Source organism: Paucidesulfovibrio gracilis DSM 16080 (genome assembly GCF_900167125.1).
Classification (GTDB): domain Bacteria; phylum Desulfobacterota; class Desulfovibrionia; order Desulfovibrionales; family Desulfovibrionaceae; genus Paucidesulfovibrio; species Paucidesulfovibrio gracilis.
In genome coordinates this window covers 57,553-114,296 of record NZ_FUYC01000004.1, presented here as the reverse complement: position 1 = coordinate 114,296, position 56,744 = coordinate 57,553, and the positions used below count along the sequence as shown (strand labels likewise).

The following is a 56,744-nucleotide window of genomic DNA, read 5'->3' as shown; positions in this document are numbered from 1 at the left end:
AGGCTGGCGCAATGTCATGAATTGTATTACCCCTTCGCCCCTTGGCAAACGGCCAGAAATGGCTATCTTGTTCAACGACGAATCAGGCCGCCGGGCGATGATGGCCCACCCATAGGAGACCCGACATACCATGCCCCCTCAAATTGATGCCGAACTGGAACGACACCCCTATCGTGTAATCTGGCGCCTGGCTTGGCCCCAGGTGCTGATGATGCTTTTCCATTTTCTTATTGGTGCCGTGGACGTAAAGGTGGCGGGACTGCTGGACTCCGAGGTTCAGGCCGCACTGGGCATGATGACCCAGATGCTGGTGTTTTTCCTTGTCGTGGCCATTGCCATGTCCAACGGGGCCGTTGCCGCCATCAGTCAATCCAGCGGTGCGGGAAAACGTCTGCGGGTACGGCGATACGCCGGGTTGTGCGTGCTTGCAGCGCTGGGGCTGGGACTGACGGTTCTGGCGGCAAGTTTTCCCATGCGCGGCTATCTTATGGATCTTCTCCAAGTTCGCCCGGGCATGGAAAGCACCACGCGCTTCTTTATGGAAGTGTATCTTCTGTCGGTCCCCAGCTACTACCTGTTGACCATCACCAACGCCATTTTTCGAGCGCAAAAACGCGTCATGTTTCCATTATATACCATGATGCTCATTACCGTGCTCAATGGTCTGGGAGACCTCGGATTCGGGCTGGGCATGTTCGGCCTGCCCAACCTGGGCTATCGCGGCTTGGCTTGGGCCACCATCACCGCCATCAGCGCAGGAGCCTTGCTCAACCTGATCCAACTGCGACGTTTGGGCCTGCTCACGGCACAAAGCTTTGCCCCGTTCCGGTGGATCAAACGGGCCTTCCCCTATCTGGTCCGGGTCGCTTTGCCCAGCGGAATGCTCTCCGCCGTCTGGAACACAGGCTACCTGATCCTCTTTGCTCTGACATCCAGCTTGCCGGTGGACTCAAACGCCGCCAGAAACGCCCTGGCCGGCCTCACTGTCGGCAACCGAATTGAGGCGTTGCTGTTCATGCCCGCATTTGCCTTCAACATGACCGCCAGCATCCTGGTGGGACACTATCTGGGTGCGGGGCGACCGGACCTTGCCAGAAGCTATGGATATCGTGTTCTGGGCATCGGCATGGCCTGCGTCTGTCTGATCAGCCTGTTGCTCTGGCAATTCATCGACCCCGTAACGGGCTATTTTTCCGCAGACATCGGAGTACAGACCAATGCCGTTGACTACTTGATGTGGAATATGCTCGCCATTCCCTTCACACTGGTGGCAATGATTCTTACTGGTGCACTGAACGGTGCCGGAGCCACCTTGTACACCTTTTTGGTCATGGGCGGCTCAATCTGGCTTATTCGACTGCCCTTGGCCTGGATTCTTGGCCATCAGATCTTCAGCGGTCCCCGTGGAATCTGGATTGCCATGCTTGTTTCCCAGGCTGCCGCAGCCCTGGCCGTGTTCTGGGTATATATGCGTAAAGACTGGACCCGGTTCAGTCTGATCAAACAACAACCAGGAAGAGTACCCAATGGAACTCCATTTCGTCCGCCCCAACAGTGAACATATCGAAGAATACAACCGAATCCTGAATACCTGCCCGCAGATCCCCACCTCGGACTACGCCTTTGCCAATGTCTACGGTTGGGCAGAAAAATACGGGCTGGAACTGGCCATGCATCAGGATATGATTTGGATTCGGCAAACCATTCCCGAAACTGTCTACTGGGCACCACTGGGGGACTGGGAACGGCATTGCTGGTCCGACTGCGAAATTGTCCCCAATCTGGAAAGTTTCACCCGTGTTCCCGAATACCTGGCTTTGCTCTGGGAAGAAAAATACGGTGACACCGTTCGAATCAAAGAATGCCGTGAGCACTGGGACTATATCTACAACGTACGCGAACTCATTGAACTGCGAGGCAACAGGTTTCATAAAAAGAAAAACCTCCTCAAACAGTTCCTCAAAAAATACGACTACGAATACTCCCCCATGGGACCGGAATGCGTAGAAGAAGTATTGGAAATGCAGGAAGAATGGCTGCGCTGGTTTGAAGAACACAACCCTTCGGCCGCGCTTGAAGCCGAAAACAACGCCATCACCCGCGTACTCCAGCAGTTCGACCAGATCGACGGGTTGATCGGCGGCACAATTCGCGTAGATGGCAAGGTCATTGCCTACACCGTGGCCGAACCGGTTTCCGACGAATCCGTGGTCATTCACTTTGAAAAGGGCAATACGGCATACAAGGGAGTATATCAGGCCATCAACCAAATGTTTCTGGAACAACAAGCCAGCGACTTTGAATACGTCAACCGTGAACAGGATCTTGGTGAGGAGGGGCTGCGCAAGGCCAAACTTTCATATAATCCGGCATTCATGCTGAAAAAGTTTGAAGCTACATTCCAGAATGCCCGCACCGAGTAACATGGAAGCCCGCTCCCGACTCCTCCTGCTGGGGCTTGACGGTCTGCCGTTGTCCCTGGCCCGCGATCTGGCTCCCGAGCTGCCCAACCTGGCACGAATCGTTGCAAAGGCAGGCACAGTGGAAGCCGAGCTACCGGAACTGTCTCCCGTAAACTGGACCTCCCTGGCCACGGGCCAAGGTCCGGAGGTACATGGTGTTTTTGGTTTTTCCCGCTTGCAGGCGGAATCTTTTGATCTGAGCATCGTATGCGCCGAGGACGTGGCCTGCCCCACGATCTTCGACCATCTCGGCAAGCACGGCTTGATCAGCCGGGTAATTAACCTGCCCAATACGTATCCGGCCCGTCCGCTCCGGGGCATGCTCGTCTCCGGTTTCGTGGCCGAACAGTGGGAACAGTCGGTTTACCCTCCGTTCCTGGCCCATGCTCTTCCTGAATATCAGCTGGAAGCCGACACGATCAGGGGAGCGGACGATCCGGCCTTTTTGCTGCAGGAACTGCACAACACCCTGCGTTCCCGAAGACAAGCCGTTGAGCGCCTTTGGCCGGATCTGGATTGGGATGTTTTTGTCGTTGTCCTCACGGAGACCGACCGCCTTTTCCATTTCCTCTATCCCGCCATGACGGATTCCAGTCACCCCTGGCATGCACCATGCCGCAGCTTTCTGCAGGAATGGGATCGGCTCATTGGACGCATCCTAGGGCTTTGGGACGCGCTTCCCGGTCCAAAGCGTCTGATGGTCATGGCGGACCACGGATTCACCACGCTCCGAACCGAGGTGGACGTCAATGCTTGGCTCCGGCACAATGGTTTTTTACGGCTATCAACACCAGCGAAGGATGAATGGGATGCCACGGCAATAGCTCCAGAATCCGCAGCATTCGCCCTGGATCCGGGTCGTGTATATCTGCATACCAGGGAACGGTTTCCCTCCGGCATCCTTTCGCCCAACGAGGCAAAACAGCTATTGCCCCAATTGAAGCAAGGCTTGGAGGCTTTGACCTTCAACGGAGAACGGGTCATGGAACGCGTCTTCACAAAAGAGGAACTATACCGGGGACCGCAACAGTATCGCGCCCCCGACCTCGTGTGCTTGGCGCGGGAAGGCTTTGACCTCAAGGCCAAATTCGACCGCGAACAAATTTTCGGCACTTTTGGCCGCACCGGCGCTCACACAGCGCACGGAGCCATTTTTTACGACTCCCATGGATGGAGTCCCGAACGAATGCGTCATATCGGTCAAGAGGTGCTTCGACACTTCAACATTTCTGAAAGCATCGGCTCCCCCACCGATGTAGGCAGCCTTTTCCCCACCAACGGCGCCGCCGGGCTTATCCTCGCCTGAAGCAAACCGCCCAAGCCAGGGACATCACAATGCCCATTGACTTTGCAAACGAACTGAATCCATCCCAACTGGAAGCCGTCATGCACCAGGGAAGCCCTGCCCTCGTCATTGCCGGGGCAGGATCCGGCAAAACACGAACAATCGTCTACCGCCTTGCGCGGCTGGTTCAGGACGGTGTTCCCCCGGAAAACATATTGCTGCTGACCTTCACCCGCAAGGCCGCGCAGGAGATGTTGCTACGCGCCGGAAGCATTCTCGGACGTAACCTTTCCGGCACCAGCGGAGGAACATTCCATTCGTTTGCCTATGGCGTACTGCGTCGTAACGGCCGCACTCTGGGATTTGAAACCGGGTTCACGCTTATGGATCGGGCCGACTCGGAAAACGTAGTCAAGGAAGTCAAGGACAACCTGAAACTCGGCAAGGGGGATAGATCCTATCCTAAAAAAAACACGCTACTGGATATGATCACCAAATCCCGCAACAAGGAGCGGAGTATCGACGCCATCGTGGAAAGCGAGGCCTACCATCTCAGCGCCTATGCCGAGGATTTTCAATCCATCGCCGGTGAATATACCCGATTCAAACAAAGTCATGCTCTTATGGACTACGATGACCTGCTCTTTCGCTTTGAGGAGCTTCTTCGTTCCGATCCTTCGCTTCTTGAGGAATTGCGGGCGCGCTATCAGCACATCATGGTTGACGAGTACCAAGACACCAATAAGGTCCAGGCTCGACTCGTCCGACTGCTTTCCGGCGAATCCGGCGATGTCGTGGCCGTAGGAGACGATGCCCAATCCATCTATGCCTTTCGTGGAGCCGATGTCGCCAACATTTTGGACTTCCCCAAAATATTCAAAGACGCAAAGCTGATTCGCCTAGAGCGCAACTATCGATCCACTCAGGCGATTTTGAATCTGACCAACCACATTTTAGCCGGGGCACACACCAAATTCGACAAAACCCTGGTTTCCGATCGTGATACGGGACGCCTCCCCCGCATCGTGCATCCACTCAGTGATCAAACCCAGGCCAAACAGGTCGTGGAAGAAGTCATCAAGCTGGCAAAAAAATACCCCCTGCACGACATTGCGGTGCTGTTCCGGGCCGGATATCAATCCTACCCGCTGGAAGTGGCCTTGAGTCGAGTGGGAATCCGGTATCAGAAATATGGCGGGCTTCGTTTTCATGAGGCTGCGCACATCAAGGACGTCCTGGCGTATCTTCGTCTGACCCACAACCCCGCCGACATGGTGGCTTGGCGGAGGGTTTTTGCCCCCATCAAGGGTATCGGCCCTAAAACAGCCGACCGCATCGCCAAGGCCCGCCTCACTGCGGACGGCAAATACATTGCCAAGGCAATGAAGCGGTTCCCCGCGCTGCGTGAACTGTTCGACCACCTTGATGGATTGCGCAATTGTTCTCGCCCCGGGCAAGCCCTGGAACGAATCAACATGTTCTACCAACCGATCTTGGCGGAACTCTACCCCGACGATTACCCCAAGCGCCAGACAGGACTGGACCAGCTCTCCCAAATCGCAACCAACTATACCTCCATCGACGATTTTCTTGCGGATCTGACTCTGGACGGCGATCAGGAAGAAGAAAAGCGCAAAGAGCATGCTCTGGTGCTGTCCACTGTCCATTCGTCCAAGGGGCTGGAGTGGAGTGCCGTTCTGATCATTGATCTCGTGGAAGACCGATTTCCGTCCAAACGGGCCTTGGCACGACCTGAAGACATGGATGAGGAACGCCGGCTGCTCTATGTGGCCTGCACCAGGGCCAAGGATTCTCTGACCATGTTTGTCCCGGCCACTATTTTCAACCGGTTCAACGCAGTATCCGAACCAGCCACGCCCAGCCCTTTTATTGCCGAACTTCCGGGGGACTGCGCCGAAATGTGGAGGGAAACCTACGCCTCCGGTCTACGCCAGGAAACACAACACGCCGGAACACACGCCTCCGGTGTGAACGGCAATGCACTACCAGCGGAACCGTCAGATACGCTTTCTCCCGGTCCTGCCACGGGAACGCCCAAGTTGGGGATTTGCCGCCACAAAATCTTCGGCCAGGGGAAAATCATCGCCCAGATTCCTCCCAACAAATATCGCGTTAACTTTCCTGGATTTGGATTAAAGGTCATCGTAGCCGACTATCTGGAGTTGCTTTAGTGTAGTCGCCCAGGATACACTTATTTTTTTATGCATCCATTATTCAGGAGCCACCGTGACCTTACGTTCCGAAGATGATTTTCTCCGCCTCATTGACCACTATTTCCCGGAAAAGCCCGACAATGTCGTCCTGGGCCGTGGCGATGATTGCTGCATCATCCAGGCGAGATCAACCCTGTGCCTTTCCACGGACCTCTTCTTGGAGGACATCCACTTTCGCCGTGCGTATTTCAGCCCCGAAGACATCGGCTACAAAGCGCTGGCCGTTAACGTAAGCGACATAGCGGGCATGGGAGCCGTTCCGCGGGCCTTTACCCTGGAACTTATGATTCCCGAAAAACTTCCTGATGACTTTTGGCCCCGCTTTTTCCAGGGGATGAGCCAACTGGCGCAAACGTATGAGCTGACTCTTGCAGGCGGCGACCTCAGCCGGTCCGCCCAACTGGGGATCGGCCTGACCATTTGGGGCGAACCAGGCGAATCCGGCAGGCTCCTCACCAGAGGCAACGCCGATCCGGGCGACGCCCTTTTTGTGATAGGAAATCCCGGAATGGCCCGTCTGGGTCTCAACATGCTGGAGCAAAAGGGAACAGCGGCATTGGAGCATTGGCCTCGCAGTGTTGCGGCGCACCTCCATCCCACTCCTCGAGTCACGGAGGGACAAATCCTCTCAGGCCTGGCTGGAGTGCGAGGCTGCATGGACATTTCCGATGGGCTTGCCCGCGACCTCCCACGTTTCCTCCGACATTGCCCACAGGCACACGGCGCGGATCTGGACTTCGGCACCGTGAATCTGGATCCAGAACTGCTCTGCTGGGCAGAAGGAAGCCGTCGGGAAGCGCTTCGGTCCGTCTGGCTCGGAGGAGAAGATTACGGTCTCCTTGGTGCATGCGACACGAAAAGCCTGCCCACCCTCTGCGCGGCCATCCCTGAAGCGACATACATCGGCACCTTGTCCGCTACGCCCGGCATACGGCACAACAACGCCCCCATGGAGTCACGTGGTTTCGACCACTTCGAGCAATAAAACCGCTCGCTCAACTTCCGCACCTTGCCGAATCAAGGAGTCCTTATGGAATACACGCTTACCCCCATCGGCTATGTCCACTCAATGATCAAAACCCGGGATCAAGCGCCCAAACAAGGCACGGAAGGAGCGCCCAGCGCTGAAATTTCTATCTTGCCTGAATATCGCGACGCTCTGGACGGCATGGAACCTGGAAGCCGTTTGATTCTTCTGACTTGGTTCCACAAGTCCGACCGGACGTATCTCCGGGTCCATCCCCGTGGCAACGTGAACATCCCCAAGCGCGGAGTCTTCAGTACACGTTCCCCGGACCGCCCCAATCCCATCGGTCTGCATGAAGTCACATTGACCAAAATTTCGAATCTGAACCTTGAGGTAACACCATTGGAAGCTTTGGACGGCACTCCGGTGGTGGACATCAAACCGGCCATTTAAATGAAGGGCCGATCGTCTTGAATCAAGGCTCTGAGGATTCCTCGGAATCCTCACCAGGGGCTGAATTCGCTTTCAAAGCATCAAATCCATCGTAGCTGGAACTCCAATGTGGACATTCTGTCATGTCCCCAGAACTCCAGGTATGGAGCCTGCAACAATAAAACGTCACTGTTTCCGGCAAATAATCTACCCACCCCTGTGCCAAGGCGCGGGAGGCCGCAACCGCGTAATCACACGTGCAGCAGCGGTGTCTCAGCCTTTTCAGATGGTCCATATCCCTCCTATACATCACAACTATACAAATAATACCATATAAAATACAAAAACCTTGTTAACAATGTACTCACGCACGATCCTACACCGCCCCCCAAAAAAAAGCGCCGTTTCTACTGAGAAACGGCGCCGATGCGAACATATCTAATAAGAATCTATTTTTTCAACCATCCCATCATGTTACGGAGCTTTCCTCCCACAGCCTCAAGCAGATGCTCGGCTGAAAGACGTCGTTCCGCGTTCATTTTAGGATAGCCAGCCTGGGACTCCAGAATGAAGTCTTTGGCAAACGTTCCGTCCTGAATTTCGGAAAGCACCTGACGCATCTCCCAACGGGTTTCCTCGTTGATGATGCGCTTGCCTGTCCGATAGTCACCATATTCCGCGGTATCCGAGATGGAATCGCGCATCTTGGCCAGTCCACCTTCGTACATCAGGTCAACGATGAGCTTGATTTCATGCATGCATTCGAAATAGGCCACTTCCGGCTGGTATCCGGCTTCCACCAGCGTTTCAAAGCCAGCTTTGCACAATTCGGTGAGTCCGCCGCAAAGTACGACCTGTTCACCGAACAAATCCGTCTCCGTCTCCTCGCGGAACGTGGTTTCGATAACACCGGACCGAGTGGCACCAATTCCCTTGGCATACGCAAGGGCAATATCCTGCGCATTTCCGGAAGCATCCTGATCCACCGCCACCAAAGCGGGCACCGCGCCCCCCTCGGTAAAGGTACGCCGCACCAAATGTCCCGGCCCCTTGGGCGCGATCATGACAACGTCCACTCCCTTGGGAGGCTTGATGCGTCCAAAATGAATATTGAATCCATGACCAAACGCCAAGACGTTCCCGTCCACCAACCCAGGCGCGATGTCGTTGCGGTACACTTCAGACTGGAACTGATCCGGCAGCAACACCATGATCATATCCGCTTTGGCTGCGGCTTCCTTGGCGCTGACAGGCTCGAAGCCGTGCTCCTTCGCCAATTCATAATTCTTTCCACCGGGGCGCTGTCCCACGATGACGTTCACACCGCTGTCCCGGAGGTTCTGAGCATGGGCATGTCCCTGACTGCCATAACCGATCACAGCCACGGTTTTATTCTTGAGAAACTTCAGATCAGCATCGTTTTCGTAAAAAACTTTCATAATAACACTCCTTGAGTAATACAAAAGCGGTCCTCGCCTTTTCCCCGGCAAGAGGAAAAAAGAGGAAGCAAACCGCTCGGCAGGTCACAAACGATTCAACGGCCCAGTTCGTCACTGCTTGGCGCGTTTCAATGCGGTAGCTCCGGTGCGGGTCAATTCCTTGATCCCAAACCGAGTCAAAAGATCCACAATGGCCTCAATCTTACCGGCATCCCCGGTGCATTCAATGGTCATTTCGTCAAGACTCACATCCACGACCTTGCAGCGGAAGATGTCCACGATGCGTAGAATTTCTGCGCGTTTGCCCTCTTCGGCATTCACCTTGACGAGGACCATTTCGCGCGACACCGCCTTGAGTTCGGTCAGATCCCGGACCTTGATGACGGTCACGAGTTTCCTGAGCTGTTTGACGATCTGTTCGATGATCTGCTCGTCGCCCTCGGTGGTGATTGTCATGCGGGAGACGCCCGGTTCCAATGTCGGCCCTACGTTGAGGGACTCAATATTGAAACCACGGCCACTGAACAATCCCACTACCCTGGACAACACTCCGGGCTCGTTTTCCACTGTAACGGAAAGCGTATGTTTCATGGTCGAGCCTCCTAGACGAGCAGCATTTCAGTGATGGAAGCCCCGGCCGGAACCATAGGGTAAACATTTTCCTCTTTTTCCACCCGCACATCCACGATAGCGGGCTTTGAAGAGGAAAAAGCCTGTCGCAACACCGACTCCACGTCCCCCGACTCGGTGACGCGGTAGCCTTCAGCTCCATACGCCTCGGCCAGTTTAACAAAGTCGGGCTGGGCATCCATACACGTTTGGCAATAATTTTTACGGTAGAACAGCTCCTGCCACTGCCGGACCATCCCGAGGTACCCGTTGTTCAAAATAACGATCTTCACGGGCAGGTCGTTGCAGACAGCCGTGGCCATTTCTTGAATACACATCTGGATGGAACCATCACCGGCGATATTGACCACCAACTTGTCGGGGAAAGCCTTCTGCGCCCCCAAGGCAGCAGGAAAGCCGTATCCCATGGTGCCAAGGCCGCCGGAAGACAAAAAAGAGTTGGGCGACTTGAAACGATAGAACTGAGCAGCCCACATCTGATTTTGCCCGACCTCCGTAGCAACGATTGCATCACCTTTCGTGATCTCGTAAATCTTCTCCACAACGAACTGCGGCTTGATGGCACCTGTTTCCGACGGAGCATAGGTCAATGGATGCTCCTTGGCCCAAGAACGAACTCGATCCACCCATCCGGCATGCTTTGCGGTCCAGGCCGCAACATCGAGTCCTGGTTCCATCTCCTCTTTTAGGGAGGAAAGAGCGCTCTTGCAATCGGCCACAAGCGGCACATGAACCGCCACATTCTTCTGAATGGATGTGGGGTCGATATCCACATGCACGATGGTGGCTTCCGGAGCAAAAGTATTGATCTTGCCCGTAACACGGTCATCGAAGCGTGCGCCGATGGCAAGCATCAAATCACAATGATTTACGGCCATGTTGGCGGCGTAGGTTCCGTGCATTCCCAGCATGCCGAGCCAAAGCTCATCGTCACCGGGAAACGCGCCCAACCCCATCAGTGTGGAGGTTACTGGAATGTTCAGGCGCCGAGCCAGCCAAGTAAGCTCCCGGTGCGCCTGAGCGCTGATGACGCCGCCGCCGGAATAAATCAGCGGCCGTTCAGCCTCCTGCAACAACTTGGCGACCTTCTTGGTCTGGCGTGAATGCGGCCGTAAATTAGGATTATAGCTACGCATACGCACATTGCGCGGATATTCAAAACCACATGTCGCCTGCATGACATCCTTAGGCAGGTCCACCAGGACCGGCCCGGGACGGCCGGAGCGGGCCAGATAAAATGCCTGCTTCACCACCCGGGCCAAATCCTTCACATCTTTTACTAGGTAATTATGCTTGGTACAGGGGCGGGTGATTCCCACAATATCCACTTCCTGGAATGCGTCATTACCGATAAGAGGCGTGGGCACCTGTCCGGTAAAGATAACCACCGGGATGGAATCCATATAGGCCGTGGCGATCCCCGTCACGGCGTTGGTGGCTCCCGGGCCGGACGTTACGAGGCAGACCCCGACTTCTCCGGTAGCACGGGCATACCCGTCGGCCGCGTGAATGGCTCCCTGCTCATGACGAACCAGGATGTGTTCCATAGGAAAATTGGGCAGCTCATCGTAAATATCGATAACAGCCCCGCCGGGAAATCCAAAAACCGTCTTCACGTTTTCCTTTTCCAGGCATTTCAGCAAAACCTGCGCCCCTGTCAGCTCCATATCACTCCTCCGCTTCGCGATACTGCTGCAACACCTGTTGCAACTTAGTCTTTCCGGCAAGCTTCTTCTTTTTCAGTTGCTTGATTTCCTGCATCTGTGTGGGACTCAAGTAGGGTCGTCCCTCATACTTTTGCAGAATGCGTTCGTATTCCTGATGTTGTTCCCAAAGGGCTCGTAGTTCGGAATCCTGCTCCTGGTAACGCTCGATCAAACCGAGATCTGCCTGTTCCATGAGCCTCTCCTTGGTTGAGGTTATTACTTTTTCGCATCCATGGAGAGCACCTTCTCCCATGGAGGTTCGTTTTCCGACTCAATCAGCAATGTCTTACGCCTTGCGGCATGTCCGTCGCGAAGCGACACTTGTCGCTGTCGCAAACCAAAGGCGGAGGCCATGAACCGAACCAAAGCCTTATTGGCTTTGTTGTCGACGGCCGGTGCGCCCAATCGAACCTTCACACATCCCTGATACAACCCGGAAACAGCGTTATTTTTGGCTCCGGGCTGCACCCAAACCTGCAACAGCCAGGAGCCGTCACCGATTTTTCTCAAGGGGCCAGCCGAGTCCACTCGCTACTCCGCCTTTTTCAAAAAACTTACACGGGATTCCAAATCCTCCAGGCGATCCTGTTCCGGATCCCGGCCCTCCAATAATTCCAAATGGGCCTGCACCAATCCTTTGACCTGAATACGAAACTGATTGCGTTGCCGCTTGAGCGCCTCAATCTCATCATGCAGTTGGGCCAAACGCTCATGGCCACGCTGCACGATGGATCGCGCTTTGGAGTTGGCTTCCTGCAACACAATCTCCGCCTCCCTGCCTGCCGCGACCTTGAGTTCATCCACCATCTTCTGGGTGCTCATAAGGGTGTCGCGCAGGGTCTCATCCCGTTGCCGGTATTCCTGGAGCCTCGCTTCCAGCCGCTTGGCCTTGCGCCCCAGTTCACGGTGCCTGTCCGCTGCTTCCCCCAACGCCTCGGCAACCTCCACAAGGAATTGATCCACCTCCCGGGGAGCATATCCCAGGGGAGAACGTGAGAATCGCTTGTTCAACAGATCAATCTTGGAAAGGTTCACTGTGGCCCTCCCATGCAGGCTAGACGTGCATGGCCAGTCGAATCAGATTGCCGGGGATGACGTAGTCGAGAAATCCCAAAACAAGGATGACAACGACCGGGGAAAGGTCGATGCCACTGACGTACACGAAGGGCAACCAGCGGCGGACACGGTAGAATACCGGTTCTGTCAAAGCACGCAACGTGCGGACGATGGGGTTGTAAGGGTCAGGATTGACCCAGGTGATCAGCGCGGCCACAATGACCACGAGTTGATATCCGAAAAGGACGACATGGATGAGCTGCGCAAGCCCGCGAATTACGAGGTCCATTGTATTTGCTCCTCGGACGACCGTTACCAGCCGTCAATTCTACGTGTTGAAGGTTCGCACACTGGACGTTACAAATCAAGTCCCAATCACCTTGAACGCACGGCTACCCGAAAAATCCGTAGGTCCGTCGCAAGTAAGCGAGCAGCGTCCAATAATCGGGGATCATCATCTCTGCCTTGAGATAGGGGTTCTTCAATGACCAGAGTCGGACGTCGGCGGCTTCGGCGTTGTATTCGTCCACCTTTGTATCGCCGATGTAAATCACATCCTCAGGCCGCATCCGCCAGGATTCCAAGATGGCATGAATACCCTCCGGATGGGGCTTGGGTCGTGCGACTTTATACGACGTGATGGCGGGATGGAAAAATTCGCCGATGTCAAAATACTCCAAGATAAGATCCAACGTGTCGGTTCGGCTCGTATTGATCCCCATCCGAAGTCCGGCACCGCGCATCCAGCTCAGCACCTCCCGCAGTCCCTTTTCCAGCTCAATATGCGGTAAGGCACGGCGATAGTCAAAAGCCTGCTGATACGCCTGGGCCGCTTCAAGCTGTTCCGGCGGAACCAGTTTGCGTATGGATTCGTCCATGGTGTGCGCGTGGATATACTCCCGCAATTCTTGGTCCATGGGCGGGTGGCCGAAATGTTCCCGCAGGGTATCATAATACCAAATGTTGGCGTTGAGGGAATCAATCAACACACCGTCACAATCAAAAATGATTCCGCGCACTCCATCTAGAAGATCACTGCTCGTCAACTCGTTCAGGTAAAACACTAAAAGATCCCATCCATTCTCTTAATCATTGCAAGGAACCACGGCCAGGCGCACAGAACGCGATAAAAACGGACGCTCTGCAGGAGCATTCGACAGTCCCAAAACCCGCCAAGCCGGTACTTCGACGCCCTGAGCGTCGATCCCTTTGTCAGCCAGTTCCGGCATGGAACTCCATTCCAAATCCAGTTCTTCCATAAACGAAACCATCTCCAAATCCCGAACCACTAAAACGGCAGTCTCGGGAAGAAAAACACAAACAGCCTCCAACAGCATCTGCCAGGGAAGCGTAGGCGCATCCACCGCCGGAGCCTGGGTATTTCCTATGACATTTCCCAATTGAAGTTCGGCCTGGTCGCGGGAATCCGCATCATCCACACCCAAAGCCCCTCCGAATTGGCTCCAGGCTTGGGCAATACCATGGCTTAACCCTTGAAGCTCCATGGCTCGTTCTTCAAAAGCCCAAGCCAGAAGCAAAAGGAACTGAGCCTTGGCAAGGTGAGCATCGGAATCTCCAGTAGACGCACTTTCACCGGCAAGCCGCTGCCGGAGTTCGCGCTCCAGGGCCGACGAGCTTTCGGAGCGCCCATCTTTGCTCTGCAACCGGCCAAAGGCCGCCATCTCGCCCGGTTTGACGAATTGTTCTCCAAAACGAATGCAGTCATCAAGCAGCCGGGAAGCCGCCTCGGAATTCAAAGGCAGATTCGAAGGAGTGAAGCACTGCTCATCAGCTTCGCCGCCTCGGGGATTGAAAAAAAGCACGCCGGAGACCGGCCCCCCCGGAACGCATTCCGGATGCATTTGAGGAAAATGCAGCAGCATTTATCAACTCTCCTTGTAATCATTGTTGTCCGAAACTTCCGGAATGAGGACAAAACGTCGACACCGCCCTTCACATTTCGGAAGCGCCAGGATGCAAACATCTCCATACCCATGGACACAGCCCTGATCCCCGCCATCCTCAGAATAGCAGTAGTCGGGGCAAAAACAGCCTTCCTCCTGCAATCTCTGAAAACGACGGTTCCAGAACGCCACGGTCTGTTCCTGACTCAAGGCGAACGCCTCGGCGCGGTCAAGAAAAGCGTCGAATGCATCCTCGCATTGCACCAAAAAACGACAGCGCAACGATTCATCGTATCCGGGATTGAGCCGCTCATGGTAATTACACCGCCCGGCAACGTAGTAGCGGCAAGCGTTGCCGGGCATTTTGCGGACATTGGACATAAGCCTTTCCAGGGTGCAAGCCACCCTGACTTTTTCCCTACACGTTTCCCTCGCGCTCGTCGAGGGGACGATGGGCAACCTTTATGAATAAGGGAAGAATCCCTGGGAAATATCGACATTTTTTTCCTGGCCCCTCCCCTTTCCTTGACCTCCTAAGCCCACCTGTGTATTGTCCGAAACCACTTTCATACTTGGAGGACAAACATGTTCGGACTTGGTGTTTGGGAACTCGTCCTGATTCTGCTCATTGTGGTGCTGATTTTTGGTGCCAACAAGCTTCCGGAAGTCGGTGCCGGCATCGGCAAGGCCATTCAAAATTTCAAGCGCGCTACGGGCGAGCCTGAAGAAATCGACGTAACTCCAGGCAAGGATAAAGTCGGAGACCAGGACCAAGATAAAAATAAAGAGGCGTAAGCCTGCCAAGTTGTACAACACAAAGCCCGGATACTTTATCCGGGCTTTTTCAGTGAATTTTCGTTGTTGCACAGGAGTTGCACATATTATGTGCGCCTCTCGGACATTCTTTCCGCTCAGCAACCGCCAGTTCATCTGTTTATCCCCTCACCGCATTTTCCACCCCATCCTTCTTCCGGCGTTACATTTGGGGCACACATCCCCAACCGCTCCCTCTTGGCTCTCAAGCCACACAGAGCGAAGAGGCTCCTGTAACGATATCCTTTCAAAGGCCACGTCCAGCCCGTTTCAAAAACACAGACGACAATAAAAAAAAACGACCACCCGTCAGGATGGCCGTTTGCTCAAAAAAATACCTAGCATGCACTATTGGTCACTATTAGAAAGCGTGTACCCCAACCCCCTCGCTGGCAAATATTCCTCCAAACGGGTTACCAGGGCTGCACGGTCTGCGACCGCAATTTCCCAACGAGCCGATACCCCCTCGGGGGCCATGTCCATATCCACCAGCCGAGCTTCACGCAGAAGGCTTTCCCATCCTTGCAGCATGTTGTCGAACTCATGGGCTCCATCGGGAGTAAACCAGCCACTCACAGAAAGTACCTCTGTGCGCAAGCCTCGATGCGCAACCGCGGAGCTTTGAAAATATCGCTCCCACAAATGGAACCATACCGTTTCAAGATCAGGATCCAGGGCGGACCAATTTCCTGTGGAAGAATGCAGGACGCCGCGCACCGGTCCGTCAGGCTCCCGGCCCAGACGCAGTTCAGGCAGCGTAACCGCAGAAGGAGCAATTCCGGTCAAAATCCGGAGAGAACGCAACCGCTCCAGATCTTCACCCGTAAGCGTGGGGTCCGCCACAACCCGGGCGGCCAACGGCCCACCAATGGTCTGAAATAAACCCAAAGATTCCAGTTCGGCTCGAAGTCCCCGGCGGTCCACATCCACATCGGCCAGCATATTCAGCCCCTCCGGTGTAGGCGAGGAAGCCAGTTCCTTATAACCAAGAACAAATGGTTCCACATCCTTTGCCAGCCGCTCACGCAACAACGTGGCCCGCTCCTCGGAAGGAGGCTGGGGCAGCAATTTGAGCGCAGCTTGGAAAACGGCCTCCTCAAAGGACAGGTGCAACGCCTGCTGCCGCATCTCATTGGGAGACATGCCCTCTTCCCGAGGCTGGAAAATGCGCACCTCATCGGCGTACACTGCGGAAGGCAACAGACCAAGACACAAAAACAGCATCGACAAGGCGACCACTGTCCGGCGCATTCCCCGCTCCTTTTTACCATACCTTCTGAACATCGAAGTCCTCCAAACGACCTTGCTTCCAACCACGCATTGCAAACGCCGGTTCCCAATGGATCCGCCGCCCGAAAGCGGGTCAGTCCAGCAAAACAGCCACCGGACAAGTGGTGCTTATTTCTTCGGATTCAAACAGCAACCGTACCAATTCGGCATCAGTCGCAGAAAGAAAAAGATCGGCACGTTGTGGACCGGCAACAGCCTGCGCCCGTACCTCCAAAGGCGTTCCACCGCAGCGACGTCGAACCAACGGGGCATCGGGCGAATCCGCGTAGGTCACCAACCCCTGTTCCAACACCATTGAACGAGAGGCCATAAACGGGCCGTATACCGCGACCCCTTCGGGATCGAACAATTCCGGCAGCAGGGCCGGAGCACCTTCCATGCCCCTGGCATCAACAATCACACCGGTAAACGCCCCCAACTCGGCCATGGACCGCTTATACTCGACCGCGTCCATGTCCTGCTCGGCAAGAGGCTCCAGGATCGGGGCTTCCACCTTCGTGGGAATTCGGCTTTGAAAAGGAATGGAACGTGGAACCAAAGCATCAGCCAGTTCCCCACGCAAACGCACCCGGGCCACCACGGAAACCAACACATCGCCGTTGTCCCCGGGTTCGCTGGCCCGCTCAATAGGTGAATTTTGCAATTTACCACGCAATTGCGTTTGTTGCGCCGGGGTCAAATTGTCCACGAGCAGCTCTCGGCCATTCAATGCCAATCCCAACACCGCGTCTTGCAGAAATTTTCTGGCCTGCAGCGTGGCATGGCGCATGGCCATAGCCTCGGCCCGGGCCGGATTATAGCCTTCCCCGGAAGCAACGGCCGTCCCCAAGGCCGAAAGCATGCCTGTTCCCCAATCAACGGTCACAGACCCATCTCCCAGGGTCAGCCCCACATCGGTGGACTCGGCAGAAGCCTCGGGAACAGGAAATGATTCCCGATCCTCTGGAGGAACGTTTTCATTAATCCAATTCTCCACCTGATCCAAAGCACTGGGTTGTCCCGATGGACCGGCAGTCTCTGCTCCACCAGCGGCACCTTCTTCCTCACCAATGACCACCGGTACGGAACCCGTGGTCGAGCCTGTGGAAGCACTGGTCTGTGCCAGAACGGCACAGGGCAGCAGCAACACGAGAACCAGCTGCAACATAAGAATATTATACGCCATTTAAAGCTCCTTGGAGCAAAATACGGTTCGTGGCACACCCGGTGCGTGTACCCCGAGGAAAGCAACCTGGCAAGCCGGATAAACCGCCGTCATTGTTCCAGCCACTCGGTCACGGCCCGGGCCATTCCCGGTTCGTCACCAGCCTGAAAACGCTGCAACCGCTCTTCCCGACGGCACCAAGTTATCTGACGTTTGGCATATGCCCTGGTGTTGCGAATCCATAAATCCCGGGCCTGGTCCAAGGTGCTCTGCTCAAGAATCCAGGAAAGCAGCTCGGCACATCCAATCCCGGACCACCCCGGAGCCGAGGGATCCGAGCAATGTTCATATGCTGTGCGGGCCTCCTCCAACGCTCCCTGTTGCATCATCTCATCAATGCGTGCTGCCAGTTTTGGAGTCAGGGTATCCAGGTCCACGGTCACGCCCAGGCAAAAAGCATCCAGCGGCTCCACGGGGCGAGCCTTGGCATGCCAGGAACTAAGCGTTTCTCCCGTCGCCAACCAGACCTCCTGGGCGCGGGCGTTCCGCTGGCTGTCGTTGGGATGAATCTTGGACGCATACAAAGGATCAATATCCTGAAGTTCTGCATGCAGCACCTGCGGACCTTCCCGCTCCAATCGTTCCAGCACACGCTGGCGGACTGCCCGGGGGATCTCCGGTATAGGAGCGATGCCTTCCAGCAACACGCGCAAATACAGGCCTGTCCCCCCCACAAGCACGGGAAGATTGCCACGCTCGGTCACGGCCCGAATGGTCCGCACCGCCAACTCGGCCATATGCGCCGCATTCATGGGTGCCCGAGTGGGCAAAAAACCATAGAGATGGTGCGGAGCCATGGCCCGTTCATCCTCGTCGGGCTGCGCCGTAATGATGGGAAAATCCCGATAAACCTGCCGGGAATCGAAGTTGATCACTTCAACGGCATGGCCAAGCGATAAAGCGGCACGAGTCTTCCCTGTTCCCGTGGGACCAAGGATGCAAACCACCTTCATGGGGGGGGGCGTGGAATGTTCTTCCATGCGAATCACTCCCCGAGCGCCTGCCTGCGTCGCTCCTCGCAACGCTTGTACAGCGGCGTTATCACGCACTCCGGCACCAATCCTTTAATGGAGCCACCGTTGCGAGCCACATCCTTGACGATGGTGGAGGAAAGATACATCCACTTGAAATCCGTCATCAAAAAAACTGTCTCAACATCCTTGTTCAACTTGCGATTCATGAGTGCCATCTGAAATTCATACTCAAAGTCCGACACCGCGCGCATTCCCCGCAGAATGGCGCCCGCGCCGCGGCGCCGGGCATAATCTACAAGCAAACCGTCAAACGGCTCCACAAGAATGCCACGAAAATTGCCCAGCGCCTCTCTAGCCAGGGCCACTCGCTCTTCCAGGCTGAACAAAGTATTTTTAGAGGTACTCCGGGCCACGGCGAAAACCACCGTATCAAAAATCTTTGTCCCGCGGCGGATCAGGCTGACATGCCCGTTGGTCAGCGGGTCAAAGGTTCCGGGGTAGATGGCGAGTCGGGAGTTGTGTTGCGCCATAATATAATCCTTGTCTGACCGTAGGTCCGGTCGGTAATGCATTCCAATTCCTCGGGGCAGTCCGGCTTGAGCGAGGCCTCCACCTCCGCAAGCAAAAAACCGTCCGGAGCGAGCCAGCCATTGGCAAGCAACGCCTTCAGAGCAGGATCCAACAGCCCCTTGCCGTAGGGCGGATCCACGAAAATCACGTCGTATACCTGCTCCGAACCCCGCTTCAAAACCTGTATCACGTCCGCCACGGCTACACGCACCTGAGACCGTGCAACACCCAATGCCTGAAGATTGTCACGAAGCACCTTGGCGGCACTGGCCGACTTCTCCACAAACAAAGCATGGTCCGCGCCTCGGCTAAGCGACTCGATAGCCAGGCTGCCGCTTCCAGCGAACAGGTCCGCGACGCGTGCGCCCGGCCATTGCAATCCCCGGGCCTCCAGCATGGAGAAAATGGACTGCCGAACCTTGGAGGTCGCAGGACGATACCCCGGTCCCTCAGAAGTCCGAAGTATGCGGCCTCCAAATCTCCCGCTTATAATACGCATAGCTTCTATACCTTACGGCAAAAGCACCTATCCCGGTCAGCCTCTGCCCCTAAATTTCGGAAATAAGTTCCACCATGAGGCGATTCACGGTCATCAACCTGTCACGAATCTCGGTTTGCTCCACCCAAGTTTTTTCCTTGAGTCCGGCAATCCTATTTTGCAATTCCCCAAGCAGGCGCTCCGAATCGCCGACCAGGAAGTCCCAATCCACACTGGGTCGCGCTGTCTCGGCGTGGCGCACGGTTTCCAACACCTCGCCCGGAGCAAGCACCGCCTCTTCCAAATGATCTGGAATATGAACATCCAGACCAAAACGCTCCTGCAACAGACCGGCAAACTCCTGCTGTGCGGCAGGCTCACCATGGACCAGAAAAATTTTCATGCGATCCGCATGAAACCGACTGACCCAATCCAGCAATTCCGATTGACCGGCATGTCCGGAGAACCCGTTGATAGTGAAAACCCGCGCCTTCACCGCCACATCTTCACCGAATAATCGAATTTTCTCAGCCCCGTTCACAATTTTACGCCCAGGGGTTCCAACACCCTGGTACCCCACAAACACGACACTGGCACCGGATTTCCAAAGATTGTGCTTCAAATGGTGCTTGATGCGTCCCGCCGTGGCCATGCCACTGGCTGAAATAACTACGGCCGGTCCGGGAGTACTGTTGATGGCTTGTGACTCGGCTGTGCTCAACGTAAATTTCAGGTTGGGCAGATCAAGGGGATCCTCTCCATTCTGCAGGTATCGCCTCGTCTCCGCATCAAAATATTCCGGGTGGCTGCGAAAAACTTCCGTCGCTCGAATAGCCATGGGGCTATCAAGATAGACCGGCATATCTGCCGGAAGCCGCCCCTGCTTATACAACAAAAACAAGGAATAAATGATCTGCTGTGACCGCTCCACGGCAAAAGCGGGAATCACGACCTTTTCCCCATGGGAATGACTGTACTGTACGGCTTCGGCCAACTCGTCCAGGCTGTTGCTGTCATCCTTGTGATTTCTGTTCCCGTAAGTGGACTCCAGAAACAGGTAATCCGGAGTGACAGCCACGGCAGGATCGTTGACGATCAATTGCTCTGGACGCCCCAAGTCGCCGGAAAACAACAACGACGTACTCTTGCCTTCCTCTTCATACTCAATACGAATAAAAGCGGATCCCAGGATATGCCCGGCGTCCCGAAAACGTACCGTTATATTCGGTGCGGGTTCAAACGCACTCTCGTATTGCACGGTTTCAATGAGCGGCAATGTTTTCTCAACATCGGCCTGGGTGTAAAGCGGCTCCACGTCTCCGCCGCCGCGCCGGTTGCGCTTGCGATTGACGTATTCGGCCTCCATTTCCTGGATATGTGCTGAATCCAAAAGCATGATTTCCAAAAGATCCCGCGTAGGCTCGGAAGTATAAATCTTCCCGCGGAACCCTTTTTTCACCAACCGGGGCAGCAGTCCGCTGTGATCGATGTGGGCATGGGTAACAAGGATGAAATCCAATTTCTTTGGGTCATATCTCTCTGTATCCGCATTGCGTTTTTCAATTTCCTTGTTGCCCTGAAACATACCGGCGTCCACCAGGAACCTAGTCTCGCCACACTCCAGCTTGTAACAGGAACCGGTTACGGTTTGAGCTGCACCCAGAAAAGAAATCTTCATACATCCTCCGGTGACGTTTCTACACCAACAACGCCGGTCGTTCGATCGCCTGGTCGTCTTCCACGGTTCGCCCGGCATGAGCACATCATGATCGCGACCTGGATTCATGCACAACAGGACGGGATTTGGCAAGCTCGGCCAGAGGAAACAACAACAGATTTTTCATTCGGCCAAGCTACCATCAACGGGAAAAAAAAGCTCCCCGCCGTTCCAAAGATCCGACGGGGAGATACCATTTACGTCATTCCTTCCGGCTCACAAAAATTCCGGATCCACCGATGCCTTCCCGCCAGCCAACATCAGCCGAACGTATCGAATGGCTTTCTCATCCACTGGAACAATAGGAAAACTTTTTCGGCACGCATCGCACTGGGCCATGGAAGGCCTTGTCGGGGCGAGCAACGGAACATCTCTTGAACAAAAAGGACACGTATACAAATAAATTATTTCCATCTCAGATGGGCGCACAGGTTCAACGGGCTTCCCGGACCGTTCCATTAGTTCGTCTCCTCGACAAGAATTTCACCCGCCATTCCTGCGGGGGGGGCCGCTCCCCAAAGATGCAACAATGTCGGTGCGATGTCTCCCAGCTTTCCGGGCTTGAGCACACGTCCTTCCATGCCGTCCTCAATCAGCACAAAAGGCACGGCATTTTTCGAGTGCGCGGTCTGCGGTTCCCCCTCGGCATCAAGCATTTCCTCGGCATTGCCATGATCCGCCGTCAATAAAATCCGTCCATGCTGCTTGAGAACCGCGTCAACCAAGCGGCCGACGCAGGCATCCACTGTTTCCGCCGCCAACACCGTGGCATCAATACGACCGGTATGGCCCACCATATCCAAGTTGGCGAGGTTGCACACCGTCAAATCATAATCGGCAAGTTCCTTCAGCAGTTCCGAAGTGACCTGCTCCGCGCTCATTTCAGGCTTGAGGTCATACGTAGCCACATCACGAGGCGAGGGGACCATTCTCCGTTCTTCGCCGGGATACGGTTCTTCCCGACCACAATTGAGAAAATACGTCACATGTGCATATTTTTCCGTTTCCGCAATGCGCAACTGACGAAGCCCGAGCTGGGAAACCGCCTGTCCCAGACAGCCATCCAAACGCTGGGGGGGAAACGCTACGGGAAAAGGAAACGAAGCGTCATACTGCGTCATGCTCGCCAACCCCGCCAGCCGGGGTCTACGCCCACGATCAAAGGCATCGAATGCATCGCTGAACAGGGCACGGGCCAGCTGGCGCATGCGGTCGGCGCGAAAGTTAAACAGAAACACGCCATCCCCATCGCGAATAACGCCATCAACATCCGAAACAAGGCGGGGCTTCACGAATTCATCGGTTTCTCCAATGACATACGCGTCACGCACCCCTCGAACAGCACCGTCCACCTTTTCCCCCTGACCGTGGACCAACGCATCCCATGCGATTTTGGTCCGATCATACCGGGTGTCCCGATCCATGGCGTAATACCGGCCCATAAGCGTGGCGATGCGTCCGAAATCCATTCGCCGGCGCACGTCTCTGAATGCCTTGACATACCCCATTCCGCTCGTAGGCGGAGTATCGCGTCCATCCAGAAAGGCGTGGACGAATACGTCCTGAAGCCCTTGCTCGCGAGCCATCTCCAACAATGCATACAAATGCTTCTGATGACTGTGCACGCCGCCATCCGAAAGCAGGCCGAGAAAATGAAGTCGTCCTCCTTGCTCGCCGGTGCGCCGCATCAGCTCAAGCAAGGCGGGATTTTCTTTCAAGGAACCATCTTCCATGGCCATGTCGATACGGGTCATATCCTGATAGACGATTCGGCCAGCACCAATATTCATATGTCCCACTTCGGAATTGCCCATAAACCCGTCGGGCAGCCCCACGGCCCGCCCCGAGCACTCCAGGGTGGTTCGGGGCCAGTGTTTCATAAGCCGGTTCAAATTGGGAGTGTGCGCTTTGGCCACGGCATTGCCCGGTCCATCCGGAGCTACGCCCCAACCGTCCAGAATAAGCAGCAGCGTCGGGGTATACGGGGTGCTCATTGGTCTTCGCCGTCCTCGGGCAAGGGCATGACCTTGGCCTCGGCCCATAACCCTTCAAGATTATATAGGGCGCGGTGCTCTTCCTGAAAAATATGAACAACCACGTCATTGAAATCCATTAAAATCCAGGCTCCACCCTTGTAGCCTTCCATGCCAAGATACTCAATGTTGTCTTCGCTGGAACGGTCCAAGAGCATATCCGCCAGCCCCTGCGCATGGCGCACACCACGGGCGGTCACCACAAGCAAGGTCTCTGTGATGGGGCAAAGCCCCTCCACATCAAGCGCCACAAGCTTCGAAGCCTGTTTCTCCGTAAGCCAACGAGCCAAAAGTTCTAATTTTTCGGAACGATCCAGCAAGCTATGTGTCTTTTCTTTTTCAATCATTCTTTTCCGGTTTCCCGCGTTCAAACGTGGAAAGAATTAATTCCTCAAGCCCCCGCTTGGGCACATGATGCACCTCTTTCTCATCACGCCAATATTTCACTCCGCCGTCCTCGCCGAGCGGTTCCAGCACGACCTGCTCCAACGGTTCGCCGAATGCAAGCACATATAAAATATTCACGTTTTCCGGAATGTCCAGATCCAGACGCAATCCGGCCCGATCCACTGATCCGAGCATACATCCGCCAAGCCCTTTCTCCCGAGCGGCGAGCAGCATGGTCTGGCAGGCGATCCCTGCATCAACGCGCGCATTGGCATCCTTTGCCCCGGCTTCAGCACAGACCACGACGTACCCGGCAGGACGCTCCCCGGATTCCGGTCCTTTCCAGTCCTTAAGGTACGCCGCCCACACCAGCCGGGAAAAAATACGCTCATTGGTTGCGGGATCATTGCTCAAAACATACCGAAGTGGTTGCAGATTCCCGGCGGATCCAGTTTGACGCGCCAGGTCCGTCAGCGTCCGCAACACCTCCAAACCAATCGCTCGATCCTCATGGAAACGCCGTACCGATCGGGTCGCGGCAACAAGTTTCGCAAAGTTCATTTTGATCCTCCAGATTCGTTACGACTTGTAAAGAATTTGCCTGAACCTGGCAATGCGTCACCACTTCGTTTCGCCCTCCCCCCCTCTCCACAGCGCTGACCACTTGACGGCTCCATCACTTTCAGGCATGAAATTTCCATGCAAGAATCTACTTCGCCTCTGTGCTTTACCGGCTTTTTTTTCGGCTTCTTTTTTAGGAGGCCCATACAGCCCGTGGCATAGCAAGGCGAGAGAGACGCTCATTCAAGGCCGCGGGATTCCGCGGCCTTTTTGTTTATTTTGTCAGCCCAAAGGAGGATCGGAGATGATTTTCGACGTGGAACATGAAACCATGCCCAGGGAAGATCTGGAGAAATTGCAATTACGCCGCCTCAAGGCCTTGGTGGAACGAGTCTACCATAATGTTCCTTTTTACAAAAAGCGCCTTGAAGAAAAAGGGATACGTCCGGGCGACATCAACAGCCTCGACGATGTACGCCACCTGCCCTTTACGGAAAAGCAAGATCTCCGCAACAACTACCCCTACGGACTTTTCGCCGTCAACATGGAGAACATCGTCCGCATCCACTCCTCCTCAGGGACAACGGGCAAAGCCACCGTGGTGGGCTACACGCATCGCGACGTCCGTACCTGGGCGTCCCTCATGGGGCGGTGCCTCAACGCCGCCGGAGTCGGTCCCGGCGACATTCTCCACAACGCATACGGGTACGGACTCTTCACCGGCGGGCTGGGCGCCCATTACGGCGCGGAAGCGGCAGGAGCCACGGTCATCCCTATGTCCGGCGGGGCCACACGTCGTCAGATCATGATCATCAAGGATTTCATGGCCACAGCCATCTGCTGCACCCCCTCCTATGCACTGCACTTGGCAGAAACCGCCGGGGAGCTAGGCATCGACTTCAGAAAACTTCCACTGAAGGTAGGAATATTCGGGGCCGAACCCTGGTCCGAAGCCATGCGCAAGGACATCGAAGGCAAACTGAACATCAAAGCCTTGGATATCTACGGTCTTTCCGAAATCATGGGACCAGGCGTCGGCATCGAATGCGCTGAGGCGCAAAACGGACTGCACATGCAGGAAGACCATTTCTTGCTGGAAGTCATTGACCCCGCTTCCGGCGAACCGGTTCAGCCCGGCGAACTGGGAGAACTCGTCATCACCACTCTGACCAAAGAAGCCATCCCGCTATTGCGCTACCGCACCCGCGATCTGACCAGACTGGAGACCACGCCCTGTCGTTGCGGCCGAACCACGGCCCGGATGATGCGCGTCCAAGGCCGGTCCGACGACATGCTCATCATCCGCGGTGTGAACGTATTCCCGCAACAGATCGAATCCATCCTTCTGGACACCGACGGCCTAGCCCCCCACTACCAACTGGTGGTGGATCGCAAAGGCCCGATGGATACCCTTACTGTCCGCGTCGAAGTCAGCGAAAGCGTTTTCTCAGATGAAATCAAAGGGCTGCAATCCCTTGAAAAGAAGGTACAGGGCGCCATCAAGGAATTCCTTGGGGTCACGGCCGCCGTTAAACTGGTAGAGCCCAAGGGCATTGAACGCTCCATGGGCAAGGCGCAACGCATCATTGATTTGCGCAAGGAAGCCAAGTAGTATTCCCAAGCGAACAACGACAACTCAGAGAGGAAAGCCATGAAGGTTGATCAGCTGTCCATCTTTCTTGAAAACAGGGCCGGACGCCTTGCGGAAGTGACGAAAATCCTTAGCGACAGCGGCGTGAACATCCGGGCGCTGTCCCTGGCGGATACCTCAGACTTCGGCATCCTGCGACTCATTGTTTCCGACTTTGAAAAAGCCCGCAACGAACTGAAGAACAAAGGTTTCACAGTGGGCCGCACCACTGTTGTGGCCCTGGAAATCGATGACAGCCCGGGTGGGCTGAACAATGTTCTCGCCATTTTGCAGGGAGAAAACATCAATGTGGAGTACATGTACGCCTTTGTACACCAAAGCTCTAACAACGCGGTGATCATCTTCCGATTCGATCGCACGGACCAGGCCATAGAATTGTTGCAAAAAAACAATCTGACCATTATCCCGGGCGAACAACTCTACAACATCTAATCATCCACCGGGAGGCCCGTCATGGGCCTCCCTTTTCTTGCCCCGCATCGGGGAATCGCGCAGCTGCCTCCCCATATATTATTTTGTACGTATAGCCACTTTTTTGTACCCTGCTTTTTCCCCGCAGGCATTGCCCATGGAAAAGATAGCGCGTATAATAAGTTAAAAGGCCGTTCCAAACAACGGCCCGGAGCGTTGGCAATTATACTTACATATTATGATATTTCAGCGCTCTGTCCCTTGATTCAATACCAGCCAAGCGAGAGAGAACGACGCATGCCCAACGAGCCGATCAGCAAACCGTGGTTTGACAAGATGAAAGGAAAAGAAGCTTTCATAACCAGATTGTTCACGGTTTTCCTCCGGGAAGAGCCTCAACGTGTGGCCAAAATCCGCACTGCCATGGAATCCCGACAACTCGGCGAAGTGACATATCTGGCCCACTCCCTGAAAGGGGCCGCTGCAACCCTCGGAGCCGAACCTTTGCATGAGGCCTGCCTGCAATTGGAACTGGCGGCAAAAAGTGAAGATGAAGGACAATCCGTTGAGGCCTTGCGCCAGCTGGATGAACAAATCGAACGGGTCTACGAGCGCATGCAGGACTGGCTGAAACTGCAGTAATCCGAAAGTAGCCGGACCGTTCTCCGATTCCAGCAAAACCAAACGCCTCCCGTGTCGTGCGATCACGGGAGGCGTTTGGTTTCAACAAATCCGTTTGCGACTAAAACAAATCCTGCATGGTGTAGAGTTTCCCAGGCTTCTGCCCGGCAAGCCACTTAGCCGCACGCAACGCCCCTTGAGCAAAGGTTTCCCGCGAATGGGCCCGATGCGTCACCTCGATCCGCTCTCCCGGACCAAAAAAGAACATGGTGTGGTCCCCGACAACATCTCCACCGCGCAGGGTCTGCACGCCGATCTCTTCTTCCGGCCGCGCTCCGATAATGCCATCGCGGCAATGATTCTTGACATCATCATACTCCCAGCCCCGGGCTTCGGCAAGGCACTGAGCCAGCTTCAAGGCTGTTCCGCTGGGCGCATCCTTTTTCATTCTGTGATGTGTCTCCACCATTTCCATATCATAAGCGGGACCAAGAGCCTGCACCAGCATAGGGAGCATCTTAAGCAACACATTCACGCCCACACTCATATTCGGCGCCCAGAAAAGAGGCTGTGAATTGGCCGATTCAGCCAGTTGCTTTTGCTGTGCGGCATCGAGACCGGTCGTACCGATGACGGCAGGGTTACCGCGCCTACCGGCCGTTTCCACCATCTTCATCGTGGACTCAGGCGAAGTAAAATCTACGATTACGGCGCCAGGAGCGTCCGCAAGCAGGTTGTCCAGATCTTCCACAACCGGACAGCCAAGGGCTTCAAGCTCTTTGATATTGCGGCTCCGCTCCGTAACACCGACAAGATTCAGCTCTGGATCAGCCAGGGCTAGGTTGGCGAGGGTCGCTCCCATGCGCCCCTTGGCTCCCATGATAATTACATCCGTCATTTGCGGTTCTCCTTTTCGTCTTCGGATTCAAGACCAAGCAGGCGCAGGAACCCATCATACTCCAAAATTTCCAATTCCAACTGCCGCGCTTTGTCCAGCTTGCTTCCGACCTTTTCCCCGGCAACGACGTAATCAAGCTTCCTGGAAACACTTTTCGCGGCCACCCCGCCACGCTCACGCACCCAGTCCTCGGCTTGTCCGCGTGCGACGGGCAAACTTCCAGTGAAAAGAAACCGCTTTCCCTGCAGCACCCCACCGGACGAATCCAGCACCGCGGAACGCGGCCAGAAACCAAGCTGTCGAAAACGCTCCAGCATTTCACGGTTGCGCTGATTCTCGAAGTATTGCTCAATACTTTCAGCAACGGTCCATCCCACGTCCGGAATGTTCACCAGTTCCTCGGAACCGGCCTGCATCAATTCGTCCAAGTCCGCATAACGCTCTGCCAAAGCACGGGCCGTCTGTTCCCCCACATGCCGAATCCCCAGGGCTGCCACAAGCCTGGAAAGCGTGGCCTCTTGCTTGGCCATCTCCACGGCCTTCACAAAATTATGTGACGATTTCTCTCCCATGCGCTCATACCGCATCAACGTTTCAGCACGGAGTGTAAACAAATCCGCGGGGGAAGTAAGCACGCCATCCTTTACGAGCCGTCGAATCCACTCCTTGCCGACCCCTTCCATATCCAGTCCGGCCTTGGATACGAAATGGACCATCCCGCGCTCTAACTGCGCGGGACAGGAGGCATTCAGACACCGCAATGCAACTTCACCGGATGCCCGTTCCAGAATACTGCCGCATACGGGACAGGACGCAGGCGGTTCGATCACTCGTTCAGTCCCGGTCCGTTGCTCCGTCAGACTCCGCACAAGTTGCGGAATCACATCTCCAGCGCGCTGCACCACCACGTGATCCCCAACACGAAAATCCTTGGCCGCGATCTCGTCGAAATTGTGCAGTGTGGCCCTGGATACCTCCACGCCGCTCACATTCACGGGTTCCAACCGTGCCACAGGAGTGACGACTCCGGTACGGCCAACCTGAAAATCAACGGAGTTCAAGCGCGTTACGGCCTGCATAGCCGGAAATTTCAAGGCCAGAGCCCAACGCGGCGCCCGAGCCGTGGTCCCCAAAAAAGCCTGGAGGGAGCGGTCATTCAATTTGGCCACCACGCCGTCGATCTCATATTGCAGTGTTTCTCGACGCTCCCGCATCCTCAAAAAAAACTGCTCCACCTGCTCTGCGGTGTCACACCGACCGGCCTCTGGAGGAAGCACAAAACCCCAGGCCTGCAAATCGTTCATGAGCGCCTCGTGCGTATCCCACTCCAAGTCCCCGGATCGGCCTACACCGTACGCCAAAAAACGAAGCGGTCGAGCCGCCGCGATTTTCGGATCCAGTTGACGAACGGAACCAGCCGCTGCATTGCGAGGATTCGCAAAAACCTTGCCGCCCTGTTCGGCCTGACGTTGATTCAATGTCTCAAAATCGCGCCGAGCCATGACCAGTTCACCACGCACCTCCAACAACTCCGGCCAGCCCTCACCCCGCAGCCGCAAGGGGATATTCCGGACAGTGCGCATATTGCGGGTAACATCCTCGCCTATCACACCGTCACCCCGAGTCACTCCCAGAGTCATCACACCGTCTTCATAGACGACTTCCACGGCCAAGCCATCCATTTTCGGATCCACCCAAAAACACTGCAAGGCTGAAGCGGGTGCCTGGAACACCGACTCGGGAAGCATGGAAAAATCAGGCGGGGTCGCCGACAACTCCAACAAATTGCGGCCGCCCGTCAATCGCGCCCGAAGCAGGTCCATCTCCCGTGAAAAACCGGCGAGATCGGCTTGTTCCGGACGAAGCAGATACTCGCGCACGGCACGACGAATCTCCGGGTTGTATTTGGTCCGCTCCTTGGAATCCAACGTGCGCCCCAAAGCGCGTTCAAGTGCCTCCCGGGCATAGGCCTGCACGGTTTCAACAAGCGCATTGGGCAATTTTACCGCGGCAAACTCCCGCCAGCTGGAAAAATCAAGGGCCGAATCCCCATCGGGCAGGACCATGGCGTTATCCAGGCTCATCATGGGGACAGAATGCTGGACTGTTTCAAAACCCTCGGCAGCGGCTCCCCCTACCCTCTGTGTGGGTGATGTCGGGTCCGCCAACTCCGGGAAGGATTCCTCCAGCGTCTGCAGCTCACGGAACAATGCATCATATTCCTCGTCCGAAATCTCGGGCGAGTCTAAAACATAGTAGCGATGATTATGATATTCCAGTCGATCCCGAAGCAGCCTGACGCGTTCGGCCGCGCTGGATGTTGTTTTTGAAGTCACGAACAGTTCTCCGCACCATACAAATCATGACGCATCTGTTGGAGGTTGGACCGCTGACCCACCATAAGCAAGGTGTCCCCTCCCTGGATCACTTCCTGGGGGCCAGGGTTGAAACGCATTTCCCCATTGGATTTCTTGATCGCGATTATGATCAGGCTATACCGGGGGCGAATTTCAGACTCGATAAGATTTTTTCCGCCGAGCGAGGACTGCAACGGCACCAAAAGTTCCTCCATCTGGAGGTCAATCTCGTCTTGCATGGCCAGCTCAAGAAAGTTCGTCACCGTGGGCCGCAACACGTTCTGGGCCATGCGGACCCCGCCGATCAGATGCGGCATGACCACTCTATCGGCTCCGGCCAGCTTGAGCCGGGAGATATGAGCCTTTTGGCTGGCGCGGGCAATAATGGTCAATTCCGGACAAAGCTGCCGAGCAGTGAGAGTCACATAAACGTTGGCCGCCTCGGAAGAAAGCGCTGAAATCAACGCCTTGGCTTTGCGCAGTCCCACGGAAAGCAGCAATTCGTCGTCCGTGGCGTCCCCTTCCACACAGAGCACCCCCTCCAATTCCAACTTCTGGATCAATTCGGTGTTCTGTTCCAACACCACAGGAACAAATCCTTCGTTGCGGATTTCCTGCACCACCACGCTTCCAATGCGCCCATATCCGCATACGATGAAATGGTCTTCCAACCTGCCAATGGCTTTTTGCATTCTGCGTTTCCCCCAGAGCACCTGCAGACGGCCTTCCAACAAAATTTGTGAAAACGAGGCCACAATATACATAAATCCGCCCACGCCGCTCATAATCAGCAATGCAGCGAACATCCGCCCCATCTGCGACAAAGGATGCACTTCGCCGTAGCCCACGGTGGAAAGGGTGATGACCACCATGTAAAAACTGCTGACGAAATCCCATCCCTCGAGAAACATGAACCCGACAATTCCGAACAGAAAAATGAGCAGCAACAAAAAGCTGCCCATGACCAAATTCCAAAACGTGCCCATGCGCTGTTTGAGTTCGAACAGCCGCCGGTTCACCGTTTGAAACGACATCATCCCCCCAGTTGCAGGATGCGATCCCGCAGCGGCGCAATGCGATCCCGCAACCGGGCCGCTTGTTCAAACTCAAGTTCTTTGGCGGCTTCGCGCATCTCCCGTTCCAGCCGGCGCACCAGTTTGGTCAATTTCCGCGGGTCATCCCCATACTCGGCCATATCCTCGGCGACAAGCGATTCCCGTGTCGTATCACCGGAATCCGCCGCCGATGCCATTTGCAGCCCTTCTCCCACAGCCTTACGAATTGTCCGGGGCGTTATGCCGTGCTCCAGATTGAATGCTACCTGGCGTTCCCGACGCCGATCAGTTTCTTCCATAGCCGTCCGCATGGCCGCGGTGACCTTATCCGCATATAAAAACACCCTGCCCTGAACATTACGCGCGGCACGGCCGAACGTCTGAATCAACGCCCCGGCGGAACGCAAAAAGCCTTCCTTATCCGCATCAAGGATAGCTACAAGGGACACTTCCGGCAAATCAAGACCTTCCCTCAGCAGGTTGATTCCCACCAAGACATCGAACTCTCCGGCACGCAGGGCGCGGATGATGGCCATTCGCTCGATGGTATCGATATCAGAGTGAAGATACCGGGTGTTCACTCCCATCTGCTGAAAATATTCCGTCAAATCCTCGGCCATGCGCTTGGTCAGCGTGGTCACCAAGACCCGCTCATTACGCGCCACACGGACTCGACACTCGCTCAGCAGGTCATCCAGCTGACCTTCCGGCGGACGCACCTCCAACTGGGGATCAACCAATCCCGTAGGCCGGATGATCTGTTCCACCACCAATCCCTGGGCGCGATCCAACTCCCATGGTCCGGGAGTCGCGGAAACAAACACTGCTTGTCCAATGCGCTCCAAAAATTCTTTAAAATTGAGCGGACGATTATCCAAGGCCGACGGAAGTCGAAACCCAAAATCGACCAAAGTGCTTTTTCGGGAACGATCGCCGTTGAACATGGCTCCTACCTGGGGTACGGCGATATGGGACTCGTCCACCACAAGAACAAAATCCTTGGGGAAGTAATCCAGCAGTGTAGCCGGTGGCTGTCCCTGTCGGCGTCCATCCAGGTGTAACGAATAATTTTCAATGCCGTTGCAATAGCCCAGTTCCTCGATCTGCTCCAGGTCGAACATGGTCCGTTGTTCCAGGCGTTGCGCCTCCACCAGTTTTCCGGCATTGCGAAATTCTCGCAACTGTGTGGTCAGCTCTTCACGAATATCATCCCGCGCCCGGGTCAGGTTATCCTGATCTGAAACATAATGTGAGCCTGGATAGATCACGGTCTTGCGCAACTTGGCAAGAACTTCGCCTGTCAGTGGATCCGTTTGCAGGATGGAATCAATTTCGTCACCGAAAAACTCAATCCGAACAGCCTGCTCCCTGCTGTATGCCGGAATAATTTCTACGACATCCCCCCGGACCCGAAAGGTTCCACGATGAAAATCATAATCGTTCCTCTCGTAATGGACCTCCACAAGTTTGGCGAGCAGTGCCTCCATGCTCAATTCCTGCCCCTGTTCGACGGGAATGATCATTTTGGCGTAATATTCCGGTGATCCCAACCCATAAATGCAGGAAACCGATGCGACAATAAGCACATCCCGTCTCGTCAGCAACGCATGCGTGGCAGCATGTCGGAGCTTGTCAATATCATCATTGATTGAGGAATCTTTTTCAATATAGGTATCCGAATGTGGGAGGTAGGCCTCCGGCTGATAATAATCGTAATAACTAACGAAATATTCCACCGCATTATGGGGAAACAAGGCTTTGAATTCCCCATACAACTGCGCAGCCAGGGTTTTGTTTGGCGCAAGCACCAGAGCGGGCCGGTTCACCTCGGCAATAACATTGGCCATAGTGAATGTCTTGCCGGACCCCGTCACACCCAGCAACACTTGATCGCGAACACCGCCATTCAAGTTGTCCACGATTTCCTGAATCGCCCCGGGCTGATCCCCTGTAGGCGTATATTCGCTGACCAACTCAAACTGTTGAGCCATGGCAGATTCCTTTTGGCGCACGAAGGCGCATCCTCTTGTGCGGCCAGACAAAACAACGTATCATCTTCACATCGTCATTGGAACAACATCGCGCCCTGCGAACCGGAGCAACCCCATGAAGATCGAAATAATCCCACCGAAGACCACTCCACCGTGCGAACGCTGCTGCACGGTATCCATGACCATCAAAAGCTTCAAAGGCCGCCGCAACGTGGAGGTCCATCTCTTCCGGCCCGATTGGCCGGAGCAGGAAGAAAAACAATACCAATGGGAATCCCTCATCGGACCGTGCCTGCCGGAAGCTCCTTGCCCGGAGGGATCCAGCCGGAGGGTGGTCATGGAATCCTTTACGTTACAGGAGCGGGACCGCATCATCAACTACCTTAAAGAGCAGTACGCCACAAGGCTGACGGGGCTTCGCTCCCTACCGCTGGAATTTCCGGTTCCAGATGGTCTTCCGGCGTTATGCGACGCCGAAGCGGGGAAAAATATCGGTCTGATCCGATTCGAGCGCATCCCCAGTTACGCACTCAACCTGCCGTTGCGAGGTCTGTTCGACCTTTCCCAACACCCTCCCATCGTAGAAGAAGTTAGCAGCTGAAAAACACCGCTGACACTGCTTGCGCCACCAGGGGACGGCTACGAGACGGCCGTCCCCTGCTGCATTTTCAGCTTCAACATTTTTATCAGAAAAAAAACACGACAAAACACAAGACGTTCCTAAAGTCACGAATCGAAATGACCGATATAGGAGATGCATGATCCGCACCCTTGAGGGAGGCTTTATGGATAGTCTGATACACGCAATGGGATTCAAGCAGGCGCTTGAAGCGGCCAAGGCAAACCGCTGGGAGGACGCCGAGGAAATCCTGAAATCACTACAGGAAGAATACTTCGCCCTTTGTGAAGAGAATCGGGCGCTCAAAGAACAACTCACCGAGGTGGTCGAAATTCTCGACCTCTCCCAAAGCATGCGCTTTGACGGACGAAAATACTGGCTAACCACCGAGGACGGAGAAGACGGTCCGTTTTGTCAGGTTTGCTATGACCAAACAGGAACCCTGGTCCGCCTCCAGGAGCAAAAGCGCCACTGGCAATGCAAGGGATGCGGCAACCTTTTCATCAAACAAGGACATCCCCTTGAAAAGGCCGCAGCCACCAACCGGTCCCGAATGCCCTCACAGCTGGTGAAAAACCCCATTCCCCTTTTCGTGAAATAATTCGGACCAGTTTCCCTCTTCCGTGGCATATTGTTGGGCAAGGGCCAGACGCTGCAGGAACTCCGACCGCCGTACTTCCCGAGCACCGAAACGGAGCAAATGAGCCGTGGTCTGCTGGCAGTCCACCATCGTGTACTCACGCCGCTCCAAACTGCGGACCAACTGCACAAAGGCCACTTTGGAGGCGTCCGGTTCGGCATAGAACATGGATTCCCCAAAAAAGACACGGCCCAAAGCCACACCATACAAACCGCCCACCAGTCGGCCGTCGCGCCAAGCTTCCACACTGTGAGCATAGCCGAGTTCATGGAGACGGGTATAGGCATCCTTCATTTCCGGAACAATCCAGGATCCATCCTGATCCGGACGCGGCGTTTCAGCACACCGCCGCAAGACCTCCGGAAAGGCAGTATCCACAGTAATATGAAAACGTCCGCTGTTGATCACCCGCCGCAAACTGCGTGGCACATGGAGTTCACTTGGGAAAAGGACCAACCGCGGGTCGGTGCTCCACCACAATATTGGGGAATCAGGCGCATACCAAGGGAAAATACCACACGAATAGGCGTTGAGCAGGCGTTGCGAAGACAAGTCCCCCCCCACAGCCAGGAGGCCGTCCGGGTCAGCCTCCTGAGGGTGAGGGAAAAAAGGCATTTCGGAAAGGCGATAGATCATCGTGTCAACAGTGACTGCAAGTTACTGCATCCGACCGCCAGCAAAAGAAAACTCGAATTCGCCCGACGGGTCGTTGCCCTTGGGAGCTGGAGCATCAATCGCCACGCCCTTCCGCAGACTCATGAATACCTTGCCGCCCTTTTGCAGCGCACCAAACAACAGTTCGTCAGCTATGGCGTCCTTGACCTCCGACTGAATAACCCGGCCCATGGGTCGGGCACCAAACGCAGGATCATACCCTAAATGGGCCAGCCTGGAACGTGCCGCCTCATCAAGGATGAGCCGGACCCGGCGTTCACGCAACTGCGCATTCAATTCACCGACGAACTTGTCCACAATACGTTCCATGACATCCTGATCCAACGAAGAAAAGGGAACGACAGCATCCAAACGATTGCGAAATTCCGGACTGAACAACCGTTCAATGGCCCGAAGCGCCCCGGCCTTGCGATCCTTATCATCCCGGCGCTGGAATCCAATACCGCTTTTGGCTATCTCCTGGGCTCCGGCGTTAGAAGTCATCAACAAAATGACATGCCGGAAATCCGCCTTGCGCCCATTGTTGTCCGTGAGCGTGGCGTAATCCATGACCTGCAGAAGGATATTGAACACATCGGGATGGGCCTTTTCAATCTCGTCGAACAACACGACACTGTGCGGATTCTTGCGGATCTCCTCTGTAAGCAGGCCGCCCTGATCAAAACCGACATATCCGGGAGGGGCACCGATCAACCGGGCCACGGCATGCTTTTCCATGTATTCCGACATATCAAAACGCAGGAAATGCACTCCCATAACTTCGGCAAGTTGCCGCGCAAGTTCCGTCTTGCCAACGCCTGTAGGACCGGTAAGCAAAAACGCTCCAGTGGGGCGACCGGCCTGTTTCATGCCCGCCCTTGCCCGCTTGATTGAGCGAGAAAGCAACTCCACAGCCTGATCCTGCCCAAAGACCACGTTCTTCAAACGCGGCTCCAGCTCCTGCAATCGGTTCCGATCATTGCCGCTGAGCCGTCCGGCAGGAATGCGGGCCATACTCGCCACCACACGTTCCACATCCTGCACAGTGATGCGATCTTCCTTTCGTGGACGCCCGGAAAGCCGGTATCGGGATCCCGCTTCGTCAATGACGTCAATGGCCTTGTCCGGCAAAAACCGATCATTCACATGACGTGCGGAAAGTCGGGCCGCAGCACGCAACGCGGGCAACGTATAGACCACGCCATGATGTTCCTCATAATATGGCTTCAGTCCCTTGAGGATTTCCACCGTCTCATCCACCGAAGGTTCCGCAATTTCGATTTTCTGAAACCGACGTGACAGCGCCCGATCCTTCTCAAAATGATTCTTATACTCTTCGTAAGTCGTGGATCCGATGCACCGCACCTCGCCGGACTGCAGGAACGGCTTGAGCAGATTCGACGCATCCAGGCTTCCGCCGGACACGGATCCGGCCCCCACGATGGTGTGAATCTCATCTACAAAAAGGATGGCGTCCTCAATGGCCTTCAGCTCGGCAAGAACATTTTTGAGACGTCCTTCGAAATCCCCCCGATACTTGGTGCCCGCCATAAGCGCGCCCATATCCAACGCAAAGATCTGTGCCTTGATGAATTCCTTGGGAACTTCACCGCGGGAGATAAGAAGAGCCAACCCTTCGGCCATGGCTGTTTTCCCAACACCCGGATCGCCCACAAAGATTGGATTATTCTTCCGGCGTCGAGCCAGCACCTGGACGGTTCGTTCCAACTCCGCCTCACGCCCGATCAACGGATCAATGCCCCCTTCCTGGGCTCGCAGAGTAAGATTTACGGTGAACTCTCCCAAGGCTGTATCCTGTGTACCAGGCTTTTCCCCAGGCATTCCCGGTGCCGGACCGGACGGCATACCGCCTCCTGCCGGACGGCCGAATGCCATGCCCGGGCGTTCCTGGGTCAGGGGGTCATCATCCTCCATGCCGTGAGAGATATACTCCAGCACGTCCAGCCGCGTAACATCCTGCGTACGCAAAAAGTACACAGCATAGGAGTCTTCCTCATCGAACATGGCGGCCAGAACGTCACCCACCTCGACCACATCCTTGCCCGAGGCGCGTTTTTGCCACACGGCCCGCTGCAATACGCGCCGGACTCCCAGCGTCTGAATCACTTCGGTTTCCGTATTTTCCGGCAGTGTTTCCAAGTTTTCGGAAAAAAAGGTCTCCAGTTCTTCCTGAAGCTTCTCAACGTCAGCACCACAGTGTTTCAATATCAGCTGTCCATGCTGAGCCCCCGCCAGGGCATACAAGAGATGCTCCAACGTAAGATACTCGTGATTCCGCCGCTTGACCTCATTCACGGCCGAGGTCAACGCCTTCTCAAGTCCTCTGCTCAACATGGCTCATTCCCCTTCCATGCTGCATTTCAACGGGAAACCGGCCTGTCGCGCCAATTTGTGAACCGTGTCCACTTTGGTCTCGGCGATTTCGGCCGGATACAGCCCACACACGCCTTTTCCTTCGTTGTGAACCGCAAGCATGATCAATGTGGCCTCGGTTTCCGATTTGTTGAACACGTGTATCAATATTTCAACCACGAAATCCATTGTTGTGTAATCATCATTCAGGAGCAATACCTTGTATTTGCGAGGCTCCCGGACTTCCAGTTCCTCTTTGACGCCGATCCGTGGATCGTTTTCCGCCAGAAAATCACCCATGCCGATCTCCAAAAACCTTTTCCACGCTTAGATCAAATAATAAACTCGAATCATGTGGTTGTCGAGTCTCGTTCGTCGGAAATATCCCGCAGCAACTTTTCGCGCTCTTCATCGGAAAAAACAAAACCATCCTGAAGCGGCAGTTTCTGCTCGACACGCCACTGTTGATGCAACGCATGGTACGTCTGCGCCGTGGAATGCCGCACGTTCATGTTCAACCGTCCAGCCACTTCCGGCAAGCGCTCCTCCGGCCCTTCAATCTCCATAAACTCACCAAATGGAAGATGATCCAAGCAGATCACACAGCCATCCAATGTCCACTTTTCTCTCGTCTTTTCATAGGCAAAGGAAACAGCAAACCCCAGTTCCTCCAAAATCCGGCGCATGACGGTCCCATCTTCCACTCTTGTCTGCCATTCCCGGCAGCGCTTCAAATGATCCCCACCACCATCTGGACGCTTGAGAGTCAGCAACGAGCCACCAGGCTTATGCCGAAGACGAAGCAAAATTTGTTCTTTCCGAAGCGCCTGTTCCTGGGAATCAAACACCAGATTCTGTTCAAAATAAGCCTTTTCACCAGCTGCCCCGTTCTGCAAAAGCAATGCGCGAACAGCTGCATGATCGACATCCGTAAACTTCAATTCCGCCTCAACAGCCATGCGCTTTCCTCCACCCGCAAAACCTGCTATGCAGCCCCAGCGATTTTACACGGGAGCACAATGTGAACAAAATTTTCGTCCTGGCCTTGGGCGGAGCCGCAGGAACTCTTTCCCGGTATTGGCTTTCCGGCATCGCCCAACGTTTTTTCGGTGCATCGTTCCCCATGGGAACATTTGCGGTAAACATGCTGGGCAGCCTTTGTTTCGGGCTGCTCTGGGGGTTGTTTGAAAACCGTGTCGGCTTCAGCCCGGAATTGCGCCTTTTATTGCTTACCGGCTTCATGGGCGCGTTCACCACTTTTTCAACATATATGTTTGAATCCGGAGCACTACTGCGGCACGGGCAATACCTAAGTCTGCTGCTCAACGTTGGCGGCCAGAGCCTGCTGGGCCTGACACTCGTCCTGCTGGGCATGGCCCTGGGTCGCTTGGTCTAAGCCTACAGCATGCCTTCCTAACCCGCAAACAGGATACATACCATGAACTTGCCGAAGAATGCGGAACGAATTCGAATTTTCATTGGTGAGGGAGACCGCCAACAGGGAAAGCCGCTCTATGAACTCATCGTGGAAAAAGCCCGTGAAGCGGGACTCGCCGGAGCAACGGTTCTCCGCGCCGTCATGGGCTACGGAGCGAACAGCCGGGTACGGACGAATAAAATCTTACGCCTTTCCGAGGACATGTCTCTGGTTGTTGAGATTGTGGACGAAACGGAAAAAATCAATGCATTCCTTCCACTACTGGACAACCTCATCAACGAAGGACTTGTCACCAGAGAACCTGTGGAAGTCCTTTTCTATCGACATGCCGGCGGATAAACATATTACCGCCTTGCAGAGTGGAATCATATTTTTTGATAGATTGTCGGGGCCACGGCACGCAGAGGTACGTTCATGCCCGTAAGACTTTCAGAGTGGCCCGTGAACAGATAGCCCCCTGAAACAATTTGGTCCGCGATGCGTCGAAATAACCGTTCCTGGGTCTGCCGATCAAAATAAATCACCACATTCCGACAAAAAACAACGTCCCTGGGTTTGTTCAAACGAAACGGTTCCATAAAATTGAGCCGACGAAAAACAATCCGGTGACGGAGTTCGGGTACAATCCGTATCAGTCGTTTCTTCTTATCCTTGCTTCGCAACAAATATTTCTTACGAAATGCCGACGGAATATCGTCAATTTTATCCATGACGTATACCCCCCTGGCAGCGGCTTCAAGCACGCGGGTAGAAATATCTGTAGCCAACATGCGATAGGAAAACGAAGAATGCTGCGCCTCGAAATCCGCCAACACCATGGCAAGCGTATACGGTTCCTCTCCCGTGGAACAGCCCGCACTCCAGACGCGCAACTCTCGACTGCCGCGCAAACGCGCATGCAAACCGGGAAGCAGCGTATCCCGCAACACATCAAAATGCTTTGATTCCCTGAAAAAATGCGTCGTATTGGTGGTTACCGCGTCATAAAGATGCGGCAGTTCGTCACGCTGTCCCGTTTCGCTGAACAAAAAATCCCGATAGGAGTCGAACCCGGGCAAGCCCAAAACACGCAACCGTTTGTTCAGCCTTGCTTCCAGCATGGTTTTCTTGCTGGAAGGCATTTTTATGCCCAGTTTGGAGGTGATAAACTCTGCAAAGACACGGAAGTCCTTGTCCGAAAGCGGTGCAGGGCGTCCCGGCAGAGGATTTGTGTTCCTGTTCATACTAAAGATCAGTCGGATTCCGCCACAACGCGCTTCATGAGTCCGGGGACATCCAAAATCAGCGCGATGCTGCCGTCACCCTTGATAGTGGCTCCAGAAATCCCGTCCACATCCTTATAGACCTTGCCCAGACTCTTGATTACGGTCTGGTGCTCACCGATAACTTTGTCCACCACGATACCGACCCGACGCCCTTCGAGTCCAACAATGACCACTTGTTCAATATCCGGTCGGGGTGCGTCGATTTCAAACCATTCGCGCAGTTGCACGTAGGGGACGATTTCGCCACGCAGATACAGAATGCGCCCGTCGCTGCCTTCTTCATCTTCGGCACGCAATTCCACACACTCTTCCACAACCGCCAGGGGAACGACAAAGTACTCCTCGCCAACCAAGACCTGCAACCCGTCAATAATAGCGAGCGTCAGCGGCAAACGAATCGTAATCTCGGTCCCTTTGCCACGTTCACTGTGGATGACGATCCGCCCCCGCAAAGCATCGATGGCTCGTTTGACTACGTCCATGCCCACGCCGCGCCCGGACACGCTGGTCACCTTTTGTGCGGTGGAAAAACCCGGTTCAAAAATAAGATTCAAGATTTCGGAATGACTCAAATCCGCATCCGCGCTCACCAGCCCACGTTCTAGAGCCTTTTCCCGGATTACTTCGGAGTCAATTCCCTTTCCATCGTCCTGAATTCGAATCAACACCTCACCGCCGGAATGTTCCGCCGCAAGATGAATCGTTGCCTTACTCGGCTTGCCCGCAGCCGTCCGCTCTTCCGGGGACTCCACTCCATGGTCGATGCTGTTGCGCAACAAATGCACCAACGGATCAGCCAGCCGCTCGATGACAGTTTTGTCCAGTTCTGTGTCGGCTCCTGCGGTAGTGAGCTGAATTTCCTTCCCCAGCTCACTGGACAAATCCCGAACCAACCTTCGGAACTTGCTGAATGAAGTACCGATAGGCAACATGCGTACGCTCAGGGCGCTGTCTCGCAATTCGTCCGAAAGACGTTCCAAGTCCTCGGCAAGACGCTTCAGAATGGCGTCGTCACGCTCCAGAGACAACTGGCTGATCTGCGCCTGAACAATAACAAGCTCTCCAACCAGATCTACAAGAGAATCCAACTTCTCCGCGGCAACACGAATACTTGACACGGCATCCTGTTGCCTGGCCGCTTCACCTGTGGCGGCTCCCTTTCCCTGCTGGGCCGGAGCACCAGTGGGCGTGGTTTTTCCGGCAGCGCGTTGCTGACCGCCGGTTTCCTTTTTGGCTTGGGGAACCTTGGGCGTGGAAGACTTCGGGGCAGGTGAGGGCTTGGCGGGTGCCGGGGGAGTCACCGGTTCCGATTCATTTATCCTCTCCGGGACAACAGCAGGCTTTTGTTCCAAAGGCGTACCTTGCGGCTTTGCAACGTCCTGAGCCGCAGGCTCAAGTGGAAGATCCGCAGCAGAGTCCTGCCCCTCGCCGTGGTCGTCCTCCAGCAACTCCCATCCGCCTTCGGCAACCTCCGGAGGAACCTCTCCTGAAGGTGGTTGGGCTGGGACGGATTCCGATTTTCTTGGGTCAACCGAAGTCACCTGCACATCCAGCGGTGCATCCGAAAAGAAAAAAACATCCTTGATCTCGTCCTCACCGGACGATGTCTCCAGATAAACATCCCAGGCCAGATAGACTTGGCCAACCTGATAGTCCCCAAGCAATGGAACAAGGGAGTCATCCGCTCGCACCTCGCACGGCCCGAGCTTGGCGAGTTCCTCTAAAAGAGGAACGATCTGAAACCCCTCTGCGGTCTGGCCCTGCTTCGGAGAAACACGAACATGCCACGACGCTGTTCCCGCACCGCCACCCTGCGGCACCACCACACTATCTGTCTTTGCGTTCCCCACATCCGACGAGCTTGCCAACGATCTGGACAGATCAGGAGAATCCGTTTCCTCAGAAACGACCTGTTCAACCTCTTCAGGCGGGGTACTCTCGGATTTGGACACGGCAGACGATTCTGACGCGTCTTCAACAGACTCGCCCGCGGATTCATCAGGAGCAGTGGCATCATGAACCGGCTCGGCAGGGACGTCGCCGGCAGCAATCTGCCGAAGCTGTTTCAAAAGAGCCTCGGCGCGTTCCGGATCCACCTCTTCGCCGCCGCCCTCGTCAAGCATGCGCTGGATATGGTCACGCACGGAAAATGCCTGGTCCAACAACGGCCGACTGATGGGCAGCTCCCCATTGCGGACCATGTCGAACACGGACTCCACTTCGTGAGTGAAACCGGCGATCGCCTCGAATCCAAACATGGATCCGGATCCCTTGATGGTATGCAAGGAACGAAACACCCGGTTCACAATATCCATGTCGTCCGGCTGCCCCTCCAGTTCAAGAAGGGTGGTCTCCAGCTCGGCCAGCAGCTCGTAGGCTTCCTCCCGGAAAATTTGTCTGTTGATGTCGTCGGTCAAAAGCCCCTCTCCCTACATGATTTCGCGCATTGCAAAGACGATCCCGGACGCACTAAAGAAATCGAATCTCCGCCCGAGCCGTATGGTCAGTCAACGGCGTGACCACCACGTCGATACGCTCCCCTTTAAACTCCGCGGCTCCCTGCAATATTCCCTCAAAATAGTCAAAAAATCCACGCTCCGAACGGTAATTCATGAACAATCGATCCCCCTTGTCCTCAAAGGTAAAGGAGGGCGGCTTTATGCCGGGCTGCGCCTTTGTCAATTGTTCGTGCAGCTCGTTCATTCGCAGGAGAAAACGCTTCAAGTCTTCATCCTTAAAGTAGCGGGGGTACATTTCATGGAATTTGCGCATAGTGTACCGCCCCAATTCCAGGAATACGTCACGAACATTTCCGCCGGTAGCCTCCGCCACGACTTCGGCCATTTGCCGAAAAACTTGGTCGGGATAAGTTCCAGTCGGCAAAAAAACCGGATCTCCAAGTTCCTTTTGCAATGCCGTGAAAACACGCTCCCCTTTTTTCTCGCGAGCAAAGTCCTGCATTAACTTGGGCAAAACACCCTTCATGTCATGTTCGGAAGCACGCAACCGGGGTCGCTCCGTGTCTTCCTCGGAAAAATTCAACGCAACGCCGAGCAACTCCTGGGAAAGCTGCGCCAAATCGCGGGTTGCAGAGGCAGTCTGCCCGGCTCCCTCGTCGGCCTCCGCCGCTACCTGGGCGATTCCCTCAATGCTGTGATTGATTTCTTCAGCAGCTGAGGACTGTTCTTCGGCCGCCGTGGCGATCTGCGCGGCCCGCTGGACCATGTCCTCAATACTGCCCATAATCATTTCAAGCGAACGTCCGGCCTGGTTCGCCATCTGCGTGCTCTCGACCACCTGTTCCCCAGTCTCATCCATGGAAGTCATGGCCAAGCGGGAACGCTCCTGGATGGTCTTGATGGCATTCTCGACCTCTTTAGTGGCGGTCATGGTCTTCTCCGCCAACTTTCGCACCTCATCCGCAACCACAGCAAACCCTCGTCCCGCATCACCGGCTCGGGCAGCTTCAATGGCCGCGTTCAGGGCCAGCAAGTTGGTCTGGTCGGCGATATCATTGATCACACTGATGATCCTGCCAATTTCCCCAGCCTGACTGTCCAGTTGATGAATCATGCCGGAAAGCTTTTCCGCAGACTGCGAGACCTCGTGAATCGCGTCCACAGCCTTTCCCACCATATCCACACCTTCACGGGCGGATTCGTTGGCTCCATCCGCAGCCGCGGACGTTGCTGAAGCGTTGCGGGCAACCTCAAGGACCGTGGCGGTCATTTCTTCCATGGCGGCGGCCACGGTATCGGTCTGCTCCTTCTGCCGCTGCGCACCGCGAGCCTGCTCGTCCGCAGAGGCGGAAAGCTCCTCGGAAGCGGAGGCAACCCGTTGGGCCAACAAACTGACTTCTTGGCCCACTTCAAGCATTTCCGCTTTCTGCGATTCCAATTCCTTTTGTTTCTCTATCAGGGAATGAAGATCGATGTAAGAGCAAACCACACCTTGCACCTCTCCATCCGCATCCACAATGGTGCTCGCATACTGCCGCAATGTTACTTCACGGCCATCCCACATATTGACAACACTCTGTTCATCCACGGCTTTTTTGGAACGCAATGCACGCCCGGCCACGGAAGTACCCTTTTTATTTTCGAACACCTGTCCGGGAGTAAACCCGAGCACCTGGGTGGCAGGCTTCTTTACCAATTCCATAACCGCATTGGTTGCGGCAAGGATTTTCCCTTCCCTGCTCGTCACCAGCACGGGATTACGAAGAGATTTGAGAGCATTTCTGAAAAACCTGGAAGTGGCATGTTGCTCGGCAACTGCGGAGCCGAGCTGTTGCAGCAGCGGACTAAGCTCCCCGGCCGCGCTCGAATGCATCAAAACCTGGGCGTCGCCGGACTCTGCGAACTCTTCGGCAATGGCTTGCGCACGTCGGACAGTGAGGGAAATCAGTCGCGAGGCCAAGACGGTTCCCCCCAAGGCGAGTATGGCACCCACACCCGTAGCGTACAGAGGATTCGTCCCTGAAACCTGGGCAAAAAAAGCCGCTCCAACAAAAATGACGGTAAGAATCGTCCCAAAAATCAACGTCCGGTTGCCGGTTCCGATTACCAACGGCCTCTTTGCGCTCATGCTTCCTCCATTTCAACCCGCTTCATCGGCAACCGCCGTAAAAAACTCCATACGAGAAAGTAATATTATTATGTTGTTCCCTGCAACTTGGCAATATGGAACCACCCCATGTCATTGATATCCTGTTTCGCGCTCCAAGCGCTTACGCCGTCGTTCCCGGCGCAAACGCCGATACCGGCGAATTCCGTAGAGGGAAAAAAAATACGTTATGGTTCCGGCCAAAACACCGAAAATCAATCCGCCGGTAAGGATAACCAAAAAGGCGTCCCATCCCGTGGCAATGAGTTCCTTCATGGCCAGCCTGTTCGGATCAAAGGTCACACCTTCGAACGGCAGGATCAAGTCGCCCACCACGAACAAAAAAGAGTAGAAAGGCACCATGGTGAAAACGTTGGAGTAGCATGTGGCCAACCAAGCCGAAAGCTTGTTCGTGCGAAAGACAAACGCCAGAGCCACTATGGTAAATGTCTGAAAGGGGATAATGGGCATGGCACCCACAAAAACCCCAAGCGCGAGGCCAAGCGCGATATTGCGGGCCGAGGCGTTCTGGCGAATGATCCGAAGATACCAATAGCGGGTCAAACGCTTTATCCGCACCCACCAATGGCGGCGCTCCAAAGAGGTTTTGCGTCTTTTCATAGGATATCCCGCTACGCAAGAATATCGAACCGGGCAAAGGTCATCACAAAGGCGGCCCGGCCCTGAGTAGCGGAGCGCAATTCGGTGGAAAACCCGAACAACCCGGCAAGTGAAGAAAGCGCTTGGACCGTCTTGACCTCGCCTCGGTCGAGCATGTTCTCGATCTTGGCTCCCTTACTGCCCAAAAGCCCGATGACATCGCCCACATGTTCCTCAGGAACCGTGATCTCCAACCACATGATGGGTTCCAGCAACTGCGGTCCTGCGGCCGTCAGCGCTTGTTTCAAGGCGTGAGCAGCCGCCATGCGGTAGCCAGCGGGAGAGGACTCCCCATCACGGCGTTGCAGCTCCAAAACACGTACACGAACGTCCTGCACCGGGTAGCCCTTGAGTACACCGCTCTGCAGACCATCGTTGATCCCTTCGGCAGCTGCATCAATCCAACCCGTGGGCCAGGAAGAGGTATCCACCTCAAACACAACGTCATTCCCTTTGTTGCGCTCCCGAGGCTCCACGCTCAGCCGCATGCCCCCAAAGTGCATAACCTCGCCCAGTTCGCGATGAAAAATTCCTTCTGCCTCACCCTTGGCAGACACCGTTTCCTGGTACACCACCTGCGGCTTGCCCGTTCGCGGCTCCAAATTATATTCCCGGCGCAGACGCTCACGAATAATTTCGAGATGCAACTCACCCATGCCGGAAACGATGACCTGCCCTGTATCCTCGTCGTTGGTCACGCTCAGTGTCGGATCTTCCAGCAAAAACTTTTCGAGCACTTCCTCAAGCTTATCTCCCTCTTCGGAGTTCCTCGGCTCAATGGCCAGGGAGATAACCGGCTTGTATCCGGCAATCTGTTCGAGAACCAACGGGGTCTCCCGGCGAGCCAGAGTGTCACCGGTACGGGCAAAACGCATTCCAGCGGCAGCAACGATCTCACCTGCCACGGCCTCATCAATCTTTTCCTTGCGGCCCGCGTGCAGCCGGAACAGCCTGGCCACTCGTTCGTCCTTGTCCTCCGTAACGTTGTACACTGTATCGCCAGCCTTGATCCGTCCGGAATAAAGCCGCATCAGAGCCAGCTTGCGCCCAGACTCCATGCTCACCTTGAACACCAAGGCGGAAAGTGGTTCCGAAGGGTGCGGAGGAAAAGAAAGTCGTTCTCCCCCCTGCGGGGGGATACCAGATGCAGGAGGAACCTCGGCCGGACTGGGCAGGTAATAACAAATCGCATCCAACACCGGCTGAACGCCGATATTTTTCAAGGCAGACCCGCAAAGCACCGGAACAAGCTTGCCCGCAAGCGTGGCTCGTCGCACGGCACGCCGGAGCGCCTCCACATCAAAAGCCTCTCCGCCGAGATAGATGTCGCAAAACTCGTCATCCTCTTCAGCCAGAGTCTCCAGCAACTGTTCCCGCCAAGGAGCAATCCGTTCGACCTCCTCGTCAGAAAGGGGAACACGCTGATACTCAAGAACCTTGCCGCCCACATCAAATTCCAGACGCTCCAAGGTCACCAAATCAAACACGCCCCGGTGCTCCTGTCCTTCTCCGTCAGGACACTGCAACGGCAACGGATTGGCCCGCAAGCGACGACGCATGGAATCGAGCACAGCAGAAAAATCCGCACCGAGCCGATCCAACTTGTTCACAAAGGCAATCTTGGGAACGCCATACCGCTCGGATTGACGCCAAACGGTTTCAGACTGCGGCTCCACGCCGCTCACCCCGCAAAAAACTCCAACCGCGCCGTCAAGAACGCGCAAACTCCGTTCCACTTCAATGGTAAAGTCCACATGTCCCGGAGTGTCGATGATATTGATCAGGCAATCCTGCCAGGGCGTGGTCGTAAGAGCCGAAGTAATGGTGATGCCCCGCTCCTGCTCCTCGGGCATATAGTCCATGGTGGCCGTACCCTCATGCACCTCACCCATCCGGTGAATTTTACCGGAATAATACAGCATACGCTCCGTGAGCGTAGTCTTTCCAGCGTCAATGTGGGCCATTACGCCGATATTGCGCAATTTATCGAGATATTTTGCTGCTTTTCCACTACTCTTGGTCTTGCTCATAACTCCTCCGTTTGCCTGACGATTGGGGAATACCACGCAGTGGAACGAACCCGGAACCATTCAGCTCCCAGATCCGGCCAAACGTGACATGCCTCATGCCCGGGACCGAACACGCAGCAATAGGAACCAAATATTTTTTCCGCCCAACAGTCCGGTGCAAAACAGATGATGTTTTCCCCTGTGGGCAAATCCGAAATGTCATTTCCAACCCGACGAAATCCGGAAGGCAAAGATTCCGGACAGTTCCCGGCAACAAGAAAGGAAGAATAAGGACGGGCAAAGGCCAACATATCCAGATCCACATCCGATCCGGCACCCTCCAGATAAACCGCGATCTCGCCTTCCGCCGGAGCACGCCAGAATCGACACCCACCGTAGGACAACGGCCCCGGGGTTCCCCACATTCCAGTCTCGCCAAGCGCCATTACCAGCCGGGGATGTTCATCCCGTTCCCACTCCTGAACCAACGCCAAGACACGATCGGGAGATAATTCCACAACCAGCTCCTGGCCCATAAGTTCCAGCGCCGTCAACAACCCGTCGGGAATAGCTTGTGTCTGTTCAACAGCATACGCAACCACCACCGTCCCGATCCCGGCGTTCAAGACAGGCATCAACGCGGCGATCAGGGCGGCAGGGGATGTGGACCGATCCAATACAACTAAGGCATCGGAAACAGGATGCTCTCGCTCAGACACGACAAAACCGGCCTGCAGTACGCTTGTGGACTGCGTGGACCGGGAAGCAATAGCCCGGCACAGCACATCTTGCCGAGCCATGGCCGTTTTCAATCGGGAGCGGCATTGAGGTGATACAGCGGCATAGGCCTCGGCAAACCGCTGGTCCTCTAGACGGGCATCCAACACCCAGGAAGAAATCATCATGACACCATCCCTGCAAAAAAGCGGTCCGAAGACCGCCTGATACGAGTTACAACCAATCTCTGATGAACTTGTACCAACTTTCCTGCAATCGCATCCGTTCTTCTTCCGAGAGCGTTTTTTGATGCTCGTAATAGGAATATTCAGCCCGTCTGCGGGCATATTCGTGAATTTCCGGAAGGTCGGGGTAGTTCTCGACCACGTATTTGTAACGACTCCAGGCCGGACCGTACTTTTCCGTACGCCAATAAAAATCGGCCACAAACAATTCATGCTCCGCAAGAATGCGGCGGCTCTTGTGAATGTACTGTTTGGCCTGCACGGCAAAATCCGTATCCGGATACCCGTCCACCACCCGCTGGAAATACTCGATTCCCTCACGGATGTTGTCCTGACGCCGGTCAATGGATTCAAACTGCTTAAAATTCGACATCCCCACCTGGAAAAGCACGTAGGGTGTGTCTTCATGCATGGGGTGCAGCGCCTCGAATTCCTTATAGGCGTCCGCGGCCAAAATGTACTGCTCATTCAGGAAGTAGGCATCACCCAGCCCGACTTCGGCCTTGGGTGTAAAGGGACTGAAGGGATAGTTGTCCTTCAGCTTCATAAAATATTCCGCAGCGTCCCCATAGTCGCCATCATTCATGGCGTACACGCCTGCCTCGTATAATTCCTGAGCCGTATCCTCTGGGGGGGGCAGGAAATAGTAATCGATCAGGCTACAGCCGGAAAGCAGGGTCAACAAGGCGACCAGCAGAAAAAAACGCGGACGGATCTCAGGCATCGAGTTGTTCCAAATAAGCAAAGGCGGAGTTGGCAGCGGTGGCTCCGTCGCCCACGGCGGTGGCCACTTGGCGACAATGTTTGGAGCGAACATCACCAGCGGCAAAAACACCGGGAATATTGGTGCGCATCTCCGTATCGGTGAGTACGCCATTGGCGTCCATGTCCAGACTTTCGGGAATGAACCCTACGTTGGGTTCAAATCCAACAAAGACAAAGACACCGTCCACATCTAGAACCGAGCGTTCTCCCGTGGTTCGATTTTCCACGGAAACACCGGTCACTTCACCGTCCCCCAGGATTTCATTCACAACGGAACTTCTGACCACCTCAATGGCCTCATGCGTGAAACATTTGTCCTGGTAACACTTCAAGCCCCTGAAATCGTCCCGTCGATGGATGAGATAAAGCTTCTTCACCAACTTGGCCAAATACAGCGACTCCTCCAAAGCTGAGTTCCCGCCACCTACCACGGCAACGACACGATCCCGGTAAAAATTCCCGTCACATAGCGCGCAATAGGAAACACCACGGCCAAGCAAGCGTTGCTCCCCGGGAACACCAAGCTTGCGATATCTGGCTCCTGTGCAGAGAATCAGGCTTTTGGCCCGGATCCATTCATCCCCCACGAGCAGCTCATGTCCGGCCTTTCCCGTGGAATCCAGACGCAATTCGCGCACTTCATCCATCATTCTCTCAGGATGGTAGGCGTCAAGCTGAGCGGCAAATGCATCAACCAGCTCATAGCCCTTCACAGCCTTGGGAAAGCCGGGGTAGTTTTCAATTTCCTCGGTGAGCAAGACCTGCCCGCCAGGAGAAAGTTGTTCCACCATCAGCGTGCTGACGCCGGAACGCATAAGATAAAGGGCGGCCGTCATTCCGGCGGGACCGCCCCCAATAACGACAGAGTCGTATGATTTCATTGGACTACAAGGCCTTTTTGCTGATCATTTCCTTAATGCTGCTTTTGGACACCGCTCCGGTGGTCTGATCCAGCACCTCGCCGCCCTTGAAAAGAATCAAGGTGGGGATAGCGCGGATTCCAAACTTGCTCGGAGACGCGGAGTTTTCGTCAACATTCATTTTGCAGATCTTGATCTGGCCTTCGTACTCGGTAGCCAGCTCGTCAATGACCGGCCCCATAGCCCGGCAAGGGCCGCACCAAGGTGCCCAGAAGTCGACCAGCACCGGAATATCGCTTTGCAGCACTTCCTGATCAAAATTGCCGTCCGTCACCTGGAACGCCATATCAATCTCCTTTGTTTTCGGATGAACTTCGTCATTACCCTGATTGAACCCAAAGCAAACAGCGTGGCTCAATCGTTCTTGTCAATCTTTTAAACTAGTGCCGCCCCAGAAAACTGTCAAGAAGCATCGGCGTGAACAGCCTACGGAAACTCGAATTACGCAGGCGCGGAAAGCCAGTCCAGGGGAACCTTCCTGCCGCGCGGCACAGCTTCCAGATCCAGCCCGTGAAACCGACCGGCCTTGGCCAAACGCTCCCCGGCACAGGCAACCATGGCGGCATTATCCGTACACAGGTCGAGGGACGGTAAAACGAGTTCCACACCACGCCGGTGAGCCAAGTCGCCCATTACACGCCGAAGCATGGAATTGGCCGCCACTCCGCCTGCCACAATAAGAGCACGGGCATCCGGCACACGACGCAAAGCACGTTCTGTCTTAATCCGTAAGGTTTCGGCAATGCTCCAATTAAACGAAGCGCAAACGACTGCCAATTCCTTGCGGACATCCGAAGAAATATCCTCCAGTCCGCCAAGACATGGCAATGCCAAGTGCGGATGGGCGTTTACATGGTTGACCATGGCCGTCTTGAGTCCGCTAAAGCTGAAATCAAGATTGTCGTTATCAATGTAGGCTCGGGGAAACATGGCAATGTCGGCTTCGCCCTCACGGCCAAGCTCGTCCAGGAGCTTGCCCCCGGGATACGGAAAATTCATCCGTTTTGCCGCTTTGTCGAAGGCTTCCCCAGCGGCGTCGTCCAGTGTACGCCCCAGCAGTCGAAAATCGTCGTCGCCCCGTACTGCGTAGGTTTGCGTATGCCCCCCCGAGACCAAAAGCCCCAAAGCGGGAAACGGAACATCGCGCTCCAACCCTGCGGCCAGCAGGTGCGCATGCAGATGATTCACTCCCACCAAGGGCACACCCAGGGACAACGCCAACCCTTTGGCGAACGAGAGGCCGATCAAAAGCGCTCCCAGCAACCCCGGTCCCCTCGACACGGCCACGCAGGAAATTTCCTCTGCGGCAATCCCGGTATCCCGGAGCAATGCGCGATACAATCCGGGCAATACACGCAGATGCTCTCGAGATGCGATTTCCGGAACCACGCCACCGAACAAGGCATGGACATCCACCTGGGACGCCAGCCGTTGGCCCAGCAACCGGCCGTCACGCACCAACGCAACAGCGGTTTCATCACATGAGGATTCAATTCCAAGACAAAGCATGACAGATGTCCGTTCAGGACTGGGCGTACACGTCCAAAATCTTCTGAACGTCGTTGCGGGAGCCGATGAACAATGGCACCCGTTGATGCAAATGATCCGGCTCAATGTCCAGAATACGTCGTCGGCCATCCACGGCCAGCCCGCCGGCCTGTTCCGCGATCATAGCCATGGGGCTGGCTTCGCACATCAGTCGGAGCTTTCCCCGCGGCTTGGCCGGATCCCGATGGTCGGCGGGATACATGAATACTCCGCCATAAATCAAATTTCGATGGAAATCCGCCACCAAAGATCCTATGTACCGTAGACTGAACGGCCGCTTGATGGCGTTGTCCGTCCCCTTGAAATACCGAAGGACTTCCTTCGTCGGTTCGTCCCAGTACATCTGATATCCTTCATTCACGGAATAAATCTTGCCCTGTTCCGGAATGCGGATATTCGGATGTGAAAGTAAAAACTCTCCCACGCCCGGATCCAGGGTAAACCCGTGAACCCCCTCTCCCGTGGTGAGCACCAGCATGGTAGAGGATCCGTACATGATATACCCGGCCGCGACCTGCTCGTCCCCCTTCTGCAACACATCACTATGCATGACTTCGGTGTCAGCGGGACTTCGACGCCGGAAAATGGAAAAGATAGTCCCAATATTGACATTCACATCAATGTTGGACGAACCGTCCAAAGGATCGAAAATAAGAATATACTCGCCCGTTGGGTAGCCTCGGGGGATGTTGATGATGTCGGCATTTTCTTCCGAAGCCATGGCACAAAGCACCCCGGCTTTGGAAAGTCGATGGATCAAGATGCTGTTGGCATACTCATCCAGCTTCTTGACCTTTTCGCCCTGTACGTTGACATCGCCCGTAAAGCCCAGCACGTCCACAAGCCCGGCCTTGTTCACCTCGCGGGAGATGATCTTTGCGGACATGATCAACTCGTTCAGCAACAATGTGAAACGGCCCGTAGCCTTGACCTGGGACTGACTGTACAACAGGTGTTCCGTAACGGTGATCTGTTGCGGCACTTCAGCCTCCAAAAAAGTTATGATTCATTCAAACGACCCGATACCTTAGCGCATTCTGCCGGGAAGTCCAACCTCAGAAAGGCAGCCATCCGCTGTCCCGGGCTTCGGCATCCGAACACGGCGTTGCGTAGACATAGGGATCACTCCCCACATAGCGGACCAGCCATGTATAGCATTGCCCATCAGCATCCACGGTGCCGAGAACGTCGTCCTCCAGGATTTCATCCCAGGGTAATGCCTCCAGGGGAGCCAATTCCCGGTCACGATTCATGCTCCAGGCGGCTCCGCCCGGTTGCAGCATGACCAACTCCTCGGGTTTGGGACAAAAATCAAGCAGTGTACGCGGATCCACACTGACCAATATCAGGCCCGCAAAATCGGCATCCTTGAAAAACGGTGTACCGATGTACAGCTCCGGTCCCAATTCTGGATAGTCCACGACGGTTTGAAGAAAGGTTTCCCGCCAGTTGGCTTCATAAACCAACGGCTCGGTAATGCGCTTCAACGGGGCGTCCGGAAGACGGTCGAGCATCCACCCCTCTTCATTCACCACGATCAGGCTATGAATCCATGGATAGCGAAGAAACAGCAGGTCGATCCACTTTTCATCAGGGTAGGAATCCCGGTCCGACACATAGCGGATCAAGGATTTGAGCGGACCGTCCACCGGCGTCATCAGCCGGGCAAGTTTTTCCTGATTAGGATTTTCGAATTCATAGGCATTGAAATCGACCTCCGGGTCAGGGTTCACGAATTCCCCCACCCCCTGGGCCATCTCTTTGGTGCCTTCCCAACTGTCCTGCAACGTAGAGCAGGCGGATACAAGCATCACCGCAAGCAATACTGCGAAAAGATATCTCAGGCTCAATTCCAACCGCCTCGACAAGAGTTGACGAACCCGCCAGGAAGATTCTTTTGGCAAGGACTCAACTCCCGATATGCTCCATCGTGAAAACGACAGGCATCTCGGGGGAAACTGGTTCTCCAATGCTCAAAAAAATATTTTCCGGCACGTCCGGTATAGTTCAAATCACGACAAAAAAAAGATCGTACAACAAGGCACCAGGAACCATCCGCAGACAATCACTGTCCCGCGTCATCATGCCGCACCCTGGCCTCAAACCTGGCTGCAAGCGTTTCCAAGGCACCGATCAAACGATTCTTGGCATGCTGACTGAAAACGTCCTCTTCAACAGCGTCTTCCGCCGGCGGAGCGGTTTGCTGGTGCGTCAACTCCGCCTCCATCGCCTGCACGCGACGCATCAACAATTCACGCTCGTCCCCCTCGGCGCGACCCAACAAATCTTGAAAAATGTCCAAAGCGCCCTGGTAGTCACCCTGAGCAGCCAGCAAATCCGCCATTGTTCTGGTCCGAAGGCCGCCAGCCGCTGGAACGCTCCGTTGCAGTCCTTCTTCTTCAAAAGACGGAAACATGGAATCCGAAGAGGATTCGCCTGGAGTGGACGCCTTCGGCTCCGCCTGCGGCTTGGATTGAGGCAACGGCCCGACAAGACGCTCGGAAAGCGAGTTAACGCCTTCCAGCATGATGTCGGTCCAATGAACCGGACGTCCCTGTAGCCAGGAAGCAACCAACATGAGAAACACACCGAAGTCCCGTTTTTCGTCGGACTGCCCCTGGGCCCATATCTTCCAAAACGCGGGATAGGCGCTCAGCGCGTCCACTATACGGGAGGCGTGTTCCAAAGCCTCCTCGGTTCGCTCCAGATCGGAGAGCACCTGAACCAACAAAATCCGGGCTTCCAGGTATTCCGGATGCCGCTCCAACCCTGTTGTCAATGTAACGACAGCGTTTTCCCGGTCTCCGACCTGCACAAAAAGCTTCGCCAGTGGGAAAAACACCCGCGAACCGGGTTCAAGACTGAGAACCTCTTGGAACCACTCAATTTTTTGCTGCATCCAGACCGTCTCCAGGCTTGGTTTCACTCTCCGGGAACACATAAAGAATTTCGGAATCGCGAACATAGTTCATTCGCTCCCGAATCATACGTTCCTGGTAATCCGCATCGGATTCAAGCCGCAGGATATCACGACTCAAATCCCGGCTATGGGTCTCCAGGTTCTGCACTTCGGAACGGAGAAGCTGGTAGCGGCTCTTCAGATCCCAATACGATACAACGCCCCGTTCTCCCCATATCAAACCGAGGAGAAGATAGGCGTTCAGCAGCACAAGCAATCCCACAATGACCCGACGTCCAAACATGCCACCTCACTGGAGACGATCCGAGTCGGGGCGGTTCTCCATGCGTTGCGAAAAGGGCAACCGAAGCTCCCCGAGAAAACGGGCTGTCGCCCGTTCGATCCGCTCCACCTCTTCTTCGGAAAGGTTCAAATGCTCGACTTTTTCTAGAAAGCTTTTCAAGAAATCAAATTCGTCCAGCAGGTTCCCGCCGAGATCAAGCTTCCGCAGCTCGGGCTCCAGCTCAAGAATGGTCTTCAGGCAGTTGGTGATGCGGACTACGCGGTTCACGGCAAGGCCTCCTGCGTGAGCTTCTCTCCGAATCAGACGCTTTCGTCTTCCTTTCCCTGATCATGTAACAGGTTTACATAGAAGTTGTACAGGTAGTTCCCGCCGGAAAAGACTGTGAGCACCAATGCCGCGTACAGCAAGAATGTTCCGATGGACGGAAGGTCCAAGCCCAATAGTTCCCGACCAAAAATCAGAGGAACCAACGCCACGATTTGCAACACGGTTTTGAGCTTGCCGAAATTGTCTGCGGCAACAACCAATCCCCGCTCCGCAGCGATGGCACGCATCCCGGTGACCGCCAATTCGCGGCCGAGGATCAAGATCACCACCCAGGCCGGTGCCCGCCCCTGGTGTACGAGCATAACCAGCACGGAACAAATCAGCAGCTTGTCCGCCAGGGGATCCAAAAACTTTCCCATGCTTGTAACCTGACTGCGGCGCCTGGCCAGCATACCGTCCAGCATGTCCGTGATGCATGCCGCCACAAAAACAAGAGTGGCAAGCCATGCCGTAAATGCTCCCGGAAAGTACATCAGAAGGATGATCAGCGGGACAGCCCCCACTCGGGCCAATGTCAGCGAATTAGGCAAATTGAACATCCGCGAGGCTCCTTAGGTACGCGCCGTTTTCCACCCACTGGGGGAACTCGTGGTTCCCGGCATCCGCAGCAGGACATGAATAACCCGAACCGCGCCGGATCATGCATTGATCCAACGACATGGTGCAACAAACCAGCTCCCAAGGGGAACGTCCCTGCGGGCTGTACCGGAGAAATGGCCCATTGCATGCCGCGGCTTCAAGGGCGAATCCACCCTCGAAGCACTGCAGCATGAGCGGTCTCCTCACAGGCTATGGCAAAACAGTGGCCCACAGCAACACTTCAAAACGGTCCGTTTGCGCAACGTCCACGCATTACCCTGAATCGTTTTCGCATGCTGCGGCGCACCATCTTTTAACCAACCTGCTCTTTTATCGTCTCAGGCGACATCTAACCGTGCACCGAACTGGCGGCCTCCAGACTCTTGAACGCAGCTTCGGCAACGCGGTCCCCCACGTCCATCAAAGCGCTCTTTGCCGGAGAATCCTCGTCAAGCAAGACCACGGGGGTTCCGATGTCCCCCGCCACGACAGTAGCGGGATCCAGGGGAACGGCCCCGAGGAAGTCCAGTCCGTACTTTTCGGCCAACGCCTTGCCACCGCCGCTTTTGAACAGATCAATCCGTTCACGACAGTGCGGACAAATCAAGCCACTCATATTTTCCACAACACCAAGGATGTTGGCGTTGGCATACTGTAAAAAGTTGATGGACTTACGCACATCGGCTAACGAGACTTCCTGCGGCGTGGTCACCACCACACAGAGCGCCTCCGGGATGGTCTTAAGCACGGTCATGGGTTCGTCACCCGTACCCGGGGGCGAGTCCACCACCAAAAAATCCAAATCCCCCCACTGCACGTCGGAGACGAACTGCCGAATGGCCGACGTTTTCATGGGACCACGCCAGAGCACGGCCTGGTCTGGATCTTTAAGCAAGGATTCCATGGAAACCACATGCAGATTCTCAGAATATTCCTTGGGCTTGATCAGCGACCCGCGGTCCACGTCCAGCAGCCCCTTGAGGCCCAACAGAGTGGGAACACTGGGACCATGGATGTCCACATCCAGCAGCCCGACCTTGAACCCTTTGCT

At 55.1% G+C, this 56,744-nt stretch carries 59 protein-coding genes (1 of these 59 running past the window's edge); 14 read left to right on the top strand and 45 right to left on the bottom strand.

The window, feature by feature from the left end:
- Positions 1–130: 130 nt before the first annotated feature.
- The 6 genes from B5D49_RS06825 to tsaA are packed head-to-tail and all read left to right on the top strand — an operon-like array spanning position 131 to position 7,401.
- Positions 131–1,558, top strand: a complete 1,428-nt coding sequence (locus B5D49_RS06825) for an MATE family efflux transporter (RefSeq protein WP_078716935.1) — start codon at positions 131–133, stop codon at positions 1,556–1,558.
- On the top strand, positions 1,527–2,423 hold the full coding sequence (locus B5D49_RS06820) for a DUF2156 domain-containing protein (RefSeq protein ID WP_078716934.1): 897 nt from the start codon (positions 1,527–1,529) through the stop codon (positions 2,421–2,423). The genes B5D49_RS06825 and B5D49_RS06820 overlap by 32 nt, the downstream gene beginning before the upstream one ends.
- Complete coding sequence (locus B5D49_RS06815; RefSeq protein WP_234990652.1) at positions 2,407–3,768, top strand: alkaline phosphatase family protein; 1,362 nt, start codon at positions 2,407–2,409, stop codon at positions 3,766–3,768. Before B5D49_RS06820 ends, B5D49_RS06815 begins: the two co-directional genes overlap by 17 nt.
- A 29-nt stretch (positions 3,769–3,797) precedes the next feature.
- Positions 3,798–5,939: an ATP-dependent helicase gene (locus tag B5D49_RS06810; RefSeq protein ID WP_078716932.1), complete on the top strand. Its 2,142-nt coding sequence runs from the start codon at positions 3,798–3,800 to the stop codon at positions 5,937–5,939.
- A gap of 55 nt (positions 5,940–5,994) precedes the next feature.
- Entirely contained in the window at positions 5,995–6,966 is a 972-nt protein-coding gene (thiL, locus tag B5D49_RS06805) for a thiamine-phosphate kinase (protein WP_078716931.1), read from the top strand.
- Positions 6,967–7,011: 45 nt separating this feature from the next.
- Entirely contained in the window at positions 7,012–7,401 is a 390-nt protein-coding gene (gene tsaA / locus B5D49_RS06800; RefSeq protein WP_078716930.1) for a tRNA (N6-threonylcarbamoyladenosine(37)-N6)-methyltransferase TrmO, read from the top strand.
- A 428-nt stretch (positions 7,402–7,829) separates the two neighbouring features.
- Here the strand turns inward: tsaA and ilvC are convergent, their stop codons facing one another.
- From ilvC to B5D49_RS06750, 10 genes are all read right to left on the bottom strand, one after another.
- Positions 7,830–8,819 (bottom strand): ketol-acid reductoisomerase, encoded by a 990-nt coding sequence (gene ilvC, locus B5D49_RS06795; RefSeq protein WP_078716929.1) that lies wholly within the window; start codon positions 8,817–8,819, stop codon positions 7,830–7,832.
- A 111-nt stretch (positions 8,820–8,930) separates the two neighbouring features.
- Positions 8,931–9,410: an acetolactate synthase small subunit gene (gene ilvN / locus B5D49_RS06790; RefSeq protein WP_078716928.1), complete on the bottom strand. Its 480-nt coding sequence runs from the start codon at positions 9,408–9,410 to the stop codon at positions 8,931–8,933.
- Positions 9,411–9,421: 11 nt separating this feature from the next.
- Positions 9,422–11,116 carry a biosynthetic-type acetolactate synthase large subunit gene (gene ilvB, locus B5D49_RS06785; RefSeq protein ID WP_078716927.1) on the bottom strand — a complete coding sequence of 565 codons (1,695 nt, stop codon included), beginning with the start codon at positions 11,114–11,116 and terminating at the stop codon, positions 9,422–9,424.
- A 1-nt stretch (position 11,117) separates the two neighbouring features.
- Positions 11,118–11,348, bottom strand: a complete 231-nt coding sequence (locus tag B5D49_RS06780) for a DUF465 domain-containing protein (RefSeq protein ID WP_078716926.1) — start codon at positions 11,346–11,348, stop codon at positions 11,118–11,120.
- Positions 11,349–11,371: 23 nt separating this feature from the next.
- Positions 11,372–11,683: a DUF167 domain-containing protein gene (locus B5D49_RS06775; protein WP_078716925.1), complete on the bottom strand. Its 312-nt coding sequence runs from the start codon at positions 11,681–11,683 to the stop codon at positions 11,372–11,374.
- Between the two features lie 3 nt (positions 11,684–11,686).
- Complete coding sequence (locus B5D49_RS06770) at positions 11,687–12,190, bottom strand: DivIVA domain-containing protein (RefSeq protein ID WP_078716924.1); 504 nt, start codon at positions 12,188–12,190, stop codon at positions 11,687–11,689.
- 19 nt (positions 12,191–12,209) lie between these two features.
- A complete protein-coding gene (locus tag B5D49_RS06765; protein ID WP_078716923.1) occupies positions 12,210–12,500 on the bottom strand; it encodes a YggT family protein in 291 nt (96 codons plus the stop codon).
- Between the two features lie 103 nt (positions 12,501–12,603).
- Positions 12,604–13,275 carry an HAD family hydrolase gene (locus B5D49_RS06760; protein ID WP_078716922.1) on the bottom strand — a complete coding sequence of 224 codons (672 nt, stop codon included), beginning with the start codon at positions 13,273–13,275 and terminating at the stop codon, positions 12,604–12,606.
- A 21-nt stretch (positions 13,276–13,296) separates the two neighbouring features.
- A complete protein-coding gene (locus B5D49_RS06755; RefSeq protein WP_078716921.1) occupies positions 13,297–14,094 on the bottom strand; it encodes a hypothetical protein in 798 nt (265 codons plus the stop codon).
- Between the two features lie 3 nt (positions 14,095–14,097).
- Positions 14,098–14,496, bottom strand: coding sequence for a hypothetical protein (locus B5D49_RS06750; protein ID WP_078716920.1), 399 nt, complete (start codon positions 14,494–14,496; stop codon positions 14,098–14,100).
- Between the two features lie 204 nt (positions 14,497–14,700).
- On the opposite strand from B5D49_RS06750, the gene B5D49_RS06745 reads away from it, so the two are divergent.
- Positions 14,701–14,910 carry a twin-arginine translocase TatA/TatE family subunit gene (locus B5D49_RS06745; protein ID WP_078716919.1) on the top strand — a complete coding sequence of 70 codons (210 nt, stop codon included), beginning with the start codon at positions 14,701–14,703 and terminating at the stop codon, positions 14,908–14,910.
- A gap of 366 nt (positions 14,911–15,276) precedes the next feature.
- Here B5D49_RS06745 and B5D49_RS06740 read toward each other — a convergent pair whose 3' ends face one another.
- The 10 genes from B5D49_RS06740 to B5D49_RS06695 form a co-directional block, all read right to left on the bottom strand.
- Positions 15,277–16,179 (bottom strand): hypothetical protein, encoded by a 903-nt coding sequence (locus tag B5D49_RS06740; protein ID WP_078716918.1) that lies wholly within the window; start codon positions 16,177–16,179, stop codon positions 15,277–15,279.
- A gap of 112 nt (positions 16,180–16,291) precedes the next feature.
- Complete coding sequence (locus B5D49_RS06735) at positions 16,292–17,383, bottom strand: hypothetical protein (RefSeq protein ID WP_078716917.1); 1,092 nt, start codon at positions 17,381–17,383, stop codon at positions 16,292–16,294.
- Between the two features lie 89 nt (positions 17,384–17,472).
- On the bottom strand, positions 17,473–18,402 hold the full coding sequence (miaA, locus tag B5D49_RS06730) for a tRNA (adenosine(37)-N6)-dimethylallyltransferase MiaA (protein ID WP_078716916.1): 930 nt from the start codon (positions 18,400–18,402) through the stop codon (positions 17,473–17,475).
- A gap of 5 nt (positions 18,403–18,407) precedes the next feature.
- The gene (gene coaD / locus B5D49_RS06725; RefSeq protein ID WP_078716915.1) at positions 18,408–18,926 is read right to left on the bottom strand and encodes a pantetheine-phosphate adenylyltransferase; all 519 of its coding nucleotides are present in this window, start codon (positions 18,924–18,926) and stop codon (positions 18,408–18,410) included.
- A complete protein-coding gene (rsmD, locus tag B5D49_RS06720) occupies positions 18,872–19,465 on the bottom strand; it encodes a 16S rRNA (guanine(966)-N(2))-methyltransferase RsmD (protein WP_078717008.1) in 594 nt (197 codons plus the stop codon). The genes coaD and rsmD overlap by 55 nt, the downstream gene beginning before the upstream one ends.
- 49 nt (positions 19,466–19,514) lie before the next feature.
- Positions 19,515–21,122 (bottom strand): MBL fold metallo-hydrolase RNA specificity domain-containing protein, encoded by a 1,608-nt coding sequence (locus B5D49_RS06715; protein WP_078716914.1) that lies wholly within the window; start codon positions 21,120–21,122, stop codon positions 19,515–19,517.
- A 255-nt stretch (positions 21,123–21,377) separates the two neighbouring features.
- A complete protein-coding gene (locus B5D49_RS15030) occupies positions 21,378–21,620 on the bottom strand; it encodes a hypothetical protein (RefSeq protein WP_078716913.1) in 243 nt (80 codons plus the stop codon).
- Complete coding sequence (gpmI, locus tag B5D49_RS06705; protein WP_078716912.1) at positions 21,620–23,155, bottom strand: 2,3-bisphosphoglycerate-independent phosphoglycerate mutase; 1,536 nt, start codon at positions 23,153–23,155, stop codon at positions 21,620–21,622. Before gpmI ends, B5D49_RS15030 begins: the two co-directional genes overlap by 1 nt.
- Positions 23,152–23,541: a ribosome silencing factor gene (gene rsfS / locus B5D49_RS06700; RefSeq protein WP_078716911.1), complete on the bottom strand. Its 390-nt coding sequence runs from the start codon at positions 23,539–23,541 to the stop codon at positions 23,152–23,154. The genes gpmI and rsfS overlap by 4 nt, the downstream gene beginning before the upstream one ends.
- A complete protein-coding gene (locus B5D49_RS06695; protein ID WP_078716910.1) occupies positions 23,534–24,142 on the bottom strand; it encodes a nitroreductase family protein in 609 nt (202 codons plus the stop codon). The genes rsfS and B5D49_RS06695 overlap by 8 nt, the downstream gene beginning before the upstream one ends.
- 304 nt (positions 24,143–24,446) lie before the next feature.
- On the opposite strand from B5D49_RS06695, the gene B5D49_RS06690 reads away from it, so the two are divergent.
- The 3 genes from B5D49_RS06690 (at position 24,447) to B5D49_RS06680 (ending at position 26,846) form a co-directional block, all read left to right on the top strand.
- On the top strand, positions 24,447–25,754 hold the full coding sequence (locus tag B5D49_RS06690; protein ID WP_078716909.1) for a phenylacetate--CoA ligase family protein: 1,308 nt from the start codon (positions 24,447–24,449) through the stop codon (positions 25,752–25,754).
- Between the two features lie 39 nt (positions 25,755–25,793).
- On the top strand, positions 25,794–26,225 hold the full coding sequence (locus tag B5D49_RS06685; protein WP_078716908.1) for an ACT domain-containing protein: 432 nt from the start codon (positions 25,794–25,796) through the stop codon (positions 26,223–26,225).
- 276 nt (positions 26,226–26,501) lie between these two features.
- Positions 26,502–26,846 carry an Hpt domain-containing protein gene (locus B5D49_RS06680; protein WP_078716907.1) on the top strand — a complete coding sequence of 115 codons (345 nt, stop codon included), beginning with the start codon at positions 26,502–26,504 and terminating at the stop codon, positions 26,844–26,846.
- A 100-nt stretch (positions 26,847–26,946) separates the two neighbouring features.
- On the opposite strand, the gene dapB is transcribed toward B5D49_RS06680, so the two are convergent.
- The 4 genes from dapB to uvrB are packed head-to-tail and all read right to left on the bottom strand — an operon-like array spanning position 26,947 to position 33,126.
- Positions 26,947–27,723 (bottom strand): 4-hydroxy-tetrahydrodipicolinate reductase, encoded by a 777-nt coding sequence (gene dapB, locus B5D49_RS06675; protein ID WP_078716906.1) that lies wholly within the window; start codon positions 27,721–27,723, stop codon positions 26,947–26,949.
- A complete protein-coding gene (gene ligA / locus B5D49_RS06670) occupies positions 27,720–30,059 on the bottom strand; it encodes an NAD-dependent DNA ligase LigA (RefSeq protein WP_078716905.1) in 2,340 nt (779 codons plus the stop codon). Before ligA ends, dapB begins: the two co-directional genes overlap by 4 nt.
- A complete protein-coding gene (locus B5D49_RS06665) occupies positions 30,056–31,114 on the bottom strand; it encodes a potassium channel family protein (protein WP_078716904.1) in 1,059 nt (352 codons plus the stop codon). The genes ligA and B5D49_RS06665 overlap by 4 nt, the downstream gene beginning before the upstream one ends.
- Entirely contained in the window at positions 31,114–33,126 is a 2,013-nt protein-coding gene (gene uvrB / locus B5D49_RS06660) for an excinuclease ABC subunit UvrB (RefSeq protein WP_078716903.1), read from the bottom strand. Before uvrB ends, B5D49_RS06665 begins: the two co-directional genes overlap by 1 nt.
- A gap of 115 nt (positions 33,127–33,241) precedes the next feature.
- Here uvrB and B5D49_RS06655 point away from each other — a divergent pair, with 115 nt between their 5' ends.
- Together B5D49_RS06655 and B5D49_RS06650 are read left to right on the top strand one after the other, a co-directional pair.
- Positions 33,242–33,727, top strand: coding sequence for a hypothetical protein (locus B5D49_RS06655; RefSeq protein ID WP_078716902.1), 486 nt, complete (start codon positions 33,242–33,244; stop codon positions 33,725–33,727).
- 184 nt (positions 33,728–33,911) lie between these two features.
- On the top strand, positions 33,912–34,346 hold the full coding sequence (locus B5D49_RS06650; protein ID WP_159447153.1) for a hypothetical protein: 435 nt from the start codon (positions 33,912–33,914) through the stop codon (positions 34,344–34,346).
- Here B5D49_RS06650 and aat read toward each other — a convergent pair.
- Genes aat through B5D49_RS06630 form a run of 4 tightly spaced genes read right to left on the bottom strand, consistent with a single transcriptional unit; the run spans position 34,305 to position 38,371 of the window.
- The gene (gene aat, locus B5D49_RS06645; RefSeq protein WP_078716900.1) at positions 34,305–35,021 is read right to left on the bottom strand and encodes a leucyl/phenylalanyl-tRNA--protein transferase; all 717 of its coding nucleotides are present in this window, start codon (positions 35,019–35,021) and stop codon (positions 34,305–34,307) included. The two genes, B5D49_RS06650 and aat, sit on opposite strands and share 42 nt — an antisense overlap.
- Positions 35,022–35,042: 21 nt before the next feature.
- Positions 35,043–37,394, bottom strand: coding sequence for an ATP-dependent Clp protease ATP-binding subunit ClpA (gene clpA / locus B5D49_RS06640; RefSeq protein ID WP_078716899.1), 2,352 nt, complete (start codon positions 37,392–37,394; stop codon positions 35,043–35,045).
- A gap of 3 nt (positions 37,395–37,397) precedes the next feature.
- The gene (gene clpS, locus B5D49_RS06635; protein WP_200806773.1) at positions 37,398–37,712 is read right to left on the bottom strand and encodes an ATP-dependent Clp protease adapter ClpS; all 315 of its coding nucleotides are present in this window, start codon (positions 37,710–37,712) and stop codon (positions 37,398–37,400) included.
- Positions 37,713–37,762: 50 nt separating this feature from the next.
- Complete coding sequence (locus B5D49_RS06630; protein ID WP_078716898.1) at positions 37,763–38,371, bottom strand: class IV adenylate cyclase; 609 nt, start codon at positions 38,369–38,371, stop codon at positions 37,763–37,765.
- Between the two features lie 62 nt (positions 38,372–38,433).
- Here B5D49_RS06630 and crcB point away from each other — a divergent pair, with 62 nt between their 5' ends.
- Together crcB and B5D49_RS06620 are read left to right on the top strand one after the other, a co-directional pair.
- Positions 38,434–38,808 carry a fluoride efflux transporter CrcB gene (crcB, locus tag B5D49_RS06625; RefSeq protein ID WP_078716897.1) on the top strand — a complete coding sequence of 125 codons (375 nt, stop codon included), beginning with the start codon at positions 38,434–38,436 and terminating at the stop codon, positions 38,806–38,808.
- A 42-nt stretch (positions 38,809–38,850) separates the two neighbouring features.
- Positions 38,851–39,189 carry a DUF190 domain-containing protein gene (locus B5D49_RS06620; RefSeq protein ID WP_078716896.1) on the top strand — a complete coding sequence of 113 codons (339 nt, stop codon included), beginning with the start codon at positions 38,851–38,853 and terminating at the stop codon, positions 39,187–39,189.
- A gap of 26 nt (positions 39,190–39,215) precedes the next feature.
- Here the strand turns inward: B5D49_RS06620 and B5D49_RS06615 are convergent, their stop codons facing one another.
- The 17 genes from B5D49_RS06615 to B5D49_RS06530 form a co-directional block, all read right to left on the bottom strand.
- Positions 39,216–40,073 carry a CheR family methyltransferase gene (locus B5D49_RS06615; protein ID WP_078716895.1) on the bottom strand — a complete coding sequence of 286 codons (858 nt, stop codon included), beginning with the start codon at positions 40,071–40,073 and terminating at the stop codon, positions 39,216–39,218.
- A gap of 8 nt (positions 40,074–40,081) precedes the next feature.
- Entirely contained in the window at positions 40,082–42,532 is a 2,451-nt protein-coding gene (locus tag B5D49_RS06610) for a chemotaxis protein CheA (protein WP_078716894.1), read from the bottom strand.
- A 52-nt stretch (positions 42,533–42,584) separates the two neighbouring features.
- The gene (locus B5D49_RS06605; RefSeq protein ID WP_078716893.1) at positions 42,585–44,702 is read right to left on the bottom strand and encodes a methyl-accepting chemotaxis protein; all 2,118 of its coding nucleotides are present in this window, start codon (positions 44,700–44,702) and stop codon (positions 42,585–42,587) included.
- Positions 44,703–44,813: 111 nt separating this feature from the next.
- Complete coding sequence (locus B5D49_RS06600) at positions 44,814–45,341, bottom strand: DUF2062 domain-containing protein (RefSeq protein ID WP_078716892.1); 528 nt, start codon at positions 45,339–45,341, stop codon at positions 44,814–44,816.
- 11 nt (positions 45,342–45,352) lie between these two features.
- Positions 45,353–47,410 carry an elongation factor G gene (gene fusA / locus B5D49_RS06595; RefSeq protein WP_078716891.1) on the bottom strand — a complete coding sequence of 686 codons (2,058 nt, stop codon included), beginning with the start codon at positions 47,408–47,410 and terminating at the stop codon, positions 45,353–45,355.
- Positions 47,407–48,294 carry a hypothetical protein gene (locus B5D49_RS06590; RefSeq protein ID WP_078716890.1) on the bottom strand — a complete coding sequence of 296 codons (888 nt, stop codon included), beginning with the start codon at positions 48,292–48,294 and terminating at the stop codon, positions 47,407–47,409. The genes fusA and B5D49_RS06590 overlap by 4 nt, the downstream gene beginning before the upstream one ends.
- Positions 48,295–48,340: 46 nt before the next feature.
- Entirely contained in the window at positions 48,341–49,075 is a 735-nt protein-coding gene (locus B5D49_RS06585) for an outer membrane protein assembly factor BamD (protein ID WP_078716889.1), read from the bottom strand.
- Positions 49,068–49,997 (bottom strand): thioredoxin-disulfide reductase, encoded by a 930-nt coding sequence (gene trxB / locus B5D49_RS06580; protein WP_078716888.1) that lies wholly within the window; start codon positions 49,995–49,997, stop codon positions 49,068–49,070. Before trxB ends, B5D49_RS06585 begins: the two co-directional genes overlap by 8 nt.
- Before the next feature lie 4 nt (positions 49,998–50,001).
- Entirely contained in the window at positions 50,002–50,322 is a 321-nt protein-coding gene (gene trxA, locus B5D49_RS06575; protein ID WP_078716887.1) for a thioredoxin, read from the bottom strand.
- A gap of 155 nt (positions 50,323–50,477) precedes the next feature.
- Positions 50,478–51,545 carry a tRNA (adenosine(37)-N6)-threonylcarbamoyltransferase complex transferase subunit TsaD gene (tsaD, locus tag B5D49_RS06570; RefSeq protein ID WP_078716886.1) on the bottom strand — a complete coding sequence of 356 codons (1,068 nt, stop codon included), beginning with the start codon at positions 51,543–51,545 and terminating at the stop codon, positions 50,478–50,480.
- A 13-nt stretch (positions 51,546–51,558) separates the two neighbouring features.
- Positions 51,559–52,566 (bottom strand): class 1 fructose-bisphosphatase, encoded by a 1,008-nt coding sequence (fbp, locus tag B5D49_RS06565; RefSeq protein WP_078716885.1) that lies wholly within the window; start codon positions 52,564–52,566, stop codon positions 51,559–51,561.
- Between the two features lie 73 nt (positions 52,567–52,639).
- Positions 52,640–53,434 (bottom strand): hypothetical protein, encoded by a 795-nt coding sequence (locus B5D49_RS06560; protein ID WP_234990651.1) that lies wholly within the window; start codon positions 53,432–53,434, stop codon positions 52,640–52,642.
- Between the two features lie 215 nt (positions 53,435–53,649).
- On the bottom strand, positions 53,650–54,483 hold the full coding sequence (locus B5D49_RS06555; RefSeq protein ID WP_078716884.1) for a tetratricopeptide repeat protein: 834 nt from the start codon (positions 54,481–54,483) through the stop codon (positions 53,650–53,652).
- Positions 54,467–54,787: an FtsB family cell division protein gene (locus tag B5D49_RS06550; RefSeq protein WP_078716883.1), complete on the bottom strand. Its 321-nt coding sequence runs from the start codon at positions 54,785–54,787 to the stop codon at positions 54,467–54,469. The genes B5D49_RS06555 and B5D49_RS06550 overlap by 17 nt, the downstream gene beginning before the upstream one ends.
- A 6-nt stretch (positions 54,788–54,793) precedes the next feature.
- A complete protein-coding gene (locus tag B5D49_RS06545; protein WP_078716882.1) occupies positions 54,794–55,054 on the bottom strand; it encodes a hypothetical protein in 261 nt (86 codons plus the stop codon).
- Between the two features lie 32 nt (positions 55,055–55,086).
- A complete protein-coding gene (pgsA, locus tag B5D49_RS06540; RefSeq protein WP_078716881.1) occupies positions 55,087–55,653 on the bottom strand; it encodes a CDP-diacylglycerol--glycerol-3-phosphate 3-phosphatidyltransferase in 567 nt (188 codons plus the stop codon).
- 389 nt (positions 55,654–56,042) lie between these two features.
- Positions 56,043–56,744, bottom strand: the 3' portion of a protein-coding gene (locus tag B5D49_RS06530) for an Mrp/NBP35 family ATP-binding protein (protein WP_078716879.1). The gene runs 192 nt beyond the window's last position; only the last 702 of its 894 coding nucleotides appear in the window; its start codon lies beyond the right edge, outside the window; the stop codon is at positions 56,043–56,045.

What these genes read in the sequence shown, in the direction of transcription:
- B5D49_RS06825 (WP_078716935.1), top strand. Translation starts at nt 131, where the DNA reads ATGCCCCCTCAAATTGATGCCGAACTGGAACGACACCCCTATCGTGTA.
- B5D49_RS06820 (WP_078716934.1), top strand. Translation starts at nt 1,527, where the DNA reads ATGGAACTCCATTTCGTCCGCCCCAACAGTGAACATATCGAAGAATAC.
- B5D49_RS06815 (WP_234990652.1), top strand. Translation starts at nt 2,407, where the DNA reads ATGCCCGCACCGAGTAACATGGAAGCCCGCTCCCGACTCCTCCTGCTG.
- B5D49_RS06810 (WP_078716932.1), top strand. Translation starts at nt 3,798, where the DNA reads ATGCCCATTGACTTTGCAAACGAACTGAATCCATCCCAACTGGAAGCC.
- tsaA (WP_078716930.1), top strand. Translation starts at nt 7,012, where the DNA reads ATGGAATACACGCTTACCCCCATCGGCTATGTCCACTCAATGATCAAA.
- ilvC (WP_078716929.1), bottom strand. Translation starts at nt 8,819, where the DNA reads ATGAAAGTTTTTTACGAAAACGATGCTGATCTGAAGTTTCTCAAGAAT.
- ilvN (WP_078716928.1), bottom strand. Translation starts at nt 9,410, where the DNA reads ATGAAACATACGCTTTCCGTTACAGTGGAAAACGAGCCCGGAGTGTTG.
- ilvB (WP_078716927.1), bottom strand. Translation starts at nt 11,116, where the DNA reads ATGGAGCTGACAGGGGCGCAGGTTTTGCTGAAATGCCTGGAAAAGGAA.
- B5D49_RS06780 (WP_078716926.1), bottom strand. Translation starts at nt 11,348, where the DNA reads ATGGAACAGGCAGATCTCGGTTTGATCGAGCGTTACCAGGAGCAGGAT.
- B5D49_RS06765 (WP_078716923.1), bottom strand. Translation starts at nt 12,500, where the DNA reads ATGGACCTCGTAATTCGCGGGCTTGCGCAGCTCATCCATGTCGTCCTT.
- B5D49_RS06755 (WP_078716921.1), bottom strand. Translation starts at nt 14,094, where the DNA reads ATGCTGCTGCATTTTCCTCAAATGCATCCGGAATGCGTTCCGGGGGGG.
- B5D49_RS06750 (WP_078716920.1), bottom strand. Translation starts at nt 14,496, where the DNA reads ATGTCCAATGTCCGCAAAATGCCCGGCAACGCTTGCCGCTACTACGTT.
- B5D49_RS06745 (WP_078716919.1), top strand. Translation starts at nt 14,701, where the DNA reads ATGTTCGGACTTGGTGTTTGGGAACTCGTCCTGATTCTGCTCATTGTG.
- B5D49_RS06740 (WP_078716918.1), bottom strand. Translation starts at nt 16,179, where the DNA reads ATGCGCCGGACAGTGGTCGCCTTGTCGATGCTGTTTTTGTGTCTTGGT.
- B5D49_RS06735 (WP_078716917.1), bottom strand. Translation starts at nt 17,383, where the DNA reads ATGGCGTATAATATTCTTATGTTGCAGCTGGTTCTCGTGTTGCTGCTG.
- miaA (WP_078716916.1), bottom strand. Translation starts at nt 18,402, where the DNA reads ATGGAAGAACATTCCACGCCCCCCCCCATGAAGGTGGTTTGCATCCTT.
- coaD (WP_078716915.1), bottom strand. Translation starts at nt 18,926, where the DNA reads ATGGCGCAACACAACTCCCGACTCGCCATCTACCCCGGAACCTTTGAC.
- rsmD (WP_078717008.1), bottom strand. Translation starts at nt 19,465, where the DNA reads ATGCGTATTATAAGCGGGAGATTTGGAGGCCGCATACTTCGGACTTCT.
- B5D49_RS06715 (WP_078716914.1), bottom strand. Translation starts at nt 21,122, where the DNA reads ATGAAGATTTCTTTTCTGGGTGCAGCTCAAACCGTAACCGGTTCCTGT.
- B5D49_RS15030 (WP_078716913.1), bottom strand. Translation starts at nt 21,620, where the DNA reads ATGGAACGGTCCGGGAAGCCCGTTGAACCTGTGCGCCCATCTGAGATG.
- gpmI (WP_078716912.1), bottom strand. Translation starts at nt 23,155, where the DNA reads ATGAGCACCCCGTATACCCCGACGCTGCTGCTTATTCTGGACGGTTGG.
- rsfS (WP_078716911.1), bottom strand. Translation starts at nt 23,541, where the DNA reads ATGATTGAAAAAGAAAAGACACATAGCTTGCTGGATCGTTCCGAAAAA.
- B5D49_RS06695 (WP_078716910.1), bottom strand. Translation starts at nt 24,142, where the DNA reads ATGAACTTTGCGAAACTTGTTGCCGCGACCCGATCGGTACGGCGTTTC.
- B5D49_RS06690 (WP_078716909.1), top strand. Translation starts at nt 24,447, where the DNA reads ATGATTTTCGACGTGGAACATGAAACCATGCCCAGGGAAGATCTGGAG.
- B5D49_RS06685 (WP_078716908.1), top strand. Translation starts at nt 25,794, where the DNA reads ATGAAGGTTGATCAGCTGTCCATCTTTCTTGAAAACAGGGCCGGACGC.
- B5D49_RS06680 (WP_078716907.1), top strand. Translation starts at nt 26,502, where the DNA reads ATGCCCAACGAGCCGATCAGCAAACCGTGGTTTGACAAGATGAAAGGA.
- dapB (WP_078716906.1), bottom strand. Translation starts at nt 27,723, where the DNA reads ATGACGGATGTAATTATCATGGGAGCCAAGGGGCGCATGGGAGCGACC.
- B5D49_RS06665 (WP_078716904.1), bottom strand. Translation starts at nt 31,114, where the DNA reads ATGTCGTTTCAAACGGTGAACCGGCGGCTGTTCGAACTCAAACAGCGC.
- uvrB (WP_078716903.1), bottom strand. Translation starts at nt 33,126, where the DNA reads ATGGCTCAACAGTTTGAGTTGGTCAGCGAATATACGCCTACAGGGGAT.
- B5D49_RS06655 (WP_078716902.1), top strand. Translation starts at nt 33,242, where the DNA reads ATGAAGATCGAAATAATCCCACCGAAGACCACTCCACCGTGCGAACGC.
- B5D49_RS06650 (WP_159447153.1), top strand. Translation starts at nt 33,912, where the DNA reads ATGGATAGTCTGATACACGCAATGGGATTCAAGCAGGCGCTTGAAGCG.
- aat (WP_078716900.1), bottom strand. Translation starts at nt 35,021, where the DNA reads ATGATCTATCGCCTTTCCGAAATGCCTTTTTTCCCTCACCCTCAGGAG.
- clpA (WP_078716899.1), bottom strand. Translation starts at nt 37,394, where the DNA reads ATGTTGAGCAGAGGACTTGAGAAGGCGTTGACCTCGGCCGTGAATGAG.
- clpS (WP_200806773.1), bottom strand. Translation starts at nt 37,712, where the DNA reads ATGGGTGATTTTCTGGCGGAAAACGATCCACGGATCGGCGTCAAAGAG.
- B5D49_RS06630 (WP_078716898.1), bottom strand. Translation starts at nt 38,371, where the DNA reads ATGGCTGTTGAGGCGGAATTGAAGTTTACGGATGTCGATCATGCAGCT.
- B5D49_RS06620 (WP_078716896.1), top strand. Translation starts at nt 38,851, where the DNA reads ATGAACTTGCCGAAGAATGCGGAACGAATTCGAATTTTCATTGGTGAG.
- B5D49_RS06615 (WP_078716895.1), bottom strand. Translation starts at nt 40,073, where the DNA reads ATGAACAGGAACACAAATCCTCTGCCGGGACGCCCTGCACCGCTTTCG.
- B5D49_RS06605 (WP_078716893.1), bottom strand. Translation starts at nt 44,702, where the DNA reads ATGAGCGCAAAGAGGCCGTTGGTAATCGGAACCGGCAACCGGACGTTG.
- B5D49_RS06600 (WP_078716892.1), bottom strand. Translation starts at nt 45,341, where the DNA reads ATGAAAAGACGCAAAACCTCTTTGGAGCGCCGCCATTGGTGGGTGCGG.
- fusA (WP_078716891.1), bottom strand. Translation starts at nt 47,410, where the DNA reads ATGAGCAAGACCAAGAGTAGTGGAAAAGCAGCAAAATATCTCGATAAA.
- B5D49_RS06590 (WP_078716890.1), bottom strand. Translation starts at nt 48,294, where the DNA reads ATGATGATTTCTTCCTGGGTGTTGGATGCCCGTCTAGAGGACCAGCGG.
- B5D49_RS06585 (WP_078716889.1), bottom strand. Translation starts at nt 49,075, where the DNA reads ATGCCTGAGATCCGTCCGCGTTTTTTTCTGCTGGTCGCCTTGTTGACC.
- trxB (WP_078716888.1), bottom strand. Translation starts at nt 49,997, where the DNA reads ATGAAATCATACGACTCTGTCGTTATTGGGGGCGGTCCCGCCGGAATG.
- trxA (WP_078716887.1), bottom strand. Translation starts at nt 50,322, where the DNA reads ATGGCGTTCCAGGTGACGGACGGCAATTTTGATCAGGAAGTGCTGCAA.
- tsaD (WP_078716886.1), bottom strand. Translation starts at nt 51,545, where the DNA reads ATGCTTTGTCTTGGAATTGAATCCTCATGTGATGAAACCGCTGTTGCG.
- B5D49_RS06555 (WP_078716884.1), bottom strand. Translation starts at nt 54,483, where the DNA reads ATGCAGCAAAAAATTGAGTGGTTCCAAGAGGTTCTCAGTCTTGAACCC.
- B5D49_RS06550 (WP_078716883.1), bottom strand. Translation starts at nt 54,787, where the DNA reads ATGTTTGGACGTCGGGTCATTGTGGGATTGCTTGTGCTGCTGAACGCC.
- pgsA (WP_078716881.1), bottom strand. Translation starts at nt 55,653, where the DNA reads ATGTTCAATTTGCCTAATTCGCTGACATTGGCCCGAGTGGGGGCTGTC.